The sequence below is a fragment of the Mucilaginibacter psychrotolerans genome (assembly GCF_004519315.1).
Lineage (GTDB): Bacteria > Bacteroidota > Bacteroidia > Sphingobacteriales > Sphingobacteriaceae > Mucilaginibacter > Mucilaginibacter psychrotolerans.
Map to the genome: position 1 here is coordinate 1 of NZ_SOZE01000036.1, position 55,695 is coordinate 55,695.

Here is a 55,695-nt window from a genome sequence, read left to right on the forward strand (position 1 = left end):
ATCGCTAATATCGTGGCTGGATTAATCGCATACTCATTTTTTCCTAAAAAACCGTCCATCTCTTATCAATCGACCTATTCTAATCAGATGGCCGCCTTTTGATTAATCGAACTCAGGTTAAAAAGATATTCTCGTGTTTTTTGTGAAGTCCTTTCATCGGTTTATCCCTCATTAAAATCTTTAGAACCTTTTACTACGGATTCTTTTATTTGTTTTCCGTTTTATTTTGACGAGAAACCCTCTATTGAGTTTGACTATAAAGAGCAGGCGGAAAAAGACATAGAGAAATTAGTGTTTAAAATTGCAGGCGTAAATTTGAGATTGATTAGAGTAATTAGATTATATGAAGGAAATATGATATACCTAATCAAACCGAAAAAACTTAGGTACTGGTTGCCATCGGTCGCTTTACGAGATGCTGACGAAACTTTTGCTGATTTAAGAAAACAAGGATTCTAATGCTTTCGGAAAAACCCATAAACCCAATCAGTGGAAATATATCTTTTGGAATCACTGCAGATGATTCTATTAAAGCTGTTATTGGGTTTTTGAGAATCAATTTATTAAAATTTGCCTCCGACAACAAGAACCATCGCATCTTACCGGAGGAAAGTACCAATCAATTATTATGCGGTTTTTTAAATAAGGAAGCCAAAAAAGAGCCTTTCCGTTTTCAACCCGAATTTATTGAGGAAATATCAAGTGGACGGAGCCCCAAAGTCGATTTCGGAACGCTTTCTGACGAAGAAAAAATAGTGATTTCTGACAGAGAATACGGCGAGGACGATAGTTTTTTTTCATTTGAAGCGAAACGTTTGCCAACGCCAGGGTCTGGTCGCGAAAGAGAATACGTTACAGGTATCGCTCCCAAAGTTTCCGGCGGAATTGAAAGATTCAAGAAAGGGGTACACGGCGCTAAAATAAAATATGCTGCCATCGTGGGATATGTTCAAAAAGAGACCTTCAACCACTGGTTTCTAAAGATTAATGGTTGGATAGATGAACTCGCGGTCATCGATTCGACAGGTTTATGGAAGACTACAGATAAATTAGCCTGCGATGACATAAATGTGCCGGTCTTTATTGAATTGTTTTCAGCGCATAATAGAATCGCGACAGGAGCAACACTAACTAATATAGAATTATATCATTTCTGGATTGACCTAATTGAGCCTGTTGCTGAGATAAGTGAAAGCGATATGATATTGCATTAATGATTCCCCCGCCCAGTCAGGCGTCCTGCCTGACAGAAAATATTTTCCCGCGTCCGAGCTGCGGGATTTTATTAAAATAACTTTCTACAGGCGCTCCCTGTCATGAAAATAAGTATGATTATCAAAAAATTAGCTAATTTAAGCTTAGACGCTTAAAATTTTTGCATCCACGCGAGCGACGTGGCGACATCGCGCCAGCAAGGGGCGTGCCCAGCATAGCTATTAAATTCACTCGTCATAATAACGTTTTCTAAAGACAATAATAGATTCTACGACTTCATTGGGAAACTCGTACTTGTCAGGTGCATATGCACCTATCCCAAATTTATAGGAAGTAAAGCCAGTTTTCGTAATTTCTAATTTTTCGTCCCATTCCTTGATTTGTTCTTCAACTGATTCATATGATACTTCTAAAAGCTTAACCGAGAATAAAGTCGGTTTAGCAGGCTGCACTATTTCTATTGCTTCACAGAAAAGGCTCTCATTATAATTTATAAATAATCCTGACCCTTGGTAAAAATCAGTTGGCACTTTTGAAAACTGATTGCGATAAAATTCTTGATAGGATTCCTTTAGAAGTAACCTAATTTGATCTCTAGGTAATCCTAAAGCAATATTGCCCAGCGATTCACACGGGTATATGGTGTAATCCATTATTATTATTCTTGAAGTTTTGGTGTTGGTAATTTAAGTCCTTCTGCATAATTCCGCCTTTGTTGGTGTTGTCACCAACAAACCGAAATGTTTGTGATTAGGTAATCGCCCACACGACGGCATCCGTGTAGTTGTTCACAATTTTTCTTTCAGTCATATTTATCCTTTATTTCGCTGGCATCGATACCTTTGAATCCAGCAGACTTGATTTTTTTCATCGTTTCTATTCCGATTAATATTGGAGGGAATTTATTTGCGAAACTTCCAAAGCATAAATCTGTACGAAAAAAACCATCAGGAATTAACTCCTTTATCTTTAAAAATACCGGAGAAGCACCGATTACCTCTTCATAACCCTTGCATTGTTCGTTATAGTTGATAAATTCTATACCAATAGCTCCTATGCGACGGCCTTTTTTATCCAGTTCAATCACGTTATGAATTTTTAACCAGTACAAACCGGGCGATTTTGGTAACGTTACAAACTCCAATCCTTCATAGCCTTCCTGCTCGCAAAACGCTTTGAACTGATCGGAAACAATCGTAAAATTATCATACGTACTCGAAATGGGCTTTTTGGTTTTTATCTTAATTTCGGGGTCTATCCGGTTAATCGTATAAATATCACTGTATTTATCACATTCATTTAACGTTAAATTACGGTACATACTGTATTTGTTGTCGTAAGAAAAAATAATATAACCTAATACCATATACAATTATTTCAAATGTGGGTGTTGTCCAAAAAAGTGGGTAGCAGCATCAGTATATTTTAAACCGCCCCCTTTGTAAAAATCAGCCATCGCTTGTTGCCTTGCCTGTTCACTGAAGGCTGCCCTAATACGTGCCCCGGAATTGCCTCTTGTAGGCTTCATCGTTTTAAGATTGCCATTCTTATAAGTTCAGCACACCGACGACCTGCCGTGTGGGGTCCTGAAACAAGTTCAGGATGACGTCTGCAATGATTTGAACTTAGCAATGGTTTAAAGGTACGCCTCCCATTCTAATCCCCAAAATCGAACCAAAGCGTTCCGTTTACCGGCTTCCCGTCGGCGTGGTATTTTTGGCTTTGCGGCCCCATTACTTCGGCTTGCTGAAATTTGGTGCCAATTGGGCTTATGGCCTTTAAAAAGCCGATGCTGCCTCCCGGGAATTTAGGTTCCACGGGGTCGCCTTTTGGCGGGTCTTTTTCGCGCGCCGGTCGCAGCATCTGCAGGTATGTATTTTTATCGTTGGTATAAACCGTAAAGGGAGATTGTTTATTTTCTATAGTTACCCAGTTAACCCCGGCATGTTAACCCTTAAACTCTGGGTAGCCTGGTGCTTCGCCTGTGATGGCATTGTTATAGGCTTTGTGCCATAAGCCAAATTGCTGGCCTTTCAGCCTGTTTTTCCAAACACGGTACGGGCCGCGACCGAGCCATTTCATACCGGTTATCATTTCTTCGGGATAGTTGAAGGTGATGCCCATAAAATCCACGTCGCCCCGCTGGGTATATTGGTATTCAAGTTTGGCGGGATGCCCGGCGCTGAAAGTCCATTTGATATGGAGCGGCGCATCGCCCTGGTAGTCGGCTTCGATGCTGTATGACTTACCATCGGCCCTGCCGGCAAATTGTTTCAAACTGGTATTTACGCCTGCCAAAACCGGCCCGCCCGATAAAGACACCGTGCCCGAAGGCTTCAGCACCTTTTGCAAATAGCCTGTAGTTTTGCTAAAGTAGTAACTGATACTGCCACTTTTTACGATGAGCACGCTGTCGGTTTCGGTGGCCGACATGGTGTTTAGTCTCGAAGGCTTAGCCAATACAGGTGCAGCCGGCAGATGTATCGCCCAGCTCCAGGTAAATAGCTCTTTTTTATCGGGACCGTAGGCCGTTAAATACAAGGCATCCTGGTTTTGCCAGCCCGGGGGAAGACTTAAACTAATCAGTCCCTTTTGGCCCGGCTTTAGGTTTGGCACAGTGGGCACGCCCGATGCGCTTACCTGCGCTGTAGTGGTAGCTGCTTTAGCCGATGGGAATTTCAGCAGCTTCCATTTAAAGCTGCATTGATTGAAATTGGTGAAAGCGTAGCGGTTTTCTACGGGTATCTTTCCATCGAAGCCCGCATCGATAGGCTGCGGGTTGATGTACACGGGCGACCATATCTCTTTAATGGTATAAAAGCTGGCTTCCTTTTCGCGGTGCGGACCAACAATGCCGTCGGGCGCGTGGTTGCCGTCAGAATCATACGCGCCGTTTTTATCGGTACGTACGATGGCTTCATCTAAAAACGCCCAAATGAAACCGCCGCCGCCGTGTGGATGCCTGATGATAGCGGCCCAAAAATCGTCGAGCGCGGCCCCTGCCCCACCATCGTACAGGGCGTGCATAAATTCGGTGGGGAAAAACACTTCCTTACCGTTGGCTGCGGCGTTTAACATGTAATTATAATCGGGATAGTGCTTGGTATCGGTACCGTTGAATTTTTCCCAGGGGTGTAGTACGGTGCGTTTCTGTGGGTCGTACAGGGCGTAATCGTTATCAAGGCCGCGGTTCCAGCCGCCTTCGTTGCCATTATCCCAAAAGATAATAGAGGGATGGTTAACATCGCGCAGCACCAATTCTTTCACCAGTTTATGGCCCACAACGGTATCGTATTTGGCCTGCCAGCCGGTAAGTTCATCAAGTACATAAAGGCCCAGCGAATCGCATACGTCAAGAAATTCATGGTCGGGCGGGTAGTGCGACATGCGCACCGCGTTCATGTTCATCTCCTTCATCAACCGGGCATCCAACAGGCGGATGGCCTTGCTCAGCGTGCGACCGCTCTCCGGCCAAAAGCTGTGGCGGTTGCTGCCTTTGATAATCACCCTGGCCCCGTTTACGTACAGCCCATCATTAACCCTTACCTCCACCGTGCGGAACCCGAATTTTTGCCGGATGCGATGGATCAAGCCATTTTTACCTTTGATACTTACCAGCACCTGGTATAGATTGGGGAACTCGGCACTCCATAATAATGGCTTATTAAAGCTGCCTTTTAGCTGGATGCTATCCGCTGTGGGAATAGCCTTGACCGATATGGGCTTGCCCACATTTTGGCCCCTAAGCGTTTGCACCTGCGCCGAAATCGTTGCATCGCCCTTTACATTGCGGGCGAAGGCATTCAGCAGGAACGAGCCATCGGCTTTGGCATCTATAGACGTGCGTTCGATAAAAGTTTGGGGGACTATCTCCAGGTAAACCGGCCGGTAAATGCCACCCAAAACCCAAAAATCGCTATTGCGGCGCTCGGCATCATTTACTGACGCATTTGCAGAGGTTTTATCTACCGTAACTTCCAGCAGGTTTTTGCCGGCAGATTTCAGCAAATTGGTAATATCATATTTAAAGCGATAAAACGCACCCTGGTGGATGGGGCCGGCCTGCTGCCCGTTGATCATCACTTTAGTATCCGTCATCGAGCCCTCGAAAACGATGAAGACTTTTTTGCCCGTAAAACCAACCGAAGGAAATTCATATTTATACAGCCCCTGTTCATTCGCTTTTACCTTATCATGCCCATAATTATACGTACCAAAGCCCTGTTGTTCCCAGTTGGAGGGTACCGGTATCTTGGTCCAACGCCCGTTTTTGCGGCCGCTTGTGCAATAAAAATCCCAGGCTACGGTATGATCCTTATCAGTACCGGATAAATATTTGATAACCGTTTCCTGCGAAAAGGCATTAAGACTGATGGCAAGCAATACTAATTGCAGCAATATCTTTTTCATATAGGTGTTGGCCTTGGTGGTTTTTAATGTAATTGGCGCAAGATAAATTAGTCGTTCCCAATTATATAAAGGTACCGCAAGTTAAAACTACGCAATCGTTGCCACAATCCATTGTTTACCCCCAGTGCGTTTTGAGCCCGGGGTTCTATTAAGCCTTAACCATACCATTAATTTAATCAAAATCGATTGGAAAAATGATGCAAAAACGGCTATATTTGCGCCCCACCCAGGAGAGGTGTCAGAGTGATCGAATGTGCCTGATTCGAAATCAGGTGTACTGTTACAGGTACCGGGGGTTTGAATCCCTCCCTCTCCGCAATTTATATATCAAACGATTCAAAAACGCCTTAAATGCATCATTTAAGGCGTTTTTTGTTTCCGGAGAGCACCAAATTATTCAATAAATCGCATTCTTCTGGTGACCTATTGGTGACCTGTCAGGCAGCAAAGGCAACAGGTCACCAGAAAGCTTATAAGTCACTATCAGCCAACATGTTCAGCGAGTGAACATCTTGACCGATAGCTTAGGAAGTAACTAATTTTATCCACTTAAAGCGATTCGAATGAACAGGTCTTTTTCTTTGCTCTTTTATGTAAAGAGTTCAAAAATTAATGCCGATGGCACTGCACCTATTTACTTACGCGTTACCGTTGATGGGCAACGCATCGAAATCTCCTCTAAACGGCAGGCCAATCCGTCTAAATGGAACACATCTGCACAAAAACTAAATGGTACAGGTGAATATGTCCGCTCGGTGAACGAATACCTGAAAACGCTGGAACACCAGGTGTATGACGTCCACCGGCAAATGATTGAAAAGAAGTTGCCGTTGACAGCCGCCAATCTGAAGAATTTGCTGCTTGGCAAAGAAGAAACCTCTCCTGATAAAATGCTCATACCCATATTTGAACAACATAACAGGGAGGTAAAGGCACTTATCGGCAAAGAATTCGCCAAAGGCACTTTTGACCGATATGAAACAAGCTTGAAGCACACGAAAGATTTCCTGCTATGGAAATATAAGGTGGCTGATATAGGCATTGCTGGCATTGATCATGAGTTCATTATGTCTTATGACTTCTACCTACGCACTGAAAGGAACTGCAATAATAACTCGACCGTAAAATACCTTAAGAACTTCAAGAAAATCATCCTGATCTGTATCGCAAATGGTTGGCTGGACAAAGACCCGTTCGTTAAATACAAGCCGAAAGTAAAGCAGGTGAAACGGGATTTTTTGAATATGGATGAATTGGCAGCTATGGCAGCCAAAAAGCTGGTAAGCAGCCGCACAGCACAAGTAAGGGATATCTTCCTGTTTTGCTGCTATACAGGGTTGGCGTATGCGGACGTCAAGAAACTGAAGCGCGCTGAAATTGTGGTGGGTGTTGATGGCGGTAAATGGATTGCGACCAGCCGTAAAAAAACTGATACAGCATCTAATATACCTTTACTGCCACAAGCCATTGATTTGATGAACATATACAAAGAGCATCCCCAATGCGCTAATGATGGCTTGCTGTTGCCTGTCCTGAGCAATCAAAAAATGAATAGCTACCTTAAAGAGATTGCCGATGCCTGCGGCATCACGAAAGAACTTACCTTCCATATTGCCCGGCATACTTTCGCGACAACTGTAACCCTTGCGAATGGAGTATCCATCGAAAGCGTTTCAAAAATGCTTGGGCATACCAATATCAAAACAACCCAGCATTATGCCAAAATCCTGGATATGAAAGTAAGTGAAGACATGGCAAACCTGACACATAAACTAAGGGCAATATAATCGTATCCAACTATCAAACATAAAAGCTAAATACAATGAGTAATCAATTCATCGGCGATAAATCAATTACAGATAAGATATATATTTTAAGAGGCTACAACGTAATACTCGACAGTGACCTGGCAGATTTATACGAGGTCGAAACAAAAGTATTGAACCAGTCCGTCAACAGGCATCCTGACAGGTTCCCTCCAGATTTCATGTTTGAGTTAACAGAGGAAGAATGGTTGAACTTGAAGTCACAAATTGTGACTTCAAGTTGGGGCGGCCGAAGAAAGCTGCCAAAAGTGTTCACAGAGCATGGCGTACTTATGCTCTCCAGTATATTAAACAGCCAGCGCGCCATAGAGGTAAACATTCAAATCGTTAGAGTATTTACCCGTTTGAGGGAATTTATAACCAGCAATACTGAAGTACGGCTGGAAATCGAAAAAATCAAGAAAGAACTGAGTAACCAGGGCAAAAATATGGAGGTGGTCTTTAAATACCTGGATGAGCTATCTGCGTGGTTACCTAAGCCTCCCGGCGAAACGAGGAAACGGCTTGGCTACAAACCGGACGAAATTCAATAATGTGCGTTACCTGTTTGGAAGGCGCGGCCTTTTTCTTCGCGGAGTGGTTAGCTGAGGATGTTGGCCTGCCGGAGCAGTTCCCTCAATTTCCGGGTGCCCTAATTCCGTAGCTGCTTGCGTTTTGCCTTCCGCAAACCTGACGCTGACTACGCGTCCGTCAATTTCGGCCTGGTCAAAGGCTGCAATTGCTCGTTCGGCACCAGCCTTATCTTCCATCGTGATAAATCCGTAACCTTTGCTTTCGCCAGTAGTTTGATCACTGACAATGGTAACGATATTGACCAAGCCGTGGATACTGAACAGCTCCACCAGTTCAATTTCCTCCATGTCCCTTGGGATGCCGACTATAAACAACTTGGTCATACGCACAAATATAATACAGGTTTTTGTTTATTGCGCACACCTATCCATTGCAGTGCGTAAACAACCGGGAGTAGCAAGCAGCAAGAATGTCAAGGCCGTGCACCGCTGGAAGCGGCGGCGCGCTTGTATAGCCTTGACGTTCTTGCTGCGATGCTAAATTTGTGAAAGCAGTGCAGTGGATAGTTCGACCGTATTTTTTTAGTACTGCTGTTGTGAGCGCAGCGAACATCAGCCCTACTGCGCCGAGGCTTGCAGCGGAATGGAACCCGGCGCGGCAGCGCGTGGTGTAATGAAGCTGCGTGCCGCAGGTGCTGGTTCCTAACACGCCATCTTCAATCCACGATACAGAAAGCAATTAACATTTGATTATCATTGAGTTATAAGCTTTGGGTTACAAATCAGCAATAAAAAAATGGCCTGTTTTTCGTCGTTTTTGGCACTATCTTGGTTCCCTGAGTGTGGAAAACTTGATAATATTAATCAATAGTTTTCAATTTTATCAAACATTTTTTATTCATAATCATACTTAAATAATAACTCATTTAACGCGGGGAATAGTTTTCGCTCCTGACCCAAAATGTGGTAAAAACAAACTTCAACTGGTCATTTGTAAGATAAGTTAGAAATCAATATTTCAACCTTTGCTTTCAGGCTTTGATCGTTTGTATATTGATCAATATCTTGCTTCAACTGATAACTAAATGCTGCCGCCCACTCCTCTGGCTTTCTACTTTAGGGCCAATGACTATTTTATGAAGTACCCTTTTTAAGGGGATAAGTTCTATATATACTCGTGGCGGGACAATATCTTTAAGAATTTTCTTGACGAATCCAGTCCTACCAAAGATCAGTCTTATTTCATTTCCGGGAAATATAGTTTTTAGCCGTTTTTAAGAACCCTTTCATTTCCCAGGACGAGCCGAGGTTTTGCAGAGGCAATATAAGCAAACTGGAGTCGCGCTCTTTTTTATACAGGGCGGTGCTTTTTAAAATATAACGAATTGCCGAATCGGGTTGATTGTTTTTTTTGAATGCGAAGCCAATATTATTTAACGATTGCGCAATCAGCTGATTGTCTTTAAGCTTTTCCCTTATCTTCAACGATTTTTTGTTGTAATAGGTTGCTTTGGGATAGTCGCCTTCAAAAACAAAACAAACTGCAATTGATGTGTAAGTGCTAGACAAATCCTCATCATCGCCCAGGTCTTCAAAAATCCGGCTTGCCAATAGGCAATATTTAATACTTTGATCGTATTGCGAAATCTGGTGAAAGCATATCCCTATATTCAAATAAGCCAAAGCAATATTGAGCTCGTTTTTTTTTGAATAAAACAATACCGATTTCTTATACTTTTCTATTGCAGGGTGGTATTTCCCTTCAAAATGATCAACCAATGCCAAAATGCCCCAGGCATCTCCTTTCAAGGTATCAATATGATATTTTTCTGCGCTTACGAGCCCATAACTTCCATACATTCTGGCGCTGTCATAAGAGGCTGCGAGCAAATAAAACTTAGCCAGGGCATTTAATCCTTTAATTTCTCCGGGATGGTCTTTTTTGCTTTGGCCAGTTCACAGGCTTGTTTGGCTAAAGCGATGCCTTTAGCGGCGTGCTTAAGGTACGCGCCTTGCGCTTGTTTTAATAAAGAATCGCTTTGGAGAGTATTAAGAAAACAGGAGCAATAAGCATTTTGCGGAACTAACCAAAGCAATATAAAAGGGACAACTATCCACCATCTGGTCACTGTCTTAAATAAATTGAAGGCATGGTTGGTTAGAGGCACGTTAAATGTGGGGTTTATGAAATGCGTTGTAATAAATATACTCCTAATATTTAATTAGTGTAACTAATTTTATTGTACTATTTACGAAACGTTACGCTGATTAGTCGATGCAATACTTTCGTTAAATTTGAATGGGCATAATTAAAACACCCAGAGACAGGCAACATAGGCAACTAGAAAGTGTAGCCTAATCGCTTAATGATAAGGTGTACTTAAAGTTGGTTTCACTTTGAAAATAAACAGTTTAACCCCAAATATATTTCTTTGTAGCGGCTAAAAATCGCGAGGAAGGTATCCTTTCTTTTCAACTATCGTCCCGTTTAATTTTTCAGGAAATAAATTTGTTCGGCTTTAATTGGATTGGGTATAAGGACAAAGCCAATCCAGTTAAAGCTGGCTAGTATTTTGGGGCGCTTCTAATGTAACGTTATCCTTCCCGCGTTTATTAAAGGAGCGACTTAGTTAAATGAAAGATTCGAGATTCTTTTTAAAAGGAGGTTTTAATCTATTGAATGATGAATGGATTAGCAAGTCGAAATGTTATTTTTGGAATTAACTGATAGTCCTATTTGACAACTCATACCAATAATATCTCGCCGTATTTTTATAAATAGAATAATCCATCTTAAAAATGTTATCATCTATTTAGAACTCTTTTTATACACCTACCTTTAAAATAAAAAAAATACCTAAAACCAAATTGTATTATTATGAACCCCAAAAAAGCATTCTTAACCTTAACAGCTATAATGATCATATTAAATGTCATTGCATTTGTTTCAAAATTCAATCATTTTCTTTATGCCAAATTTGCAATTGAGATCGGATTTGTTAGTTTAATAGTTTGGCTTTTAGTAGTTATCCTGTGGGTCATATTTAAAGTTTCAAAGAAAATTACTGCTAATTAGTCCTCTTCAAAATCTGAATCTTATTTTTTAAATTTCATAAACTTAAACCAATGAAAAAACATCTATTCTTTATCACAATTGTATTTTCAATTTTTACTTCATGTAGTAAAAGCTCGGGTGACCAATCCCCAGCTGAGATTCAAACTCAAAAAGTTCAACAACTTGAACGTAAGTATGGTCTGCAACGTTTAACGACCAATCAAATTCAAAATCGAAAGAACACAAGGCAATTCAATAGTCTTGACGAACTGGAACGGTACCTTGCCGGTAAACCGCAGACAAAGGCATTTAGTGAAGTAAAAGGCATAATGGAATTGAAAGAGAGTGGAAATAGTGATGTTGTAGGAGGAAAAAGGTTGGATGCGACATATTCTGGGAGTGGTCCATATAGTGCAACTTTGACCCTTACCAATAGCGAAGGTTATCCTGATAAACTTGCATTAGTATGGTCAGCGAACTCTGCGGCAACCGGAACATTATATTTTACCGGTTCAAATGCGGGTTCCTTTACCTGGATTCAAAAGCAAGGATATGATTTTAACCATACAGTTTACATACGAGGCGATTATATCGAGACCTTTGGTGTTAATGGCCTATATACCTGGTCGAAAGCGTATGATTTTAGCTTTGAAGGCGGATGGGGCGCTGGCCAAATCGGGGGAAGCGCTACTTACACGCCTAAGGCAAACGGTGGATCAGGTGGTGGAGAATAATTAATTCCAGTTAGGAACAGTATCTGCAATGCTGTTCCTAACTATTTTAGATTTCCAGACCACGTGAAGACTTAATAGTGTATAATTTTGAATAGAAAGTTCAAAACGCCGATTATGTGGCAATTGACAAATTCAATACTCACATGGCTGATTACCTCAATTATTTGCTTTTCCGTATTAACGTTCTCCTTTGGCGGGGAGGTTTTTATTTATGCTAATAAACTAAATTACGTTCTGCTTGTCGCAGGGGTGGCAGCCTTTATTGTTCCGCATACTTTCAACATTACTCAGTTCAAAAACTGCGTCGTTAAAATTCAGTTCATCGATTTTGCTATTGCAATTTGGTTAGGTTACATTATTTGCCATTCCTTATATAATAACCGATATCTACTCGATCATAAACATCTTACACTTTTCTTGGTATGCACCTTTTATCTACTGGCTAGGGTAAATAGATCATTTGGCAATTTAAACTGCAATTTCAAAATCCTTGTTCGAAGTATGATACTTTTAACTATTGTAGAATCAGGAATTGCCCTGCTTCAATTCCTTAAATACATCCCTTCACTCAATCCCTTATTTTCAATCACCGGAACTTTCAAAAATCCCGCCCCAATGGCTATGTGCTTAGCTGCAATATTTCCTTGCGTTATCTACGGTAGCTTCAGTAGCTGGATAAAATATTGGAAAATAGTTTCATTAATAGGGATTTTGTCTTCCGGCTTAGTTATTTGCCTTTCCGGCAACAGGGCATCGGTAATCGCGTCCTTAATTGTATCACTGCTTTTTAAGCTATATTTTCATAAAACGAAAATAAAAGGAGTGGTAACGGGAATTAAGTATAAACGTATAACACTAATCTCATCGCTAATAATAGTTATTCTCATAACATTAAGTTCTACAGTCAAACTCTATCAGTTAAATCTTAAATCTTCAGAAACCAGATTATTCGTTTGGGAACTAACCATGGAAAAAATAGGCGACCGGCCTTTGTTCGGGATTGGTTATGGTGCATTCAAAGAAAATTTTAATAAATGGCAAACAGAGAAAATCTTAGATGATATTTCTATACTGAAAAAAAGCTATTACAGTAAAAACACGCTAAATGACTTTGCAGGATATATCCGTATGGCCTATAATGAATATATAGAGATGGCATCAGAAATAGGTATAGTGGGATTAGGAATATTTTTAATTATAATATTTACGCCGCTATTTAAATCTTGCTCATCGCTGACCGCTAAGTTTTCAATGGAATTGTTTGTACCATTTGCGGGGTTGATTGTTCTTTTAATAGAGGGACTATTTTCATACCCGTTCTATTCACTCCCTACGTTCTTACTGCTTTTTTTTTACCTTTCATGGCTGACAAATGAAAACACTTATACTAAAAGTTTTATCTATGTCAATAAAGTGAAAATTAATATTATAAGTCTTTTTTTCGGTCTTTGGGGATTGAGTTTTATAGCTTTCGCAACTATTAAAATTCACGCTTTCAATAGCTATAATACAGCAAATAGATCAGGACTTGAAAACGACAATATAAAAGCTCAAATAAGCTATCGAAACGCCTACTCCGCGTTAAAAAATGAGCCTTTATTTTTGATCGATTACAGTAATTGTCTAATAAAAAACGGTAATAATGATTTGGCGTTTAAATATCTGAAACAAGCTGAGTCAACGGATAATGATCCCAGGATCTTTGTCTTATTAGGAAATATCTCATTGCAACGGTATCGCTTCAAAGATGCAGAACGGTATTACCAAATAGCTAACAGCATTATTCCATCTCAAATATATCCCCAATTTCTATTAGTTAGGTTATATTTGATGAGCAATCAACTTCCAAAAGCGTTGGCTTTGGCTAAAAGCATTGTTATGCATAAGCCAAAAATCAGAAACGATATAACAGATCAAATACATCAGGATTTATTAAAAATTATTGAAGATATAGAGTAAGTGTTTCATTTTAAAACTTCTATCGATACATTCTTGTAAATTTAACCTATTCATAACCTAACAGGCATCATCACAAATAGTAATTAATGCGATCTTTTATCATTTATACGTTTGGTATTTTCTTCGTTCTTTTCGCCAGTCAGGGTTGTAAAGAGAAAAGTGCATCTAATCTGCAATTGGAACAGGGTATAATTCGCATTAGCAAAGATTTCGCACTAGATCATATTTCATTTTTAATGGCATTTGACGATGATATATCCTCATCTGATTTAAACAATGACATGCAATTGGAAGCGGATACTCAATTATACCGTGACATTATCAAAGAGTACAGCGCGCCAATTTTACTTGATTCTTTGATGAAAGGTCCTGTCATTAAAGATTCCGTTAAGTCAGTCAAGTTAACATCCGCCAGGAGTTTTAATAATTTAAATGTGCAAGATTTAATTGCAGTGCCGGCAAATTTAAATGATCCTGTTTATGTTAATCTTCCTGATCGGGCCCGTGCCGTTGCCACAGCAATCGGAAAAGGCAATTTAGCAATCGGGAATTTGAATATTGAAAGATTCAACAAAGAGGATTTAAACTTAGATAATGAGTCTGAATGCAAGTATTTTTTTAAAAACTTATTAAAAGTATCACAGGGCTTCGATAGAGAACAGGCTGCATTAAATCTTCGGGACACAAACGTCAATAATCTTTCACCATGCTGGTATACGCAGAATCTTAAGTCTTTCTTCGGCTGGCAGATACTTCGCTTTCAAGGTCAAACTGTTTTATGGAATTTTTACAAAAAAGGAAAAGATAATATCATTCTTATTAAGGTCCCAAGTCACGGTTTTTTCTTTGCAATGGCCTATCGGTCAAAATATATTCCCTCGCCAATTTCATATAACCAGAGTGACCTTTTACAGTCTCCGATTGCATTGGAAATACTCCAGTATATCATGAAGCCTGTTGGCATATTCAACATTGATTTTGCAGGTAGTAATTACAATGAAATAGGAAGGCAAATTGATGAACAAAGGGAATCCCCTTATTATTTTTTTGCAGTCAAAAAACTTTTAGCATATTCTCGTTATTACGGAGCTAAAGGCCTCCCCAAGAAGTCCAAACAGCTTTATACTTTATACAAAAAGTCATTATACGACCCAGTGCAGGCTGATTACATCAATGAAAACCCTTTAGCGGTTGTTAACTATGTTTCAGATAATATCAATAGTGAAACCCTTTTTGAATTAAAAAACGATTCAACAGTCAAAATTTTTGCACAAGGCCAATTTTCTAAAAAGCAGGTTTCAGCTCAAAACGCCTTTAAATACGATAATATTCAGATGTTTTTTAATTATTCCCAAACAATTGTCAAGGATGAGGAAGATGTTCAGCTATTTGAATTTAATTATATGTTCCCTAAAATCGGATACAGTCCTGCGGAAGGGGCACCGGTTAGCTGGATGGATTCAACGAAAATACGATATATTTTTTCTAATCCCGAGATCAACACCTATTACCTGGAGGTCATGATGCCCAGGAGCGAAATTCAAGGTTTAGCGACCAGCAACCTAAAGCTAAATATTTTAGTTAACGACAGCGATCTGGAAGAGTGCAATAGGGAAAGTGTATTATCACTTCTTATAAAAAATGGCATCAGCTGTTTTGATGCCTCGAAAATGGCCCTTTTGGTCAAACAAAAAAATAAAGATCTATTCATCCCCGGAACCGTGAACACAACAAGATCAAATGCCAGGCTGAAAATTGATGGCAAGGCGGATCCAGCTTGGAATACGGTTGATTCTATAAAAATAGAGATTCCCTATGTAAATCACGTGACCGAGTTTGACCACTCCGCGAGTTTTAAGACTTTATATGACGAAAATAATCTTTACTTTCTTTTCCGGGTAAAAGATAACGTGAAGAATGAATTAGGTATAATAACGAGAGATAAGTGCTGGGTCGAAGATGCCCGCAGTGGCGAAATAGTATGGAAAATGAATGCCACTTCAGCAGATTTGCCACCTGCATTTTTTACTACCGCAGAGGTTCGGTTAAAAGCGGGAAGGTATAAACTTAGGTATACATCTGATAAGACCCATTCTTTTGCCGGATGGCTTGGTCAGCCCTGTGAATCATTGTTTTACGGCGCTTATGTCTACTAAAAAACATTTCCATATGCCTACGGTAAATAGTAAAATGGCATATTTTCAAAAAGCAATATGCTTCATGAGCATTATCTTGATCTTGGCTATGGATTCTTGTCAACAAATGCACGAGGATTCTTCACAAATAGGTGCTGATAGTTTAGAAACGATAAGCTACCAGTCTGTATTAGACAGGTATGATAAACCTCAGGATAGTCTCAAACGGAATGCTGCCGAGTTTTTGATCTATAATCTTTCCAGGCACGCAGGATATTATGGTGATGACATTAGAATACTGTCAGAAGTATTTATGGCAATAGATACCCTGGCATATCATACCGACAATGTTCAGGATTTTGTCAAGAACCAGATATTAGATTCCATTTTGAGAATTAATGAGGGGAGATTGCCTGCCCATGGAAATGAGATCAGTGATGATAAAAAGGTGACGCCCGGATTTCTTTACAATAATATCGAGTTTGCTTTTAAAGCATGGCAAACAGCGCCATGGAGAGATAGTATTGCATTTTCAGACTTCTGCGAATATATTTTACCTTACAGGGTACGAAATGAACAGGTGGAATTCTGGCGGCCGCAAACTTACATGGATAATTTGATCGACATTAAAAATGCGCCCAAGCCAAAGGAACTTCGATCGGTATTCGACTATTTGAAGAGTAATATAGAGTCAACTACCACCTTAAACAGTTACTTCGCACATAAATACCCTTTTACACAAAATTTCAGCAACACTTTGAAAGCCAGAATTGGCGCGTGTGAAACTACGACTGCGTTCACCATTAGTAATTTGAGATCTGTTGGAGTACCTGCCGCACTTGATTATATACCTCATTGGGGAAACACCAACAACAAGAATCACTATGTGGTCAAATTAATCGAAAAAAGAGTTAAAAAGCATCAGTTTTCCAACGTAAATGCGCCGATCAACACCTGGGGGATTGTCGACTTTTCATCAGATTACAGCAGGGACCGTCACTTTTTCAGAGATGACGAAATCCCAAAAGGCATGCGCATCCAATACATCAAAACAATTCCTAAAATATACAGATATACTTTTTCCGAAAATGTGATCTTAAAAGAGATCAATGAAACCGTGCCTCAGGAGTTTATCACCCAGTTATTCTCTAAATCCAACCTGAAAGATGTAACTGATGAATATATGCAATCCTCCACTATTATGGTCGATATTAAACCTGAATATGAAAAAAAACAGGTGGCTTACCTGTGTGTCTTTGATGTTGACGGATGGCAGCCTGTTGCTATCAGCAGGATCAGTTCAGGCCGGGCCTTTTTTGATAAAGTTGGAAATTACATCATGTATCTTCCTGCGGTTTATGACCGGGGTAATATTATTCCAACGGGAGCCCCATTTTTTCTCGATTCACTGAATTTAATTCATGAAGTTAAACAAGGGCCGAACAATTATCGTCAAACTAAGCTGATCCGGAAAGCACCACTTTATTCCTACACTGCCTATCATACAGAAGCACTCAAAGGCGGCCGTTTTGAAGGTGCAAACGATAAGGATTTTAAAGATGCAATTATATTATACCAAATTGAGAATTTCCCTTTTTACATGAACGTCATTCAGGTGAAGCAAAATAAACAGTTCCGGTATCTGCGTTACGTAGCACCAACTGGTCGTAAATTTGAGCCGGATAATATTGCTGAGATCCAATTTTTTGGTAGCGATACAAGTCAATCTTTAAAAGGTGAATTTATAGGCAAGACGGATGGAAGCTGGGGCAATGGAATCGACAAAGCTTTTGATCATGACTTGGGAACATATTATGAAAGTACAGCTACAAATGACGTATGGATTGGAATTGACCTGGGTAAAAGTGAAAGAATCACAACTATCAAGTTCTGTCCCCGGAATGACACCAATTGTATTTTACCAGGAAATGAATATGAGCTGTTTTTCTGGAATAATAAATGGCAATCCCTCGGAAGGAAGAAAGCCACCACATATAACCTTGAATATGAAAAAGTTCCGGATAATGCTTTGCTCTGGTTAAAATGTCACAGTGGTGGGCGGGAAGAGCGGATATTTACGATTAATGAAGGCATCCAGCAATGGTGGTAACAATGCTCAATAATTTAACTTTATATATATTGTAATGGGTGTTTTGAGACTATTGCTGGCTTTGTCTGTTGTGGCTTCCCATATCGGACCAATATTCGGCTTTCAAATGACTGGCGGTTCATTGGCTGTGCAATCATTTTTTATGATTTCAGGATTTTATATGTCGTTGATCCTGAATGAAAAGTATATCGGCATAAACAGCTCATTCAAATTATTTATTACAAACAGGCTGTTAAAAATATATCCGCTTTATTTTTCAGTATTGATATTGAGCTTACTTGTTTGTTTAATCGTTGGTTTTACGTCCGCGGACCACGATATACCCGTTTTTAATCTTTACGAGGCTACAAAACCTAATGGGTTAACCTGGGCATATCTTATCACAACCAATATCATTATCTGGGGACAGGATATTGTCATGTTTATGGGAATTAGTCCTCAAAATGGGGCTTTATATTTAACGGGTAACTTCTGGAATACTTCACCCGCCCTATACAATTTTCTATTTATACCCCAGGGCTGGTCTTTAGCCCTTGAGCTCACCTTTTACTTATGCGCACCATATCTCCTAAGGAAAAGGACAAGTTGGATACTTACTGTAGTCATGCTTTCACTTTTAATCAGAATAGTGACATTTTATTCGCTCAGTCTACAGAATGATCCATGGACTTATCGGTTCTTTCCATGTGAACTGATGTTCTTCTTATTAGGGGCAATTTCCTACAGGATTTATACTGAATATAGAGACATTAAAATACCAACGTATGCAGGTCTAATTTTACAAACTTCTATTATTGTTATTACTATAGCATTTGCACTATTACCACAATTTCCTATCCAGGCATTTCATTTTCAGGTCCGCGATGTTTTGTATCTTTTTTTGATATTAATATCAATGCCGTTTCTTTTTATCTTTACTAAAAATTATAGGTTCGATTCAAAGATCGGTGAATTGTCTTACACGGTCTATCTGGTACACTTGTTAGTGGCCAAATTGCTTTATACATTCGGTCCTGAATTGTTAAAAACCCCCGCCTTCATCGCCCTTATATCTATCTTATTAAGCTTTTTTTTAAATCTCGCAATCGCAGTCCCAATTGAAAGGCAACGGCAAAAAAGAATCAAGAAAATCGATGTTGCCCAAGTTGGAGTACTATAAAATTAAATTTGTTCAAACGCATTGCCGCAATTTCGCATCGTTACAACCTGCTGAAAATCAATAAGTAGAGAGCTTACTGGAGATGTAATTTTCGTTATTTATCAGAATTTGCCGTTACTTGTCAAAAAATGACCAAGCGGTTATAAGCTGACAATATCATGTACGTGATTAAAAAATGTCTCTTCTTTTCCTAGGTTGGTTTTCAGGTAAAATTTTAATTGGTAATCGTATAACTCGTCGTATTCCGCCAGTTCTATCTGGTAAACCTTTAAGAGGAAAAAGTTGTCTTCCAACTTTCTATTACTGAACCATGGCCTACCAATATCATATTGATGAGGAGAAAAATCGAAGGGACTGCGGAACTTGAAGTGGTTATTATATATCGGCATAGCAGTATGCATATATTGAACAACGCCAAAAATGGTGATAAGGTTTAAATGGTTTAAACTCCATAATAATCGCGGGGTTCGATTCCCCTATGGGCTAACGATTTATCTCAGCCCCAACAGGACAAAAGTCGAACCGCCTTCTCATTGATTTATACATTTCGCAGCGATGTAAGTCGGTTCAAGCCGATTATGGGAGCCGCAAATGGGCAAACACGAGAAATTCGTCGCTTGCTCTATCTTTTTTGCTTATTTGCTTTTTACCAGGCAGATACAAATTGGTGAATGGTGAATTAATCTGATGGTAACAGGTCAGTCCGATACTTTTTGGTGATTTCCTCCGCCAGTATAATGCCGTCTTCAATAGCATTTTCCATCCCATAATTAAAATGCAAGGATGCTATCCTGCCGGTAATATAAAGGTTTCTAAACCCGACCAATTGATCTAACAGCTTAGTCCGGCTATCCTCCAGATCTAAATCGGGAATTTGGAATGCATCTGCAACCTTCTTTATGGTATGATCGATTACATTTAAATTGATGTATAGATTCGTTTTTTTTATTTCCTGCTCCAAAAAAAGCATTAAATCACTATCGCCGTAATTCCATATCAAGTCAGTTTTATCGCACCATATTTCAACTAAAAGTATGTTAAAGGTGTCTGACTCATCAGGTTTAAACTCGTTAAAATTTGTGATTCTTGTAATCTTTATCAGATCTGAATAGATATAAATACATTGGCCTTCGGCAGCTTGGTCAAAATGTACTTTTAAATATACGAGGATGTCACTCCTGAAGTTCATTGCTGCGTGTGGTATAATAGAGAGGCCTTCCTGCGTTTTTAATAAGCCAATTAGCGATAGAACCGGGATAGTGCAAATAATAAGGTCATATTCCTTGGTAGTTCCATCGGCCAAAACCAATTGAGTTCTGCTGTCTTGGGACGCCGTGCTTACCAATTTATTGATGGAAATCCCTAAATAAAATTTTCCGCCTTGTAACTCAGTTTGGCATTTTAGTGCATTCCACAGATCGGAAAAGCCATTGGTGGGATAGACGTAATTTGCAGGTTCTTTTTTAGTTGGAGCCGCTGAGTTAATTTGCGTGCAATTAAACGTACCGGCGAAGAAAAGTCATTAAACCCTAAAAGCGCTTTAGCAAACACATCTGATACCTGGTCGCTGTTCAGCGACCATAACTTGGCCGAAAAACTTTCAAAAAAGTTTTTGTACAAAAATTCGCCCAGATATTTTTTAACAAATATGCCGGCAGTACCATTGTTAGGCGTTGGGGCAGAGAACACTTGTTTTAGCATACCGGCTGTTGCTGCTAATAATTGCTTAACGCTAAGTTTTTTGATAAGATCTGCCGGGCCTGGAGGGTATATAAAAAGTTTGTTTAAGCTAAGGATAAATGTTCGGCGCTTATACGTCTTGTATTTTCCGGCAAGTGCTGTTAGTACCAATTCCTTCACGGCTGCCTTGTTACCGATATCTAAAAAATGAGGTCCGATTTCGATGTTCCTATCCCATAATCTGATCGATTTGGCAAAACCGCCAACGTCTTTAGCCGTATCGTAAACATCAACAACAAAGCCGTTTTTTGTAAGCTGATGGGCTGTGGTCAGCCCGGCGGGCCCTGCACCCAAAACTGCAATTTTGATTGGGTTTTTACTCATTATGATTGATTAAACAATAGGATTGATAATGGGTCCAAATCAATGATAAATTAATTTTTATTGACGGCATTTACTGATTGCAGTAATATCGCCAAATCTAATTTAAGCGAGAGTGAGCGGATGTAAAACAAATCGTATTTAAATTTCATACGTTCCTCATCTAAGGTGGTCGTATATCCCTGTCTAACTTGGGCAAGCCCCGTTATGCCTGGGCGTATCTCGTGCCGCTTATTATAATGGGGGATATTTTGCAAATAATAGTCGTAAAAATTAACCGGTACAGGGCGTGGACCAATCAAACTCATATCGCCTATCAGTATATTATACAACTGCGGTAATTCATCTAAGCGATACTTTCGGATAAATTTGCCGCTACGGGTAACACGCTCATCTGCCTCCAGGGTAAGGAAGGACGAGTCGGCACCTGTATACATGCTTCTGAATTTGTAGATTTTAAAAAGTTTGCCGTCTTTACCTGGGCGTAATTGATTGAAAAACACACTTCCTGCAGAATCGAATTTGATCCAGACAAATAAAAGCAAGAACAATACAATCAAAACTGGTAAAAATAACAGGATTAAAAGCACTTCTACACTTCTGCGAATAGCGAGGTATGTCCAGTTTACTTTATACTGTGAATCGCTCATTGTCTTAACCAGTTTGTTGTTCAGAAAGTATATCCTGTAGCGAAGTAAACTCAAAGTCCTGCAAAAGCCGTTCAATTTTACCGAAGGTTGATGCAAGGTTTGTATAATGCCTCATCGCCTTAAAGACAGGCAATTTGATACGAGGGATCTCCGTGTCTATCTCCCAGGGATGGGTATAAAAAATGTAGGACCTTCCTGATTTTATTACGCTGTTAACTAATTGTTTATAAAAAAAATAGGGTAAAAAGCGCAGGTACGCACCACCGCTGCAAGGTATGTTCCTATTAAATAGCACAGCGCAAGAAAGGGGGATTTCCGTTAACCCGTTTTGTGGCGAATAAATGGAAAGTGGCGCGTCGCCAATGCCATAATCAGGGTGTACACTAGTTGGGTATACCGACGAATCGTACGTAAATCCAAGTTTTTTAAGTATATCAAAGGCCCATTTTGTTGAATTTACAACCGTAAAGGCAGGGGCCCGGTAGCCGGTTGGTTTAACGCCGCAGGCACGTTCAATTGCATTGACCGACTTTAATAAGTCCTCTTCAAAAAAATCGGATGTTATACCAGTTAATAGTTTATGTGAATACCCGTGTGATGCTATCTCATGCCCATCAGCAGCAACTTTCTGTATCAGCTCCGGGTAACGGTCTGCTACCCAACCTAAAACAAAGAATGTCGCTTTACGGTTGTACTTTTTCAATAAATCTAACAGGCGTAGGGTAGGTGCCGTAACACGCCCTTCCTGCTTATCCCAGTCTTCATATTTAATTTCGCCTATCAGGTTATGAGAGCAAAACCAATCCTCTAAATCAACGGTAAAGGCATTCTTCATAGTTAATCACCAAGATGACTTTTTACGTCTAATTCTGTTAGCATCTCGTTTACGGATGTTTGCCATGAGATGAGGGGTGACCAGCCTGTTAATGCCCGGATTTTTTCTATATTGGGCTGCCTGCTGTGAATTTCAATTTTTCCGATCCTCTCCGGCGGTAACTTTGTATAAACTAATTCCGACTTGCTATTGCTGGTTTCAACAATGTACAACGCAAGCTCTTGAATAGTAGTGGTTACATCTTGGCCGATATTATATACATTGCCCCATGCTTTGGGTTCCTGTATTAATGCCGTTACCGCGGTTAAAAAATCTTTAACGTTACAAAACCCGCGTGTTTGTAGACCATCGCCATATAATGTTAATGGATTGCCGGATAGCGCCGCATCTATAAATGTGGGTACCACCATACCAAATTCTTTACGCTGCCCTTGGCCAATGACGTTAAAGAGCCTGGCTATAATTACCGGGACACCTTTTAGATTGTTATAATTAAGGCAACTTACCTCATTGGCCATTTTTGATATCACGTAGGCGCTGCGCCCTTGGTTAGTTGTATAAGCACTTAAAGGGTCGGTTTCAGCAAACGGGACGCCCTTAGACTGCCCATAAACTTCAGATGTGCTTGCAAAAAAAACTTTACATTCTTTTTTATGTGCAACGTCTAACACGGCTGTCATACTATCCAAGTTGTTTGTGAAAGTATCATGCGAATTGGCAAAAACTTTTTTTACTCCTACAGTAGCCGCTAAATGAAATATGATATCGCCTTCTGCCGCTTTATCAGCCCATGATGCATGATCTTGTACGCTACAGGTTATCGTGGTTAACTTTGGGTGATTTTTAACAGAGCTTAAATTATCTGCTGAGCCAGTAGAAAAATTATCAATAGCAACTATTTCGTAATTAAGTTTTAATAATTCTTTTGTAAGGTTTGAACCGATAAATCCGGCCGCGCCTGTGATAATCATTTTCATAGATGGGTAGACATACAGTCCATTCAATATACACTAATTATTTAATTTACAAGGCTATTGAATTGGCACTACAAGAGCCAAAAAATTACAACCCTGTATAATCCGAAACATTCCGATTTACGGTATACTTTAAATGTTCCAATCTGGATTTAGATCCTACCAAAAAACAACGACTTCAAAATCAAGAGGAATCACCGGGTGGGTGTTGACCGGCCTGATCAATATTTTCAAAAATCAAATAGTTACTGCAACAAAGCTGGAACAAGGAATATAATTTTTTAACCGGAAATACATATGATCTGTCAGTACATTGGGGGAATCACCCCCCACGCCGGCTGTAAAATCTGAGCTTACTTTTCAGCAACGCCAATTTACGGCTATCTGCTTTGCAGATTTAACTTATGATACCTGCTTCACCGAAACAGGTATCATAAGTCACTGAAGCATAACTGAAATTAGTTATCAATACATTCCTGTATGATAAAGCCACTCACGGTTGCTTTGTCAAACATCTGGTCATAACATGTAAAAACAATTTTCATTCCTTCATAACCGTCCGCCGCAGTGCCAGAAGTATCTGGCAGGCTATATAAACCTGGTTTTAGGTTAGTGATCTGAACAAATTGGGTGATGTTTTCACCGGGGTCGAAAATTGCAATTGATCCGTTATTTCCCTCGATCACTGTCCTTTGCCCATCATTGGTGTTATACTGCCAACCAGTGGTTATAACATTATAAATTTTTGTAGGGTCAGCTTTCAGCAGCGTAAATATCAATTTCTTCGCACCCATTACAGCGTTGGTTGCCCGAACAGTTGCAGGAAACAGGGAATTTAATGGATCGGTTATTTTTATCTGATTCCCGACAGTTGCATTGATCAAATCCTGCAAATGACTATCCGGATAGTGTTCGATGAAAGTGAAATTATAGCCGGTATCGACGTTATTGATATCTCTAACAGGAGTTACGCTATTGCTAGCGTTCCCGAACCTCGTTGACATATTGACGTCTGTCCAAGATGCCAGGCCGCTTGGCGAACCTGTAACAGCCAGGTTGATCTGCATAGTCTTGACAAGTAGATTGCTATCGTGGTAGCGGTTAGTGATCGCCTTATTAGTGAATCCGGCAAGCTTGACACCATATACTGATTCCAGCGTGCCATTGACTCCATCGTACGCCATTCTCAACACCGTTGACGGCGATGTAAATGCAGAGTTTAAATAAATGCGCATGACCGTGTTATCAGACGGGTCAAGCGTAATCGAAAGCCCCGAACGTAATGCCGGTGCGCCTGATACCGTTTCAATAATCGTAAAGTTACCCTGCTGGCCCGCCGGATCAGACATCGGTAAGCTGAACCTAAGTGTCAACCGATCGCCAGGGTAATTGGTTTCCACGCTGGTGATAACCGGGGCGGTAATCGTAATAGGGTCGGTTGTTTCGCTGGTTTTCAATGTGTAATCGCCATAGTCCAAACCCTTAAAGGCACGTAGTTTGTAGTAGTAAGTCGTATTGGCAGCCAGTCCAATATCTGTATAGTTGGATTCTGAAGCTGATATGGTAGCAATTTTCGAATAAGTGCCAGCCGGATCAGTTATGCTCCGCCACAATTCGAACCCTTGTATATAGGCAGTATCTGCCGCACCGTAAGACCACCCTAATTTAACAGTGCTTGGAGACTTACTAATTACAGCAAACCCGGATGGAACCGCGATGACTTTAGCAGTAACACCGCCATATACAGCAGATTGATCTGAAGAAATTGCCCCAACCTTAAACTGCAGCTTATAGAAATATGTCGTGTATTCATCGAGCCCTGTATCCGTAAAACTACCGTTATCAATGTAGGCGTCATGGATTTGCGTAAAATTTGCATCCGGTTGCAAGCTTCGTAAAATAACGGTACTGTTAAGGCCTATATTGGCATCCTTCCAGGAAAGGATCAGTTCTGAACTGGATGCGGCCCTTACAGTTACATCAGAAGGATTGATCAGTTTCGTGGCCCCGATCCTATTTGTATAAACGAACGTCGGCGTAGTCGTGATCTTGACATTGGCCTTGCGGATATCCCCGCTAACCTCGGTGCTAAGGCTTCCCGCTGTCCCGTTTTCTGCATGCGTGATATGAAGGTTTTCAAACTCCAGGTAGTTCACATTGATATCCGTTGCTTCGACGTAAATGTCTGCATGGAAGGTCGGATCATTGTATTTGCTTCCTAACCAAACTACCAGCATAGACTTTTTAGCAGGATCGTCAGAAGTATACGCAAAGCAATATAGTTCCGGATTGTTATTGTTTACGACTACATCTGCCGTCTGCGCAATACCGGCCACGACACATGCATGGGCAAACCGGTAACCAGCGATTGCCTTCCTGAATGCCACAGTATACCAATATGCTGTTAACGGCTGGTCCGTGGGGTTAATGCCGCTATTATCAAAGTAACCACTTGTTGCGAAGTTGCTGTATACTTCGGGAGTTGTCAGCGGGAACTGGCTTAAATAAGCATAGCCAAAATAAGCATATTGAATGAAACGATCAATTTGCATCCAGTCAGCAACTAAAAAAGCCCTCAATATGTAAACAGCTTTCATCCAACCCCGCGTTGCCAGATCGGGATGGTCCGGTGAGAACGCGCTGCCATAATGTTCATCGTAGCCGTATTCCCCTATCCAGAATTCTATGTTTTGCATCGTAGGGGTACTGGTCCTCCAGATAATATAGTCCTTAACGTAGTCCATAAAGTAGCCTTGTTCGGGCGGCAGGGAATATATACCGATAAGCCCATAGATACTTTGGCCACCGACAGATGTATTGTACAAGTGCTGCTGTATCGCATCTATCGGATAATCACCGTAGCCCCTGTTTACATCCCACCATCTAAACATAGCCTTGATGTAACCGATTTGATTTCCGGTTAAACCGGCCATCACAATCTTTGCATTAGGATCTACCTCCTTAATACCGAATCCGGGGCCTAATAAACCCTTATGCCCATCCCAGCAGGCAGAAATGATACAAGCCAGTTCTTCAGGATTTGTATAGCGGCTGTCACTTGTACTGGCAGCATCACACTCATTCAATCCAATCTCATAGTAACGAACGAGCCCCATCGACTTTTTAATCTCCTGGTCACTATTCAAACGGAAATAGCTATCTGGTATAACTGTTCCATCCTCATGCCCATGGCCCCACCTGGCAGCTACCTGGCCATAAAACTGGGCAATGAATTTATAATTCAAGGGGTTGGTTGTCTGAGTAATATCGACGGCACTTACCCCGGGATCGGTTGGCTTCCTTACTTTAGCGGCATCAAAAGTCGATCCGGCCGGCGCTAAAAATACAGGCCCGGATACCAGTGAAAATAAGATTTCAGCGCCGTTATCCTTGTAATCCTGCATTTTTTGATCGAAGTCCGTGGTCAATCCGTCGGAGGTGAGGTGGGCATGCCCTTTGAAGACATAATCAATATTGGCCGTTGTCAAAGAAGTTAACCCAGTAAGGGGTACCTGGTGTGCCGGATCATCAGGAAGAAAGAACACGTGATTGAAGTATACCCGTGTCATCGTAGACAGCTTACCTGTTTTGACAGGGTCATTGATGCTGATCACGTTTGTCCCGATCCGCTCTTTCAATGTCAGCATCGGCGTAGCACGTTTGTATTTAGTGCCGCTGATAGACATAGCTGTTTCTGCCCGCCCTGTGGCAATAGCGAGCGCGGCACTGAAGTTGGCGCTGCCGCCGCCGCCCGAATCCATGTATAGGCGGAAATACTTAACACTGTCAGGGTGCTCTATGCTGAAGGCGACCAACTCGTTTTTTGGCGGGGAGATCAGCCGCCCCCCGCTAAGCCAGTTTGTACCGTCGGGGCTCACATCCACAATGATGTCGTTGCCGCCTTCAGTCAAATATATCCATACCTTATTGAGCGTGTAAGACCCTTTAAGGTCAAAATAAACTGCTTCTAATTGATTATAGTAGCCCTTAAAAGAATCGGTGTGTACCATTTTCATCCCCTTACCTGGCGTCCCGCTTGGCACGCCATCAGTCAGGGCAATCCCGCTGTAATCTACTAATTGGCGGTGATCCAGAAGCTCTCCTGTTATTGGGTCTTTATCATAGGCGGTAGCATAAGCGGTTACCTGTTCAGGTGCGATCGGTATCAGTATGTCAGCGACCGGAACAGGTCCGGTAAGAGGCAAGGTAATGAAATTGACGATGTTTGATGCAGGCGCGGTATAAAGCTTCCCATAGGTGGTCTTATTGGCAACTACTACGATATAGTAGACCGTTTTCGGTGCCAGTTTGGTAAGGTTTAGGGTTTCGGTATCCCCCGGCCGACGTGGGACTAATTTGTTTTGGTAAATAGATAAATAGTTCAGGTGATTCAGGTCATTTATCGGGGCATTGCTGATGTAAACAGTATAATTATCAGCAAGTACCGTCTTTCCTTCATCGCCCGTCGGTGCGGTCCATTGCAGCTGGACTATGGAGCTGTCTATAAAGTTAACCTGCAGGTTGATTATCGCTGCCGGTGGCTGGATATTTATCGCGGCAACGATCACTTCAGCCGTCCAGGCGGTAAATCCAGACAGGTTTTCCCAGGTTAACTTGGTAACGGTATTTGGAGGCGTGGAAACCGGTGTTACCAGGCCTTTATTGTTTGGTGCAAGCGTGACATTATGTAATCCCGTGCTGTCCTGAATAATGATAAGTACACCTGCTTTGCCTGGATTCCGGTCTGTCACATCCAGGATAACATCCCGGGAAACGGTAATTTCTTCTATGCCTGATCCGACCCTGACGATTCCAACATTGTCAGGTTGCAGTGTATTGAAAGACTGCTGAACCAATCCCTGTTCGAAGCGGTTGCGCATCACCTTTAAAAGCTCACGCAGGTCTTTTCCCTGGGTTCTGTCCGGATTCGCCGGATCCGCGTCGTGATCTTTGATTACACTGTCGATGTACGAATTTGGAATTGGTTCTATTGTAGGCATAATTTTATATTTTATAGACTGTGCTTAATTAAATCGTTGTCTCTTTATCTGCTAAACTCATTAGCCCGGAAGCGTTTTCCACCTTCACTTTAAAGCGATTGTAAATCCGGTTGCCATCCTCGTCTAACGTTACCAGGCCGGGAAGAGGATAAATGGCAGTCGAAACTCCAGGAGCAGGGGTTATTTTACTGATCATTGCCCAGTTACCGCGGCTGTTCTGCTGATAGAGATAATAGGTAGCTTTTTCATAATCCACGTCCCACTTGAGTTTTGAATCCTCGTATCGCAGTACCGGGGCCTCGGGGTTAATAAAGTCTACAATAATTATGGTCAGAAGCTCGGATGGCAGTGAAAGGATATCCTCTGTATGCTCTTTTTCATTGATGATCGTCCGAACATAAACTACGCGGTAGAAGATGGTCTTGCCAATAAGCGGCCTGGGCAACTCGGAAAAATTATCGCTTATTACCGGATTGGCAATCCAATTACTGTCAATTCCGATTTCTAAAGCCAGCTGCATATGTTCGGGCGAGTCAGCATTTACCAGATCCGTAGTGCGATAAAGCCTGATTTTATTTACCTGATCGGACTTGGTAAAGGAAGAAATGCGCAGGCTCACCGTAACCGGATTGCCAGCTTCATCCGGTACCATATTGATTTCTGAAGAGCTAATGATTGGCGCCGGGGCTGGAAGCGTATTTAAAATCGTTACCGGACCGGCCAGGTAACTGAGCCTGCCGGTTATCAAATGGTAATCTACTTCCGCGCAGGTATAGAAATATTGGCTTCTTGATGTACCGCTCAGATTATAGTCAGTCAACCGGATATAATAAGTATTGGGCTGATCTTGGTCATCGAACTTTCTCACCATTGGGAACGGATCAAAATTAGGACTCGACGGGTTCAATAAATTACCATTGATATCTTTAATAGTTGGCAGCTTATTCTCGGTCTGATGGCCGGTCCGGACAAACTGGTTTATTATAGTTTGTTCAGAAAGCGGCAATAAGGTTGAACGCACTGCCTTCAGGTATTTATCATATTTCACATTTGGATTATCCGCGCTGTCGGTAAGTCCAGCCTTATCCGGGTCTGGTAATGCATAACTGTCGTTGCCTTCTCCATAATTGCTAAAATGCCCATCATTATTCGGATCAAAACGCAGGTTGACCATGTCAGAAGCACGCTGACGTGCGTCCGGATCGTTTTCGATCAATGAAAGGCGGGTCTTTATATCAGCAATCGTATCGGGCTGATACAATGCCCGGTATACTTCTTCATCGTTAGTACGATAAAACATAAAGCCAAATGGAAAACGCTTTAGTCCGTCATTGTCCGGTTCGATACGTGCGTCCATAGAAAAGGCAGCCTTTCCGGTCATATCCGGCCTTACCTTATAGGTTTCCAAAATCGGCGCATTCAGCTGTTCAGGCTTGATCACGCTACGGGTTAGCAATACAGCGGGGACAGAAAGCTTTGAGACCAAACCTGTTACTGAACGGGAATTGACAGACCGCATTCCAAAAAGTATTTTTTTGCTTAGCGTGTCCGATGCTGGCAGCAAGTCCGACCTGTTAAAATGAGATCCAGGTGCCGGTTCCGGGAACAAATACGCACGGTAGCCTGGATGAAAGTTTACGCCGGGAACGAGCGGAGCCTCCGGGGTCGAGGTACGTACCGGCTCTTCAGCGTATGAGGCGTCGTAAGCATAAACCAGCAACGGATTGAACTGCTCAATTTTGATCACCTGAACCGATTTACGCTTCACGGACCCATCCGAAGCGGACGCAGTAAGCGGCATGCGGATTAGTCCGTTATTCCATTCTACGTGCGGCGTTTGCAACGTCGACGGATTATTTGCCCCCGGCGCTTCCGGATCAAACGGCAGGTTAACCTGCGGATGAGGTGCAAGTGACACAGCCTGGAATTGAATCTTGTAATAGCCAGGCAAGCTCGGCTGGCCGTCGGGGTTGCTTTCAACCGGCGTGACAGCAGCAGGCCCGTACACTCCCCCTATGAGTTTTCTGGTAACATAACCTTCAGAATTAGTCTCTGTTTCGATTACCGGCGCGGTGGTGTCCCCGAGGTCGACAAGCGAGATCTGATTATGCACCAGTTCCCAATTGGTTGTGTCACTGAGATTTTCAATCATAGAAAAACGGCTGTTAATCTCCGGCGCGATATACACTTTTCTCGCTGCATAAAGGTTGGTACCTGAGCCATCCTCGCTTAATTCTACGTTATAATTCTTTTCAATCGTAATTACAGGGCCCAGCGTTCCGGCTGTAATTGCCTGAACTTTAAACTGTCCTTCTTTTGTAGAAAGGATACTGTTATGAAATTTGTCAAAATTAACCGGGCTTATGTTCGGGTTAACTGGCGAGCCATCAAGCGAATCATAAATACCAGTAAACAGCCGCAATAAATCATGGTTGCCAAAAACAGGCAGCGCATTGATGATTACGCCTGTAACTTCCTGAGGTTCGCCAATTTTAAACAGTGCCTGTACTTTATCCGGCTTAGCCAGGCGCGCCTTTGACAAATCACCGGGGTCCTGCAGATAAGAAATATCCGTAATGTCCAGCCAGTTGAAGTTTACCCTCGTAAAGCTTACATCAGCGGCGTCCCCAAACTGACCGATCCTGTGGTCAAGCCAGTACTGCTCCCGTTGGGTAGAGAACAAAGGTTCCGGCTCAACCTGTATGTAGTGGACATTAAAGTCGTCTGGAGCGCTCAAGCGGTTAAATTCAGGAAACAGCGTTACATCGGTTTGCGCGGTGTCGCTGTTCTCTGATACACGGCCTAATAAATCTATTCCATAAATCGCATACTCATGGACGCCGTTTTGTTGCTCCATGTGGATGTAAAGGCTATCCGGGTTGTCAGGTACCGGGATCGTTTCCTTAACCTTTCCTTCCGGGAATGCGCCGTTATAAGCGAAATACTGATGCCCTAAATTTTGGGTGTCGGTGATAGCAGGTTTTTGCCAGGTACTTTGTCCGGCAAGACGGTATTCCACGCCGTAAAGTACCGGCCTTGGATGAATGAACTCGTTATCATTTTCATCCGCATTTAAATCTGCGAAAAAATCATATCCGCCTATCTCTTCCGCAAACGGCTGTCGGCCTACATTAACGATACGTTGCTCGGCATGGATAGAATATCCACTTTCATCGACCATCCCGTTGCTCAGTTCGTCTGCCTGGGGGAACGCATAGTTTAATGGACGGATTACCGGCTTGAGCGGTAATAAATAATCGGCTTTGCTTACGGGTAAGCTTAAAAATTCATGTGTTTCTGTCTCAGCGGAGCCTGGCAACCGTGGTGCCGTATAGGTGATTTTAAAAATGTATTTTATGGAGCTTCCGCCTCCTGTCGTATCAATATGACCAAGACCGAGCATCCGGGCAATATGATAGTCCATTGCCATTAGATTGAGGACATCAACATAACTGATCTCTAGCCCGTCTGACACCGGATCGGCGTCGATGCTGCGCAGCGTATCCATAGCCCTCGGATCCGTGCGGCTCAGCAGCAGGTACCGTTCTACAACTTCCTTCAGGCTGGGCTGGTCGGGCACCGAATCCAGCCATTTATCCTTATAATTCTGTACCCGTACCTTAGATCCTCCGGTGTATTGCGGCCAGCTGTTATCTACCGGGTAAGCAGGAGCCTCCAGGCGGTCAAACACCAGGCTATCCTCGACCGACAGGCTAAACCCGGATCCGATTGCAGTCCAATCCGTCTCGGTTTTGGATTTGAGCTGATCATGGTATGTTTCAAAACTCAGGCTTTGTAAATAGGCGTTACCGTCTTTTTTTATGTGGACGCGATAAAGGTCGTTACCCATCATTTCTTCGCTTATCGCGCTGCCTGTGGTGAGCTTGAACGTCCTTCTTATACTTGAGGGGATATCGCCGCGTTGCGTTGTACCTACTACGCTAATGGCCCGGAGTTTCAAAACAGCAGGCAGGGTATCCACTTTTCTTTTGACCACCAGGCCCAGCGTGAAAAATCGCTTGTTTTTCACCTCTGCTTCCAGCAAACCATCGTAGCTTTTTAAAAATCCAAAATGATCCGTGACCGGGTCGGACGTAGCCAGCAAACTGTCGTATTGCTGTTGATCGGAGAAAAAAAGCTTTATACGGTCGGTAGCAACCGTACCTCCGGAAGAATGATTAACGATATAGGTCCAGCTCCGGGCTGACGCATCGATTACCGGCGTGTTTGTCTCCAGGTCAAGCGTAAGTTTAATTGGCGTGTATGCCGAGCGGCTGAGCTGCACATAGTCATTTTGGAGATTGTAGCCTGAAAGGCCGGTGCCTGAAGCCTCGTAATCGCCGCGCGGGATATGGTTTTCGCCCAACTCGCCTGTCAGGCTCCAGCGGAGGTGGATGCCTGCCGGAATTCCATTTTCGCCGTTCGATCCCGCTGCATGAAGATACAGCGAGGAAGAGTTGTTGTAATAGAATGAAGATACGGGATCGCATGGATTAAGCCCTGCTGCGTCCAGGTAAGTCTGCAACTCATCGAAGGCATCCAGTACTGGTATCAGCGCGGCATCAACGGACAGCTTCACCAGGTCGGCCAATTCCGAAATTCGCAGGTTCAGCTTTGCCAAATCTGCCAGTATCGCCAGAAAAAGGTTGCCAAAGGCAAGCGCGCCGGTGCTATCTGTCCCGGTATTGAAATCGGCCGACGAGAAATCCAGCGGCTCGAATTCTCCACGGAAATTACCCGCGCTGTCGGTGCTTTTTCCATCCAGCGCAGCGAGCACGCTACGCGTGCGGACGAAAAGCCGCCTCAGGAGGTCTTTTTCGAAAGTATTCAGTAAGGCCTGCAAACCGGCATCACCGTTGTAGGCCCCGGAATTATTCTGCGCCTGGATAGCGGCCAAACAGGACGCCATAGCGCTGTAGTCCGCTGAAAAAGCATAATATCTATCGGCTGTAGGCATTCGTTTATATTATTTGTTGTTGGTTGTCTTTTTGTCCCCTTATAACTCTTGCGGTGCAATATCGATCAGCGGCGTTTCATACTCGTCGAAAAGCGTATTGAAATCATCCCCGTCGAATATCTTATGGCGGAAACGCAACTTCATTTTTCCAGCCGGGATCGCCATTTGGGAATTCGTGATAAAAACTGAACTGGTGTCTGCTGAATGGATATAAATAAACCCGCTTTCCGCTTGTACAGAATTATCGGATAAAGTAAGGCTCAGGCCTACTGTATCGGCCAGTAAATCTCCCGCTAACTTGGGGTCGTTGAAGGGCTCCGGGTTACGGACTAAAACACCCATTATCGAGGCGCTTCCGGTACTAGGAACGATATTGTTGAACACCGTAATAACCGTCCCCCCTACCGGCAACCAATCTGTGATTTGCAGGCCGCCATATATAAGCCTATCAAACCTGGTTGCATACCGTAAGGTGTCTGGCGGATCATTCTGCAAATTATTATCTATTAAAAGTTTAAGGCGCGATTCAATTTCGGCAGGAGAGAAAAACACATTTTTCACATACGCCGCGTAAACCGGCGCCGGATCCGGATAATTGAGTATAAAGCTCCGTACCTGTTCTGTAAAAGAGGCGTATCGTGAGGTAAGGAAACCGAAACGGTGCACTTCGTTTCGCTCAATGGCTGCGCCTGAAGGCTGATAGATTGCGCTGAAAAGAGCTGTATACAATTTGCCGGGCTGTAAATCAGGAAAACTGTAAGCACCCTGTTTAAGCCGTTTTCTGATTGGCGTTGGCATAGAATAACAGTTAGCCTGCGCAGCAATCTTGTTCATCAGGTATAGCGCACGCTGATCCGGAGGCAACGAAAGGTAGTTATCATCTGTCACCAGTGCATCCTTAACCGGTTCCCATACCAGTTGCTCGGTTGTTGCATTGCCATAAGTATCAAGCAGCACCAATTCAAGGCTGGAACTCACCGGAGGAAGGTTTTGGTAGGCAGCCCAATCCGCAAACATCGCGTTGATGTAAGGCTTCACAAAAAAGAGCTTGACCTGCGGCAAATGCCAGAACACAGGCTTGCTTAAATTAAACCGTCCTTGCGCATCCGGGTAGGAACGCTCAAAATCGATGTAATGCTTTAGGTTGGCCAATTTGAACTCGGATGCACGATCACTTTCCGCTAATTCCTTGTATTTAGGATTGCGCTGATGGAAATGTCCTACTGGTCCTGCTGTCTTAAAGCCGAATATATGTGTTTTTAACCCTGGAGGAGAGGTTGGTACCGTTCCGTTGACCTTATCCTGGGTCCTTACCCTTACCGCAAAAATGGTATTCGGGCGCCATACAGGCTGCACAGTGCGGTCCAGTCCGTCGCTCAGGATTTTTACCTCATCGATAACGTGGGCCTCGGTCACCGGATTATCGATTACCCGCTGGTGAAGGCTGGTACTCATAAAGTTGACTTCGCGAAGGTAGGTATGCGTAGGTTCGGACGAATAAACCGCGAGCTGGCCAGGTATATCAACCGTTGCTTTCAGGACTTTATCCAGATAGATAGATATTTTCCCTGCTTGGCGGTCAATAGATATAAAGATGTTTTTAAACTGGTTTTCGCTTAGCTGTTTGCTACTGCAATCAATTGCGTATTGATCCGTAACCTCCGTACTCCAACTACTGAGTTCGTGATAACAGCTCAATACCACGCTGAAAGAGGGAACATCTGCCAAGGCATTATATATTGTCCCACGTGCGTTGGTAGCCCGTTGTACGAGGTGAACCGAGTAGCCTTTGCTGTAACCTGAAGAGGTGTCATGGTTGATTTTATACAGCAGTGTCCTAACGCCTTTTATCCATGGGTTAACTGCTACCGTGAACTGGAATGAGAAGTTGCTGTTTTCTACCAGAAGGCCGCTAAAAAAGGGCACTAGCAATGCATCCTGGCTGCTATTGAATAAATAAACATCATTGGATGCATTTTGCCCGCTAGCGCTTTGTGCGAAGAACGCGGCAACGCGATCCGGAGTTCCCGTTACCAGTCCCGGATGATTTCCTGTGCTGCTCGCCCGGGAGATCATCGGCCATTGACCGGCAAGGTCTGTTTGGTCACGAGACAGTTTGTTTATTACTTCCTGAGCAGAATAGCTTCTGGTGTAAAAACTTACGTAAAGCAGTGCCTTGGGAAGCTCGAAGGTGTTATAAATTGAGGATAGGGTACCAAGCACCGGGGTTGGAAGATCAATATGCCCCCCGATTACCAGATTTCCGGTATAGTTCAGCCGCCTTTTCTCATTGAAATTTATGAGGACCTGGTGAATGGGTTTTGTGATATCATTATAGCCGATCAGCTTGTCCTGCTCAGTTCTTCCAACCTGTTGGCGGCCGGTTTCCGATAGTATAGGTATAGCTATTCCGAATAACGTACGGTAATATGTCGTCGTGATAAATTTAATTGTGATGTCATTTTCATTTGCACCGAATTTTAGCTCCATCGCACTCACGGGTTGAGGCAGATCGATTTTGATACTTCCCTGATATCCGTCCAGATAAAGATCATTCCGAACGACCGACAGATCGGCCTTAACCGAAGCATTCATTCCAATGATGGTAAAAGGCACAGCCTTAAAGTACTGCGTTTGGTCGTTGTCGTAAACTGTATCCACCAGTTCGTTTTTCCAGTCGACAATGGTTTTGCCCAACACCGCATCATAGCAAAATAATGCCTTCTTCGGAAAGTTGCGTGCATCCATATCGGATATCACGTTATCATCCTCAGTCAGGTAGCTGAACATATTTTGCGAAAGTAGCCGGATCTTATTATACTTATTCGGCTCTACAAGCTGCCAATACCCTTGCTTAAGGGTATTAAGCGCAATGGCCGAAGGCCCTGTGTTAGATTCTACTATTGCGGTAACCGCTTCGTAAACATTATATGCTACCCACTCACCGCTTGTAGTGTCGCCCTTCCAGGCGAAGATGTCGATTTGCTTTAACTCAAACTCATGTTTAACCTGGTCAGACTTTCCTTTCTGCGGCGGAAGGAGTTCCATATAGGCGGAGGCAATCTGACTGGCAGAAGAACCTAAACTTACATTTCCGGTTACCGCCGGATCCGGCAGTGCACCCACAGGGGTAATAATCGGCTTAACCGGTTTTAGCAACTCAATATCGATAAAACTATCCAGCGGGATGGTGACCTGCCCGGAAGTTTCTTCATTAACAAAGCTGATCGCCCATGCAGAGGACCCTGGGTTAGGAATAGTTAAACTATTTTCATTTGTGACATAATTTAGCTGGAAGGTTTCTTCGGATAAAATATTCGTAGCAACGGCTGGCAGATATCCTGTTGCCGCGTTTGGCAAGGCCAGCACCGGCAGCGGCTCAAGCAACTCATCGTTATGTTTGTTGAACGTCCAGGTGATATCAATCTTAACCCTTATCCTTTTGAAGATGATTTTTACACTTACTTCCAACCCGCCGGTTATAATAAACGGATGCGGTGCCTCTACAGCCAGGTAAACCCTCACGCTGAGGCCCAGATGAACAAACCAAATTCCCACAACAGCCCTGCCGCCAAACTCGATCCTCCCGCCAATCTGGACCGGCTTAAAGCTCAGAAAAGCGCTCAGGTCTACATAGGCACCAATTTCAACAAAGGCAGGGCCAAACTTCCTTTTAAACTCATACTTGGCACCTGCCCCGGCTTTTATTCCTTGTGAGGATAGCATTACATATGCATAACCACTAAATAGGGTAAGTACCTGCGCCCTTATCCGCAGGTTCTCTGGTTGATCTACGCCAAGGTTAATATGCCATCCTGAAGCATGATTGAAGTAGAACGCTACATCCAGCGTACCGCTCAGGGAGAATATCTTCCCTTTCCACCCGCCACTGGATGGCACATTATAGTCGACACCGAATTTGGCCTCGAACGAGCTTTTGCTCAGGGCAATAAACGCGCTGAAAGGGGGATCGTTCGGATCGTTCAATCCTATTCGGCTCCGTAGTATGCCTGCCTGCCCTTGCAGCAGGAAAGTATCCGGGAAGTTAAGCAAAAGGAATATTTTTACGGAGAAGATAAGCCCGGAGTCAAAAGAGGTGGCGATAGAAACGCCGGCACCAATCGAATATCCTGGCTCATCGGCGAACTTATCAATTTCAATCCCTTCGTGATTGGTAATCGTACTTTTTGCTTTGTAGTAATCCCACCAGGTGGAGGATTCCGTCAACCCTGCTACTGCAGTTTTGGACGGGATGTAATGTTTGCCGAACAAGCCGCGGAAGCCGTAAATTCCGAGCCCCGTAGCACCGAGCGGGATAGGCGTAGCGAACTCGATACCCGCATCAACGATATAGTTAGGTACTGCAGGTTGCAGCCGCATGGCGGCAGACCCGCTTAGTTTCAGTAACGGAAGCGCAAACTTAACAGAACCGGTGTATTCTACTCCTGCCCGGGAATTTTCATTCTGCGGGTTTTTCATACCCAGATAGCCCTGCAGGGTAAAAATGGCATTCTCTTTGGCACCAGACGGAACAGTGATATCGATCGCAATACCATCGATACTCATAAACTGATCAAATGGCTTATCAGTACTGTTGTTATCTATCGTAAAATAATATTTTATTCCATTGCCCCGAACCCCGAAGCCGGCAGTTCCTGCGTTGATCATGCCATCGAAACCGAAATAAAGGTATTTCCGGTCGATAAGCACATCAGGGCCGGTAGTTCCCGGCGGCTGGTGTTTTTTTAACTTCCTGGTATAAGGCCCCAGTGACATATCGGTTACCTCCATTGATACCGGCGGTATATTCAGGTAAAATGCTTTAGGCACTCTTAATCCTCCCCCTGCAAAATCCAGGTCGCCGTTATCCCATATCCGCAGCTTATCAATATGGATGCCCTGCGGCATGATTTGATGCACTATGTCCAGGTCGACAATAAAGTCGAGTTGGCCCGCCATCTCAAAATAATAACCTTTAAGCTCTTTGCCAAACTTGAGTTTTTCCAGATGCAGCGTAAATACGTTCGGAAGCGTTAGCGCCGGCAGGGCATTCGTATCCAACGTTATGCTGAAATCGCCTTTATTATCGAAAGAAACCGCAATACCAATTTCGACAGGGACGCCGTTGTTGGTGAATTTCGTGAGCGTAAGTTTCCCACGGATATTCGATCCGATGATAACGTTCTGGCGGAAGGTGATGGAGAATTCGTTTAGTTCAATGGCGAAGTCGTTGAACTTTCGGAAGATTGACCCGTTTGCTTCAAGAGCGATTTTGCCAGACACCCCTCCAGTGCCAATTAGCAGGTTGTCCGCCCTGATACCGATACTTGTTCGGGTGGTGTCATCGTCCCCAAAACCCTGGAAGCCGATATAGGCTTGTTTGATATACATGCCGACAAAATCGACCGGAAAACCCGCCGCGTCGGCCTCCGGAATATTGCTGGTGCGGCTGAGATCTAACTTGCCCCCTGAAAAACTTAATATCAGCGGCGTATTGCCGATTTTACAATAGGTCGGAAAAAGCGTCCCTTGAAATTCCATTTGATAGCCAAAACCGGTTTGAAGATCAAAATCTAAATAGGCATCGGCCATTTTAAAGTATGCGCTTTTTAAATGTCCGGACACATCTAACGTTTGGTCTACTTCTAAACCATTCGCTCCCTCAACCATTGGAAGAAGTACAGAACGCGGAAATTCAATGGCTGCACTTAAAAGGAATGATGCTCTGGCTTTAGGAACAATAATCTCCTGTACGTAGTCTTCCAATTTGCCAGGTATTAAGGCGGAAAAGAAAGAGTTAAGTTTTTGTTGTGCGTTTGCACTATTAGCGGAGACATAAATATTGAACACAGTTAAAAAAACCTCTTTGTTTAAAGCTTTGACTTGGGCTATAAGTTCTTGATAGCGGTTCTCATCATTTTCGTCAACAACAATATCGGATCCGTAAAGATGATTGATATCAACGATGAGCTGTTCGAAAGGAGAATTCTCTATATTAACATGAGATATAAAAATTTCTGTTGCAATCAAAAGAACTTGTTCTTCCGTTAACTGAAATATATCTAAAGCTAAAAAAAAAAGATCATCAATAGAAAAGGAAAAGCTTTTTAATTTGAAGTTTTTTACTATTCTTAACATTCGCCATTCCCAAGACACATTTAAGGGAATAGAAGAAATACCACCGTCTTCATAATCGGGATTAAGGACTATGTTAATATTGGTACCTGGTAAACTGATTGCCAGTTTTTTCTTCGTAATTATTTCTAAACTATGATAAGCACTACTGCCATCCACACTGACTGAACCTGTATAGTTTTTATAGTATAAATTATCTAAAACTTGTTCCAGCCCGCCCTCTAAGAAATTGAGAATTTCTGGTAAGTCATTAACATCAATCAAATTTGATAATTCTGGATAATATTTAAAATCAGTTGGAATACCTGGCATAATTTTAATTCTGAAACGATTAATAATAAACCTTACTCTTCGAAGTGCTCTATTTGGCTGGTAATTATTTGGCCTGTCAAGCCACTGATTATAAGTTTCTGGTAGGAATTCCCCCCCTTAGGAATAATTAACCTGTAACGTGGTTCATCGTTTGAGTCATCTTTGTACATCAAAACAAATTGCCTCTTGACAACAAGGTTCAAATTAATATTATAATCAGACTGAAGTTTGTCAATCAAATTTGTCGGAGTAAAAAGATACTCGCTATTGATGTTCAACTGGCTCAAAATATTACCTGATTCGTCGTAAAATTTTTGTATTCCTATAGGGTTGTTATAAAACTCTACGACTTCAGATTTAAGCTGTAGGTTTGATTTATAATATGTCTTGTAAGAGCTATAAGGACTGCCCGGATCCCGTACCGTCTCCATATAATCGGAATTTTCAACAAGCTGTATTTCTAAGCCATTTTCGGAAAACTCTACAAAGTTTTCAACCTTAGATTCCTGTAATTTAGTTATATAAGAACTCTGCATTTTTGTGTTATTATGTTTCGAAATTGCCCCATTATTTATTTTCGCGACTTTACAGGCGAATAAAAAAAAAACTACCATAAACCAGAAACCGTGTCTTACCATAATTGCTTATTTAATATATCTGTGCACAATTTTTATCTGCCACTCCCATAGTTGCCGCCTGACTACATCATTATAACTCATATAATTATCGGTTGCTGTTTGGGGATTACTAGTAGTAGTAAAATCAGGATAGACGAAGGCCTGATCGGGGGTATCGATTGTTAGGCCTGAATCTTTATGTGAGTGATATAGTCCTAAGCTATGAAAGATTTCATGTATCAGCGTAAATGGTACCTTACCACCAAAAATCAAAACGCTGAACTTCCCAAAGCCCTCACTTTTACCGGCAAGCACAACCCCAGAATTTTTAACACCAGCATCGGAGAATATAAATACTTTTAAATGTCGGGAATACGTAGAATTTATTTTTTGCTTTAAATAACTGTATATGGTACTTTCTTCGGCCTTTATCTGTCCGTTATCAATGTAAATTCCACGACGTTGGAATTTTGGATCAAGGTCAAGCGGTAAAAGGATAGTATCAACTTCCGGATATACCAGACATTGTGCTAAACCATTTTCTAAATTTGTGGTGTCTGCTAACAGTAAAGAACCTGTAAGTGAATGACCAGAACGTGTCGACGGATTTGTTGTAATATTAACGTATAAAATTTTTAATCGTTTCCTATCAAATAGTGAGTTTTTCGAAACCATTATCATTCCCGCAAGGCTAGCATCAGATCTAGTGAATTTTCCAGCTGGGTAAGATAAAATCCTGATTTGCTTACTTTCGTTAAATTCTTTTAAACACGTTATAATTATAAATTTATCAGAAGAGGTTTGAGACCCGTTGCCAGACGTTACCTGTTTATCAGAAAGTATAGGCTTGTCGATTTTAAAAATATTTTTATCATATTCAAATTCAAGTTTATTTAATGGTTCATTTATATCTACTAGTACCTTAATCGAAACAGTCTCTTTATAAAAAGGACTTTGATTAATAGAATCCAGGAAGTTTTTAGAAAACATCCGTAAATATGGCATGTAGTATTGTTTGTCCGAATTTTGAGTAGGTATAGCGTGGTAAGTCGCTAGTAGCGCTTTGTAGGCTTCATTACTACTTTCAAATTCAGTATTGTTATCGCTTGTAGTTCTTCGCTCGTATCCACTTTGAATGATGTCTTTGTATTTAAGGTCGTTGTTGTCACCAACTCTTAAATAATCAAAACCGAACTCACCACTATATTCAATTATTGAAGGATCAGAATTATCAGTCGTTAATGTTCGGAAATCCACTCGCGATTTAGCAAACTCCTCATAGAAAATCTGGCTCGCCGAATATTTAGCCGAAAAGAAAAAGCAACCGTCTAACGAGTAGATAAAAACTCTATTGTCTACTCCATTGGAATTTGTTGGAAATATACTGCTTACCAATCCTGTCCCATCTTCAAAATTTAACCCGACAAGATATTTTTTATACGATTTATTAACATAAGTGCTATTTACCTCCTCTTTCAATACCAAGAAAACCTTATCAGCATGATTTGGCAAAACCGTTGGAGCAGTAAGGGGGGGAGCTACTGCTTGATTGAAAAGGAGTTTGTTATATTCTTCTTCAATCATACCTACGCCAAAGAATGAATATTTTTTCAGAAAATCACTTTCATGAATTATTGATAAAGACTGAATGGTTGCCGATCCATCCGTAATTTGCCCACGATAAATAGAGCAATCTGAGTCATCGAAAACGTTTTTATAATATTGTTTCTTATCGACATTACGGTAATTAACTCCAGATACAATGTTTTCGATACCTAATTTTACTAAGTCGGCATCCGGACTTGATGAACTCTTTACAATAGCGATAAAAAGTCTTCGTTTCACCGTCGTCCCTTCCATCAGCCCTTCATCAAAAAACACCTTGTTATGAACGATCGCGGCTGTTTTAATAACAGGAGAAAGATTTTTTACAGAATTACTGTCTGCCGTTATCCAGTAATTAGCCTTCGTTTCTATTGTATCAATTTTAAAATATGTCGCCATATTAAACGGCCACAAATTATCAAAATACTGATCGTTTAATCCTTGTTTTAAATTGCAACTAACGATTATAAAAGAAGCACATGCAGATTTTCCATAAACCGGAATAGACAACTTAACTGGCTCCATGCGATACGATAGAAAAGTTCCGTTCAAATTTTTCAAATTTGGCCAGCTTGGTTTTTCCATCAAATCATTGTTATTGGGGGCAATGATATAAAATGCCGCAAATCGTTCTAATTCACTTAAATTTGGGTCAGTAGATCCTTCAAGGCCAATATCAACTATTTTTACATTACTTGTATATTCATTGGCCGATGAAAAATTTTGAATTAAAATTGGCCACCCTAACGTATTGTAAGTAGTACTAACATGATCTATCTCAATTGTTCTGTCAGCCGAAAAATAATTATACGAACGTTCTCTTTCAGCGAATACCTGTAAGTAGATTTTATTTTTATTTTGAAATTTCTTTAATATATTTTCGAAAATTAACGAATTGGATTTAATCCCTGCGTTCGATACGAATGTTTTTATAGATCCACAGTCGATATGCGAACCCCAAAAAGCTGCCGGGTCAATAAATTGATGTATATTTTCTTTGAACTGCTTAACATTTGTGATAGTTGAGTCTATCACAAAGGCATGTGAAAGCTTTCTTGCATATTTTAGATTTAGACTAAATGATTCAGTTTGGCGGTCAAGTTTAAAATCACCACGATCTAAAACAATATCAAATCCCATACCACCGATAAAATTCCCAATGTAATCACCTTCTTCACATGATGGGATTTGATAATATAAGCTATTTGTATCGTTGCTGGAATTAGTAAAATAATCGTCAATTAAATTGGCTTGCGACTGATTGAACGGATCGTAACCGATCAAAAATGAAGGAAAACTGTCCGGTAAGTTATTTTGATTTTCATCATTAGTGTTGAATTTTATGTACTCATCCCAAATTTTTTGCAAAAAAAACGGCTGATTAATATCAGTCACATTTTTAGGCACCAAAATATTGTTGTTTAATACGTCAGCTTTATTTAACCCTCTATAAATAAAAAACTTAATTTTGAAAGGCCCGTAAGAATCTGCGGGCTTTAAAATATAATTAACTTTTGTGGGATCCTCGTCGACCGGTTGAATCAAAATTCGGCCTTTGCAAACGGCATAAACCTTTGTCCTTTCAACAATATTTTTTGCATGAACTTTTGATGTTGTACTAAATCCATTTTCGCTTATTGGTCCGAATCCGTCAGTCAGAAAATTACTATCATCAGCGTCTGATAATTTAACGTAGTCGGCGAAAAAGTGCGAATTTGGTTTATAAGTTATTGCCATAATAAAAATCTCTTGCTTAAAACTCTACTAAACCGGTGTTGATGCTTTTTATTAAATTTGATTGTTCCAATTTTAAATAAGAATTGGTCAGTTCTTATTTACATCATTCCTTCAGTCGTATCCTAAAAATTCAATTGAACCTGTATTTGTTATTTTGTTGAACTTGATTGTTCCTATTTTAAATGACGAACCAGGACTACTTAATTGATTCCTGATCTGGGTTTTGAGCTGACGGGCAGTTGTAGATACTAATGTACCTCCCGTATTGACAAAGCTATTATTGACTATGCTCATGGAGCCTCCTTTGTAAGTAACTAATTCAATATCAAAGTCGCCCGAAAGATAAGCGCCAAACCACACAGCATATAATGCGATCTCCACAATATTCGGTGAACTTGGAAAAGCTGTAATAAACTTCCTTATACCAACTAAAACACCTTCATAACCCGATGCACCTCTATTGTCGAGCCCCCACCATAAATATGAGTCCGATTGTGGAGAAGCATTCGCTGGCACAGTGGCCGGTTTGCTATAACCTACATACTGATTATCGGCCGTTGTACCATTTTGCTCGTAACCAACCAAGATATCAAGGTCAGTTCCTGCATTAGCCCCCCAATGATACCTTATCGCCATAAAATCAAAATCTCCTATTGGAATGGGTTTAACGCGGGTTTGTATCGAAACCTTTCTTGTGGCAACATGATAAGTCAGTTTGATGATCGTTGTCAGATCCTCGGGCACATGACTACCGTTAGCGCCGCTAACGATGTCGCTGCTGAAATAAACGATATCGCCAAGATCATAACCACCGGTTACGGAGGGCAAATAGCTACCAGGGTGGCCGCTTAGTGTCATTATCGTTCCCGGACCTTTCAGGCTATACGAACCCTGCGCAACACCTTCCGCACTTCCCCTGCCTTTAAGGTAAAATACCAGCTTGTCTTCATTAGGATTATCCGCTACCAGTTTGGCCACGTTAAACTCGAATCGCCATTTCAGGTTTTCCTGTGCAATTAAGTCAGATGCCAGAATAACTGCGCTTGCAGGCGTAGCGGATGGCACTATGTTCTTTCCGCTATATGCGGTCAGTACTGGAGGGAAAACCTCCTCGTTTTCTGAAGTGTTATCAAACATACCTATGACATCCAGTGCCCCCGGACTGAAAATATCAACTACCAAAACCCCCAGCTTGTCGCTTGTATCATTGATGGTGATTGTTTTTTTCAGTTGAACAGCGCTATTTTTTTGAGCAGAAATCTCGGCTGTGCGCGGCGTCTGTTCAATCACTGCGTTGGTATATGCACGAAATGAATTGCCGAGGAATGTACCGGCAGGTGAAAATAGGGTATACTCGCTGGTATGGTCAATGGTGCTCCCATTTGAATAGGTTGCTTTAACAAAGAAATCTGCCGTTGCGCCTTCATCGACGCTGTCTGGTCCCGTGATAGCAAGTGAGGTCAAAATTACCGGGCTAGCATCTTTAACGTGGATGATTTTGGTGAGGTTTCCCGCCGGTCCTCCGGACGCTGTGATGGTAACATTATCTCCACTGTCATTAAACGTAGCGTTAGACGGTGCGCTGTATATGTTACTGCTGAAAGCCCCGTAAGTAGATGCAAAAACATAAGCCGTGGTAACATCCTGTGTACTTCCGTCTGAGAACACGTAGTTGACAAAGTAAGCGGCTTGCTGCCCTTCATTTACCTCCTCAGCACCTATAATCACTGTTTCGATAAGCGTCTTACAAGTTTGTATTTGCAGCGTCTTAATTCCCGACCATCCTCCGTCCGTTAAAATGCGTACGCCAGCTACGTAACGGCCACAAACTAAGTCGGCAGTTAGGCTAGTACCTTTCTCGTCGATAATCAGTTCACCATTTAAAAACCACTGACATAACTTAACCAGTGCCCGGTCTGTAGGTGAATCAAACGTCAAGGCAAGGTCGATCTGCTGACCTGGAAAAAACGGGTCACCAGTAATGTCAAAGCCAGGCCCAGACAGACACGTAATAGTACTCATAGATAGATTTTCTAAACTAAAAATTAAGATAATAAGTGCCAGGGGGATGACAATTGAATTATGCTTAGGTTGATGGTAAATATAGGTCATTGGTATTAACTTCGTATTAAGTTTGAAAAATATTTTTCTTTTCAATTGTTTAAAATTATACCGATACTGCCTTGACGATAAATTTCAAGTTTGAGCCGCCGGTTATTCCGGTCGTTAAAGCTGCCTTGGCGAAGCGGATTACGTTCGAATTCTTAAGTTTGGCTTTAAACACGCAATGCGGGAAAGAGAATTAGTCGCCATTTGTCCAAAATCCTTGAACCAAGAATTCAGGAGTAAGTCAGTCGCAGATTAAAAATTTGAAGCGATTTTCTTGCTCCTAATTGTTAATAGTTTGGAACTTTTTTTTAGAATGCTTATATTTACAGTATAAGCATAAGGGATAATTGAATGATTTTTGAGGTGACCTATTCGGTGACCTAACATAACCAGAATTTATAAATAGCTGATTTAGAGAATACAAGAGTTTCGCGATTGTTCCCTCCCTCTCCGCAAAATAAAACCGAACCCAAAAGTTCGGTTTTTTTATGCTTAGTTGAATCATGTAACTAATTGATAACTAATGATAAAACCTAATGCTTAGGGGAAGAGATTTCTAAGCATAGATATATTGGAGCCTAAACAGGAAGAATGTAGTATCTCTAACGCCTCTTAAAGTAGCCCTGAAAGCTTTGATTTTAGCATTGAAGGATTCAGCCGAGGCATTGGTGCTCCTGTTGTAGAAGAAGTTTAGGATTGTTGTATCTTTCTAAGAAACTGCCTGCCTCCGGCAGGAGTGAAATGAGTTCCTCATCATACACCTGCTATCCCACTCTCAATTGATAAATCCATTTCACCGCAGTCGACAGAGTTACCACCGCCTGATGAAAAGAAAAGGCTGTACAAGCGAAGCATTTTAAATTACACTTTTGCGATGCATAGGCCATGACATTTCATCTGCCTTTCGCTTTTGGTGCTTAAGTGCTGAAAATTGGCTATGGTGTGGTCTGATTATAATTGCTGCTACAAGGAAGCTTTCTTATTGCACCTAAAATAATTGTAACCTTTTCATTAAAAAAATAATCCAATGATCAAAAACAACAATTAAAAATCATGGATAGCACAACAGTTTTGGGATTAATAGGCATAACCTTTTGCATTTGTATTTTTCTGGCCTGGTATTTCACGCATAAGGCAAAACATCAGGAAAGACTGCTGATGATTGAAAAAGGCATGAACCCTAATGAAGAATTAAATAAGGAGAGCGGAATAAAATCGACTATGTTTAAATTGGGAATTGTAATAATAGGCTTAGGCATTGGGCTGGCTATTATAGCAATACTTGTGGAACTTCACTCCCTGGGTAGATCAAATGCAACCCCAATGAGCATACTAGGAATTTGCGGTGGAGCAGCCTTAGTTATTGCCAACCGTTTATCTTCATCTAAAAAATAGTTTTCCATGGATGATGTTTACGTGGAAAAAGTTTGTCGGGGTGATACAGAATCCTTTAGGTATTTTCTAAAAAAGTATAAAGACATGGCTTTTTCGCTATGTGTCTCCATCCTGAAGGACGAGTTTCTAGCCGAAGAAGTTGTTCAGGAGTCATTTATAAAAGCTTTTCATGGCTTGAAGTCGTTCAATGCTAAATCAAGCTTTCGTACATGGTTCTATCGCATTGTTTTAAATGAGGCTTTTCAGCGGCTAAAAAAAAACAAAAGGGAATTTATAGAATTTCAACCCGGGTATAATGAGGAAATTGTGGATGAAAGCATGCTGTGGACCCTAGAACAAGATGAGCAAATACATCATATTAATGAAGCTTTAAAAATGCTTCCTGATAGGGAGAGCGTGGCCTTGAGACTTTTTTACCTGGAAGAAGAAAGCATAAAAGATGTGTGTGAAATTACCGGATGGAGCGAATCTAATACAAAGGTTATTTTGCATCGGGCGCGCAAAAACATGTTATCTGCATTAAAAAAAATAATAAAGTTAAATCATTAAATATTTTAATCATGTCAAATCTGCTTCCAAAAGATCAATCATTTTCTGAAATGATGAAGAAGAGTAAGCTTGCAATGCCTTTCAGCGACTTTGAAGAAAGAACCATAGCCCTGATATATAAAGAAAATGCTTTAAAAAGCTCTACATCAAAATATAAAAGACTTGCGATACTTTTTTTCATCATGGGTACGGGACTGGGATTTACGGTAACCTATTTTCTCTCATTGCCCAAGGCCAGTATTGCAGGCATTCCATCAGATACCATATTACTGGTATGCCGTGTAAGTTATATCCTGCTAATTCTTACCCAATTAAATGCTATTCTTAAGCTATTCTCAAAAGCTCGTGATTACCACATTACTTAACGCAAACCAGCGCTATTAATTAAACCCTGAAAAATCAACTACCTGGCGCAATTGCGTTTGGGGATGAATTGCTGTGCCCAATCCTAATCTATTTTACAACTATAATTATACTGAAATGAAAAAAATACTACTTATCCTGCTATTGCTTATTTGTGCAAAAACAGGCATCTGCCAACAGTTAATACTTACCGGCACTATTATCGGAGCAGCGAAGCACGACTCGGTGGAAGTGAATGAATCCTATGACGGAAACTACTGGAAAAAAAATTCAGTTTATTTAAAAACCGACAAAACTGGCAGCTTCCATATTTCTTTTCCTGACCATACAATCAAATTTATAATGCTGATTTATAAAGAAAACAAACAATGGTTGTTACTAAGCCCGGGTAGGCCATTACAGGTTAACATTAATATCAATAAGCCTGGGAAATTCAGCTTTTCTGGAAAAGCTAAACCGGAAAATGATTTAATGCAAAAACTAAAATTGGAAGATGAGCGTAATCTTTCATTTATAAAGGAATTAAGATCAAAGAACTCTTATGCAAATTGGTCGGTAGATTCTGTCATCAGCATAAAGCTTCCTATAATAAGACATAGTCTTGATAGTACCCAGCGTTTAGTTCATGGGGCAATACTGCCGCCTATTCTAAAAAAAGCAATTGCTACTGAGGTAAACTATTTTTATGCTAATGCGATATCGCTGAATTTAGGCGGATTGCTCAACAACTATAAAAACCGCATTAGTTATAATACTCATTTCATAGATACGGTTTTGTCAAATTTTAAAGTACCCACCAAAGATGAACTGAACACAAGTATAAGTGCTAATTCGTATTTAGATCCATGCTTCAGGTTTAAATTATGGAAAACCGTTTATGATTATCGTACGGAAAAAAATAAAGATCGTGCTGATAGTATATTTATAGCCAATACAGGAGTAAGTTATAAGGATCTGGAAAATGATCCGGACAGAACCAATGAGATGTATCTTTTTTCGACGCGTATGAAACTGATGTTGCCACAATATGCCTGGGAGAAACATCTAACTAATTTGCTGTTTAACTATTGTATGTCGGGGCAATTACAGTGTGGTACTAAATTATTATATTTCATCAGGGCCAATTGTATTGACAGCCAATACAAACAGGCATCAGAAAGAATGTTTCTCCCTTTAAAGGGCGCAAGGGAACAATATGCAGACAACCTAAATATAAAGATCAGACCGGATTACAAAAACATATCTTCATTAAAAAGCCTTTTGGCTCCATATAAAGGGAAGATAGTTCTTATAGACATGTGGGGAACATGGTGCCCGCATTGCATAGAAGATATGGTTTTTGAACCAGCGTTAAAAGATCGACTAAAAGGAAAGGATATTGTGTTTCTATATATCGCAATGAATGAGGATAAAGATGATGAGGTGTGGCGGGATTTTATTTTTATCAACAACCTTACCGGTGAACATGTGCGCCGAACACCCGGCCAAATCGGAGCTTTATGGAATGAGCTTGGGATTCCTGACAGTCAACAGGCTTATCCGCACTATTTTATTATTGATAGATCAGGAACAGTAATAGTCAATAACGCCAAACGACCTAGTGACGGGGAAGCTTTATACCGGCAATTACAAGCAGCGTATTGAGCGATGCGGAATATTATCCTATATAATGGGTTGTTTAAGCATCTTTAATCCTATTATTAAAACGATCAACTACCTCCTGAAGCGAAAGAAGCGCTCCAGGAGGTAGTTTTTTGTTTGAATAAGCAACCGGTTCTACCGGACACCTACTTTACTACTTTACAGCAGCAGCTTTAGGAAACCAAACGGTCATTTCGCCGGTGCCACGATTGGCCCACGAGTAATACGGAATAGCCGTTAAAGTTGCCGGCCGTGCGGCAGCATCTGTACTGTCTTTCTTAAGTATGGCACCTCTTAAAACCGTTACGCCGTTCAACAAGTCCTTTTGATATAACGGAGAAAAAACAGCATTATCCGGGATGATGATGTTGCTTACGCTGCCAGCATTATCTTTCCATTCGGCGGCATACATAATTGGGCCGCGCTGCAGGGCAACTTTGTCCTTATCCTCTTTCAATACCGGGTTTGCAATTACTTTCTTCACCTCCATGGGCAGGTTTAACGCCAGGCGGTCGCCTTTTTTCCATTCCCGTGAGATTACTGCATAGCCGTTCTCCATACTATATTTTATCGGCTTGCCGTTTAGTTTCAGTTCATATTTACCCTGGGAACTATTCTCAAAGGCGTAGATATCTGATGGAATAGCCACGGAGCGGCTCCACCCCGGTATGCGTACCAGCATTTTAAACTTTACCGGGGCAGCCATATCCAAATTAAACGTCAGCTGGCCGTTCCATGGATAATTGTTTACCTGGGTAATAGCAACATCTTTGTTACCAATTTTTAAAGCTGCCTTACCGGCAATAAAAAGGTTGATATATAGGCTATCTTGCTTTTGCGCATACACATAACCCGGCAACGAAGGCAGGAAACGGGCTATATTTGTTGGGCAGCAGGAGCATTCAAACCAACCCGACCGCCCCGCCTCCAGCGCCGAGTGCGTAAAACCATTAGTTACCTGCATGGCATTGGTATAAAAAAATGTTTTCCCGTCGAGCCCAACCCCCGATATAAGGCCGTTGTAAAGCACTTTTTCCAGCAGATCAATATACTTAGCGTCTCCATGCAATAAAAACATAGGTTGGTTCCAGTAAACCTGGCCAATGGCTGCGCAGGTTTCGTTGTAGGCTGTTGCGTTGGGCAGCTCATAATCGCCGCCAAAACGTTCGCCGTTGGGCACAGCACCTATGCCACCCTGCACATATATTTTTTTGCCAACCATATTATTCCAAATTTCGTCTATAGCGGCAATGTAGCGCTTGTCGCCGGTAAGGGCGGCAACATCAGCTATGCCCGAGTAAAGGTACATGGCGCGTACGGCGTGTCCTTCGGCATCGGTCTGGTCGGTCACCGGCTTATCGTCCTGCCAGTACATTCCATTCTTCCATTCGTCCGGGTTGCTTTTATCATAAGCACGCCTGCCCCGCTCGTCAATAAAAAACTTAGCCAGGTCCAGGTATTCTTTTTTACCCGTAATGCGTTATAAACGTACCAGGCCCATTTCTACAATTTCGTGGCCGGGTGCTACATGCCTTTTACCCGGCCCAAATGTTTGAACCAACAGGTCGGCATTCTTCAAGGCGATGTTCAGGAAATTCCTTTTTCCGGTTGCCAAAAAGTGTGCGGCAGCGGCTTCAAACATGTGCCCCGAATTATATAGTTCATGGCTCAATTCATTCTCCAGTACCCAGCGTTCCTTACCCGACCACTCGTGCGGATTCAACGGATCAATGGTGCGGGCAGTATAAAGATAGCCATCCGGCTCTTGAGCTTTGCCCACAATCGTTATCATCGAATCTACATAAGCCATTAGCTTAGGGTCGGGATGCACGGCCAGCGCATAGGAAGCGCCTTCTACCGTTTTGTAGATGTCGGTATCGTCAAAAGGAAACTTCGTGCAGAATTTCCCGCTTTGAGCAGCAGCCATTTCAAAGTTCTTTACCAATTTTACTGCGATTTCTTTTGTAGGCAAATCTTCTTCATAATGCAAGCGAAAAATATTTTGCCCTTTATCCGGAAGACTATTTACCAGGGTTTCGTAAAAATTGAGTAATTCTTTTCCAAGTAGATTTTCATCTGGTTTTGAATGGCCGGAGGGCATATTGTCCAACACGTCGAAAAACGGCATGTGATTAGCTCGCTTCTCCAGTTGCTTAAAAACCTTATTTCTTATTGCCACGTTGAGGTAAGCAGGCAAATTCAGGATATTCAACGCTTCGCGCTTTTCCCAAAGGTGTACAAATACTTCCTGAACAATGTCTTTGGCAATGTCTGAGTCTTGCACCCGCTTAAATGCATCTGCATAAGCCTTTTCCCAATACTTATTAAAAAGCACATTAAAGAATGCTCGCACCCACCGCGTATTTGTCCCAACAATTCATCATCGGTTGGCTGTTCCAATTCAGCTGCAAGGATACTGCGCGTATTAAGGCTTGTCATTTAGAAAAATGCTAAAAAGTCTAGAAATGATTGCTCATCTGAAGAATCATTTTGAACCTGGAAAAAAGTTTATAATTGCACGGTAGGCCGTGTTGGTTTTAATGCACTAATCTAAATGTAATTTTTTAATTACAATCCAAAATAAAAAATAATTGTATAATACACACTCATTACCAAACGAGAAAATTAGTTGAGAACCCAATTTTTCTTTCGATGAGGCTTTGGGGCTTTAAAAAATAATACGCCAAGGAGAAGACGGGTTACTTGCGCGACTTTATTTTTTGTCGCACAAACCATTATGCTTGTTTTATAAGCATTGGCGATAAACAGAACAATTATGCTGATGACCTATCCGGTCACCTAAAGATCAAGCTATTCCAGGAAACTCCACCAAATTATTCACGAAATCGCACCTTCAGGTAACCTATTGGCTTACTTGTGCGCCATCAAGGGCAATACACAGTTTATAAGTAGCTGTTAAAAAGTTTTTGTAGAGAACGAAAACTTTAAACATCGCCGACAATTATGCTGCTCTGCAAACGAATACTTAAAAACGCCGGCGCACCGTGTATATGAAGTGTATCAGGAAATAATTTAAAGAAATTACAATTGACAGCAGGACCCGTTGTCGCAAAAAAACATCGTACAGCTTCCGGGCAGCGAAATATAGCTCGAGTCGGAAAGAAGGCAAAGGCAGTACTTTTCACTTCAACATTGCAAAAGGCAACACATAAGAAATTAAAATAAACAAAATGAAACAACACCACGTAAACGACAATTGGCATCGCCAATTGTCTAATTTAGAAAAAATTCTAAAAATAAGAATTTGGTAAAATGTCAAAATATTGATTTACAGATACTTAAATTATGGCACTGCACTTGTATTGCAGGTTGAAAGAAAAAACCAAACATCATGAATAATAAAACCTTACTCTTACTTTTATTGCTGGCGGCAAGTTTCACTGCTTGCAAAAAAAACAGCGCAATTAACGGGCCTGATACGCCGCCTATAATTGTGACGCCAACCGACAGCACAATTGCTCCGGCTAACTTTAACTTTAACACCACACGCGAGGTTACCATTGATGTAACGTTAGTGACTAACGACAACCAGCCTATTGCCGGCGTACCTGTAGATTTACTGCCGAATTCTACAACCGTTACCGACCCTCTTCTTACAGCAGTAACAGATGCAAACGGCAAGGTACATGCTACCTTAAACCTCCCTGCTTATGCAGATACAGTAATTATCGACCCCAAATATGTTGGCTTAATGCGCAACGCAAAGGCAGTTATCAGCGGCAATTCGGTAAATGCAACTATTGGCGGCGCCGGAGGCTATAGTGGCAGCATAGTAGCTACCAACTCGGTTGGCTTGTCTCCTGTAAGCAAGTTTGCATTAAACAGTATTCATGCACAGTCAAATACATCTTTCGTTTACATGGGCACTTACGACAATTCAGGTGTTCCAAAATACCTGGAAGCAACATCTGATGTAATAACTTCTGAACTTTTGAACTATGTAAATACATCCCTGCCCGAACAAAAAAGTGTTGCACAATTACACCCCACATATTTACAATCATCTGCAACGGCGGATCTTAACATTGTGAAAACAGCCGATGTGTGGATTACCTTCGTGAGTGAAGGAGCCGGCTATTTAAATACCTTGGGCTATTATACCTACCCAACCGGCAATGCGCCAAAGAGCGAAGCAGACATTACAAAGGTAACTTATATTTTCCCTAATGCATCTTTACCCGGTTCGGGCGGCAATTTACGCTCAGGAAGCAAGGTTAAATTAGGCAGGTTTGATGCAGGCACCTCGATAGGTTTCGTGTTATTGGCCAACGCCTGGAATGGTGGCAGCAAACTGGTTGACAGCAACGCTCCACGTTTTTACACCACAACCGCCTGCAACCCCGAAACTAAAGAGGAACTGAAGAAACACACTGTGCTATTGTATGCCCAAACTCAAAACTTATATCTTATTGGTATAGACGACCAGAACAGGCAAACCGGCGGTAGCGATAACGATTTTAACGACGCTCTTTTCTATGCTACATCTAACCCCGTTACCGCTATATCAAACACAAACGTAGAGGTTGTAGATTCACCAAAAGATAGCGATGGTGATGGTGTTACCGATGTTTTTGACCAATTCCCTACCGACCCTACAAGGGCGTACATCAGCTACTATCCATCTAAAACTACCTTTGGCACTGTAATGTTTGAAGACTTGTGGCCTGCCACAGGAGATTATGACCTGAATGATATGGTTGTTGGTTATCAATACAAAACCATCACAAATGCTAAAAACAACGTAGTAGAAATGTATGCCAATTATGCTGTAAAGGCATCAGGCGCATCATTCGTAAGCGGTTTTGGTGTTCAGTTTCCATTTAGCCCATCGCTGATTAAATCAGTTACCGGCCAAAAACTGATTGGCAACTATATCAACCAAAATGCCAACGGCACCGAAAGCAAACAAGCCAAAGCAGTTATCATACCATTTGATAACTACCAGGCCATCATAAAACGCCCTGGCGGATACTATATCAACACCCAAAATGATGCACCTGTAGCCAAAAGCGATACCGTTCACATTTTCATGAGCTTTAACAGCCCAATTTCGGCGAGCACTTTGGGTAATGCACCGTTCAACCCGTTCCTGATAAGCAATCAGCGCCGTGGTTACGAAGTTCATTTGCCAGATAATACACCAACCGATTTGGCCGATCTTAAACTTTTTGGCACCGCTCAGGATAATACCAACGCTGGCCTTGGCAGATATTACAAAAGCAAAAATGCCTGGCCTTACGCCTTGAATTTTGTAGAACCTTTTAACTACCCTACAGAAGGCAACGCTATAAGCAAAAGTTACAATTACTTTTTACAATGGACAAAATCTGGTGGCAGTTTGCACAAAGATTGGTACTTAAACTTACCGGGCTACCGTAACGACGGATTAGTCTATCAAAAATAATCTCACCCCCAATTAACGAAAGAGCCAGGCGAAAGCCTGGTTTTTTTGTTTAAGAAAACTACAGAACAGCCGAAAAGAGTTCGGACAGACTAAGTAGGGCCTGGTGAATATCGTATATATAATTGATTGTTAGTATATTATATAATAAATTCCTTTTAAAAGTGCAAAGGTTTTAGTATTTTAGGGTCATAATCCTTGCACTAATGATCAAGTAC

General features: G+C 41.6%; 33 protein-coding genes, 1 tRNA gene and 2 pseudogenes. 15 read left to right on the top strand and 21 right to left on the bottom strand.

Translation table 11 applies throughout. The features are described 5' to 3' along the window. Positions 1-102 (top strand): annotated as a pseudogene (locus E2R66_RS29410) (IS982 family transposase); the annotation flags it as partial. A 356-nt stretch (positions 103-458) separates the two neighbouring features. Further along, positions 459-1,214, top strand: coding sequence for a hypothetical protein (locus E2R66_RS23510; protein WP_133235527.1), 756 nt, complete (start codon positions 459-461; stop codon positions 1,212-1,214). A gap of 228 nt (positions 1,215-1,442) precedes the next feature. Here E2R66_RS23510 and E2R66_RS23515 read toward each other — a convergent pair whose 3' ends face one another. The 4 genes from E2R66_RS23515 to E2R66_RS23530 form a co-directional block, all read right to left on the bottom strand. After that, entirely contained in the window at positions 1,443-1,868 is a 426-nt protein-coding gene (locus E2R66_RS23515; protein WP_133235529.1) for a hypothetical protein, read from the bottom strand. Between the two features lie 149 nt (positions 1,869-2,017). After that, positions 2,018-2,536, bottom strand: coding sequence for a hypothetical protein (locus tag E2R66_RS23520; protein WP_133235531.1), 519 nt, complete (start codon positions 2,534-2,536; stop codon positions 2,018-2,020). 335 nt (positions 2,537-2,871) lie between these two features. Beyond that, on the bottom strand, positions 2,872-3,078 hold the full coding sequence (locus tag E2R66_RS23525) for a hypothetical protein (RefSeq protein ID WP_133235533.1): 207 nt from the start codon (positions 3,076-3,078) through the stop codon (positions 2,872-2,874). Between the two features lie 84 nt (positions 3,079-3,162). After that, positions 3,163-5,625 carry a glycoside hydrolase family 2 protein gene (locus E2R66_RS23530; RefSeq protein ID WP_133235535.1) on the bottom strand — a complete coding sequence of 821 codons (2,463 nt, stop codon included), beginning with the start codon at positions 5,623-5,625 and terminating at the stop codon, positions 3,163-3,165. 229 nt (positions 5,626-5,854) lie between these two features. Here E2R66_RS23530 and E2R66_RS23535 point away from each other — a divergent pair. From E2R66_RS23535 to E2R66_RS23545, 3 genes are all read left to right on the top strand, one after another. Further along, a tRNA-Ser gene (locus E2R66_RS23535) sits at positions 5,855-5,941 on the top strand. 247 nt (positions 5,942-6,188) lie between these two features. After that, positions 6,189-7,412, top strand: coding sequence for a site-specific integrase (locus E2R66_RS23540; protein ID WP_133235537.1), 1,224 nt, complete (start codon positions 6,189-6,191; stop codon positions 7,410-7,412). A 35-nt stretch (positions 7,413-7,447) separates the two neighbouring features. After that, a complete protein-coding gene (locus E2R66_RS23545; RefSeq protein ID WP_133235539.1) occupies positions 7,448-7,984 on the top strand; it encodes an ORF6N domain-containing protein in 537 nt (178 codons plus the stop codon). A 6-nt stretch (positions 7,985-7,990) separates the two neighbouring features. Here the strand turns inward: E2R66_RS23545 and E2R66_RS23550 are convergent, their stop codons facing one another. Beyond that, a complete protein-coding gene (locus E2R66_RS23550; protein ID WP_133235541.1) occupies positions 7,991-8,347 on the bottom strand; it encodes an RNA recognition motif domain-containing protein in 357 nt (118 codons plus the stop codon). Between the two features lie 858 nt (positions 8,348-9,205). After that, entirely contained in the window at positions 9,206-9,823 is a 618-nt protein-coding gene (locus tag E2R66_RS23555) for a tetratricopeptide repeat protein (protein WP_133235543.1), read from the bottom strand. Positions 9,824-11,089: 1,266 nt separating this feature from the next. Between E2R66_RS23555 and E2R66_RS23560 the strand changes: the two genes are divergently transcribed. The 5 genes from E2R66_RS23560 to E2R66_RS23580 all read left to right on the top strand — a co-directional run bounded on the left by E2R66_RS23560 (position 11,090) and on the right by E2R66_RS23580 (position 19,115). Next, positions 11,090-11,752, top strand: coding sequence for a hypothetical protein (locus E2R66_RS23560; RefSeq protein WP_133235545.1), 663 nt, complete (start codon positions 11,090-11,092; stop codon positions 11,750-11,752). An 87-nt stretch (positions 11,753-11,839) separates the two neighbouring features. After that, complete coding sequence (locus E2R66_RS23565; protein ID WP_133235547.1) at positions 11,840-13,711, top strand: O-antigen ligase family protein; 1,872 nt, start codon at positions 11,840-11,842, stop codon at positions 13,709-13,711. A gap of 86 nt (positions 13,712-13,797) precedes the next feature. After that, positions 13,798-15,867, top strand: coding sequence for a sugar-binding protein (locus E2R66_RS23570; RefSeq protein WP_133235549.1), 2,070 nt, complete (start codon positions 13,798-13,800; stop codon positions 15,865-15,867). Then, entirely contained in the window at positions 15,857-17,956 is a 2,100-nt protein-coding gene (locus tag E2R66_RS23575) for a discoidin domain-containing protein (RefSeq protein ID WP_133235551.1), read from the top strand. The genes E2R66_RS23570 and E2R66_RS23575 overlap by 11 nt, the downstream gene beginning before the upstream one ends. Before the next feature lie 34 nt (positions 17,957-17,990). Then, positions 17,991-19,115 carry an acyltransferase family protein gene (locus E2R66_RS23580; RefSeq protein ID WP_133235553.1) on the top strand — a complete coding sequence of 375 codons (1,125 nt, stop codon included), beginning with the start codon at positions 17,991-17,993 and terminating at the stop codon, positions 19,113-19,115. 140 nt (positions 19,116-19,255) lie between these two features. On the opposite strand, the gene E2R66_RS23585 is transcribed toward E2R66_RS23580, so the two are convergent. The 13 genes from E2R66_RS23585 to E2R66_RS23645 all read right to left on the bottom strand — a co-directional run bounded on the left by E2R66_RS23585 (position 19,256) and on the right by E2R66_RS23645 (position 46,804). Further along, positions 19,256-19,504 (bottom strand): hypothetical protein, encoded by a 249-nt coding sequence (locus E2R66_RS23585; RefSeq protein WP_133235555.1) that lies wholly within the window; start codon positions 19,502-19,504, stop codon positions 19,256-19,258. 290 nt (positions 19,505-19,794) lie between these two features. Beyond that, a complete protein-coding gene (locus E2R66_RS23590) occupies positions 19,795-20,601 on the bottom strand; it encodes an FAD-dependent oxidoreductase (protein WP_394347203.1) in 807 nt (268 codons plus the stop codon). Then, a complete protein-coding gene (locus tag E2R66_RS23595) occupies positions 20,517-21,179 on the bottom strand; it encodes an NAD(P)-binding protein (protein ID WP_133235559.1) in 663 nt (220 codons plus the stop codon). The genes E2R66_RS23590 and E2R66_RS23595 overlap by 85 nt, the downstream gene beginning before the upstream one ends. 50 nt (positions 21,180-21,229) lie before the next feature. Further along, a complete protein-coding gene (locus tag E2R66_RS23600; protein WP_133235561.1) occupies positions 21,230-21,826 on the bottom strand; it encodes a sugar transferase in 597 nt (198 codons plus the stop codon). A 4-nt stretch (positions 21,827-21,830) separates the two neighbouring features. Further along, a complete protein-coding gene (locus tag E2R66_RS23605) occupies positions 21,831-22,661 on the bottom strand; it encodes an XrtA system polysaccharide deacetylase (protein ID WP_133235563.1) in 831 nt (276 codons plus the stop codon). A 2-nt stretch (positions 22,662-22,663) separates the two neighbouring features. Further along, positions 22,664-23,638 carry an NAD-dependent epimerase/dehydratase family protein gene (locus tag E2R66_RS23610; protein WP_133235565.1) on the bottom strand — a complete coding sequence of 325 codons (975 nt, stop codon included), beginning with the start codon at positions 23,636-23,638 and terminating at the stop codon, positions 22,664-22,666. Positions 23,639-24,093: 455 nt separating this feature from the next. Next, positions 24,094-28,635, bottom strand: coding sequence for a fibronectin type III domain-containing protein (locus tag E2R66_RS23615; protein ID WP_133235567.1), 4,542 nt, complete (start codon positions 28,633-28,635; stop codon positions 24,094-24,096). A gap of 28 nt (positions 28,636-28,663) precedes the next feature. Beyond that, positions 28,664-33,544 carry a hypothetical protein gene (locus tag E2R66_RS23620; RefSeq protein WP_134737957.1) on the bottom strand — a complete coding sequence of 1,627 codons (4,881 nt, stop codon included), beginning with the start codon at positions 33,542-33,544 and terminating at the stop codon, positions 28,664-28,666. A gap of 87 nt (positions 33,545-33,631) precedes the next feature. Then, on the bottom strand, positions 33,632-39,358 hold the full coding sequence (locus tag E2R66_RS23625) for a hypothetical protein (protein WP_133235571.1): 5,727 nt from the start codon (positions 39,356-39,358) through the stop codon (positions 33,632-33,634). Positions 39,359-40,071: 713 nt separating this feature from the next. Next, a complete protein-coding gene (locus E2R66_RS23630) occupies positions 40,072-40,575 on the bottom strand; it encodes a hypothetical protein (protein WP_134737958.1) in 504 nt (167 codons plus the stop codon). Positions 40,576-40,683: 108 nt separating this feature from the next. Continuing rightward, positions 40,684-43,998 carry a zinc metalloprotease gene (locus E2R66_RS23635; RefSeq protein WP_133235575.1) on the bottom strand — a complete coding sequence of 1,105 codons (3,315 nt, stop codon included), beginning with the start codon at positions 43,996-43,998 and terminating at the stop codon, positions 40,684-40,686. A 111-nt stretch (positions 43,999-44,109) separates the two neighbouring features. Then, the gene (locus tag E2R66_RS23640) at positions 44,110-46,155 is read right to left on the bottom strand and encodes a hypothetical protein (RefSeq protein ID WP_133235577.1); all 2,046 of its coding nucleotides are present in this window, start codon (positions 46,153-46,155) and stop codon (positions 44,110-44,112) included. A gap of 508 nt (positions 46,156-46,663) precedes the next feature. After that, on the bottom strand, positions 46,664-46,804 hold the full coding sequence (locus E2R66_RS23645) for a transposase (protein ID WP_449406735.1): 141 nt from the start codon (positions 46,802-46,804) through the stop codon (positions 46,664-46,666). A 356-nt stretch (positions 46,805-47,160) separates the two neighbouring features. On the opposite strand from E2R66_RS23645, the gene E2R66_RS23650 reads away from it, so the two are divergent. The 4 genes from E2R66_RS23650 (at position 47,161) to E2R66_RS23665 (ending at position 50,058) form a co-directional block, all read left to right on the top strand. After that, the gene (locus tag E2R66_RS23650) at positions 47,161-47,502 is read left to right on the top strand and encodes a DUF6249 domain-containing protein (protein ID WP_133235579.1); all 342 of its coding nucleotides are present in this window, start codon (positions 47,161-47,163) and stop codon (positions 47,500-47,502) included. A 6-nt stretch (positions 47,503-47,508) separates the two neighbouring features. After that, on the top strand, positions 47,509-48,051 hold the full coding sequence (locus E2R66_RS23655; RefSeq protein ID WP_133235581.1) for an RNA polymerase sigma factor: 543 nt from the start codon (positions 47,509-47,511) through the stop codon (positions 48,049-48,051). Positions 48,052-48,062: 11 nt separating this feature from the next. Continuing rightward, entirely contained in the window at positions 48,063-48,416 is a 354-nt protein-coding gene (locus E2R66_RS23660) for a hypothetical protein (RefSeq protein WP_133235583.1), read from the top strand. 115 nt (positions 48,417-48,531) lie between these two features. Continuing rightward, positions 48,532-50,058: a TlpA family protein disulfide reductase gene (locus tag E2R66_RS23665; RefSeq protein ID WP_133235585.1), complete on the top strand. Its 1,527-nt coding sequence runs from the start codon at positions 48,532-48,534 to the stop codon at positions 50,056-50,058. A 151-nt stretch (positions 50,059-50,209) separates the two neighbouring features. On the opposite strand, the gene E2R66_RS29330 is transcribed toward E2R66_RS23665, so the two are convergent. Beyond that, complete coding sequence (locus E2R66_RS29330; protein WP_394347204.1) at positions 50,210-50,545, bottom strand: hypothetical protein; 336 nt, start codon at positions 50,543-50,545, stop codon at positions 50,210-50,212. Between the two features lie 9 nt (positions 50,546-50,554). Beyond that, a pseudogene (locus tag E2R66_RS29035) lies at positions 50,555-52,408 on the bottom strand (sigma-70 family RNA polymerase sigma factor); the annotation flags it as partial. A 999-nt stretch (positions 52,409-53,407) separates the two neighbouring features. On the opposite strand from E2R66_RS29035, the gene E2R66_RS23680 reads away from it, so the two are divergent. Next, positions 53,408-55,480 carry an LruC domain-containing protein gene (locus tag E2R66_RS23680; protein WP_133235591.1) on the top strand — a complete coding sequence of 691 codons (2,073 nt, stop codon included), beginning with the start codon at positions 53,408-53,410 and terminating at the stop codon, positions 55,478-55,480. Positions 55,481-55,695 lie beyond the last annotated feature (215 nt).

What these genes read in the sequence shown, in the direction of transcription:
- E2R66_RS23630 (WP_134737958.1), bottom strand. Translation starts at nt 40,575, where the DNA reads ATGCAGAGTTCTTATATAACTAAATTACAGGAATCTAAGGTTGAAAAC.
- E2R66_RS23515 (WP_133235529.1), bottom strand. Translation starts at nt 1,868, where the DNA reads ATGGATTACACCATATACCCGTGTGAATCGCTGGGCAATATTGCTTTA.
- E2R66_RS23560 (WP_133235545.1), top strand. Translation starts at nt 11,090, where the DNA reads ATGAAAAAACATCTATTCTTTATCACAATTGTATTTTCAATTTTTACT.
- E2R66_RS23570 (WP_133235549.1), top strand. Translation starts at nt 13,798, where the DNA reads ATGCGATCTTTTATCATTTATACGTTTGGTATTTTCTTCGTTCTTTTC.
- E2R66_RS23555 (WP_133235543.1), bottom strand. Translation starts at nt 9,823, where the DNA reads ATGTATGGAAGTTATGGGCTCGTAAGCGCAGAAAAATATCATATTGAT.
- E2R66_RS23615 (WP_133235567.1), bottom strand. Translation starts at nt 28,635, where the DNA reads ATGCCTACAATAGAACCAATTCCAAATTCGTACATCGACAGTGTAATC.
- E2R66_RS23635 (WP_133235575.1), bottom strand. Translation starts at nt 43,998, where the DNA reads ATGGCAATAACTTATAAACCAAATTCGCACTTTTTCGCCGACTACGTT.
- E2R66_RS23525 (WP_133235533.1), bottom strand. Translation starts at nt 3,078, where the DNA reads ATGCTGCGACCGGCGCGCGAAAAAGACCCGCCAAAAGGCGACCCCGTG.
- E2R66_RS23680 (WP_133235591.1), top strand. Translation starts at nt 53,408, where the DNA reads ATGAATAATAAAACCTTACTCTTACTTTTATTGCTGGCGGCAAGTTTC.
- E2R66_RS23655 (WP_133235581.1), top strand. Translation starts at nt 47,509, where the DNA reads ATGGATGATGTTTACGTGGAAAAAGTTTGTCGGGGTGATACAGAATCC.
- E2R66_RS23585 (WP_133235555.1), bottom strand. Translation starts at nt 19,504, where the DNA reads ATGCCGATATATAATAACCACTTCAAGTTCCGCAGTCCCTTCGATTTT.
- E2R66_RS23545 (WP_133235539.1), top strand. Translation starts at nt 7,448, where the DNA reads ATGAGTAATCAATTCATCGGCGATAAATCAATTACAGATAAGATATAT.
- E2R66_RS23650 (WP_133235579.1), top strand. Translation starts at nt 47,161, where the DNA reads ATGGATAGCACAACAGTTTTGGGATTAATAGGCATAACCTTTTGCATT.
- E2R66_RS23605 (WP_133235563.1), bottom strand. Translation starts at nt 22,661, where the DNA reads ATGAAGAATGCCTTTACCGTTGATTTAGAGGATTGGTTTTGCTCTCAT.
- E2R66_RS23575 (WP_133235551.1), top strand. Translation starts at nt 15,857, where the DNA reads ATGTCTACTAAAAAACATTTCCATATGCCTACGGTAAATAGTAAAATG.
- E2R66_RS23665 (WP_133235585.1), top strand. Translation starts at nt 48,532, where the DNA reads ATGAAAAAAATACTACTTATCCTGCTATTGCTTATTTGTGCAAAAACA.
- E2R66_RS29330 (WP_394347204.1), bottom strand. Translation starts at nt 50,545, where the DNA reads ATGGAGGTGAAGAAAGTAATTGCAAACCCGGTATTGAAAGAGGATAAG.
- E2R66_RS23530 (WP_133235535.1), bottom strand. Translation starts at nt 5,625, where the DNA reads ATGAAAAAGATATTGCTGCAATTAGTATTGCTTGCCATCAGTCTTAAT.
- E2R66_RS23540 (WP_133235537.1), top strand. Translation starts at nt 6,189, where the DNA reads ATGAACAGGTCTTTTTCTTTGCTCTTTTATGTAAAGAGTTCAAAAATT.
- E2R66_RS23520 (WP_133235531.1), bottom strand. Translation starts at nt 2,536, where the DNA reads ATGTACCGTAATTTAACGTTAAATGAATGTGATAAATACAGTGATATT.
- E2R66_RS23660 (WP_133235583.1), top strand. Translation starts at nt 48,063, where the DNA reads ATGTCAAATCTGCTTCCAAAAGATCAATCATTTTCTGAAATGATGAAG.
- E2R66_RS23595 (WP_133235559.1), bottom strand. Translation starts at nt 21,179, where the DNA reads ATGAGTAAAAACCCAATCAAAATTGCAGTTTTGGGTGCAGGGCCCGCC.
- E2R66_RS23610 (WP_133235565.1), bottom strand. Translation starts at nt 23,638, where the DNA reads ATGAAAATGATTATCACAGGCGCGGCCGGATTTATCGGTTCAAACCTT.
- E2R66_RS23620 (WP_134737957.1), bottom strand. Translation starts at nt 33,544, where the DNA reads ATGGCGTCCTGTTTGGCCGCTATCCAGGCGCAGAATAATTCCGGGGCC.
- E2R66_RS23510 (WP_133235527.1), top strand. Translation starts at nt 459, where the DNA reads ATGCTTTCGGAAAAACCCATAAACCCAATCAGTGGAAATATATCTTTT.
- E2R66_RS23580 (WP_133235553.1), top strand. Translation starts at nt 17,991, where the DNA reads ATGGGTGTTTTGAGACTATTGCTGGCTTTGTCTGTTGTGGCTTCCCAT.
- E2R66_RS23600 (WP_133235561.1), bottom strand. Translation starts at nt 21,826, where the DNA reads ATGAGCGATTCACAGTATAAAGTAAACTGGACATACCTCGCTATTCGC.
- E2R66_RS23550 (WP_133235541.1), bottom strand. Translation starts at nt 8,347, where the DNA reads ATGACCAAGTTGTTTATAGTCGGCATCCCAAGGGACATGGAGGAAATT.